This window comes from Fischerella muscicola PCC 7414 (assembly GCF_000317205.1).
GTDB lineage: Bacteria > Cyanobacteriota > Cyanobacteriia > Cyanobacteriales > Nostocaceae > Fischerella > Fischerella muscicola.
In genome coordinates, this window is record NZ_AJLK01000167.1 from 1 (window position 1) to 57,671 (window position 57,671).

General features: G+C 40.5%; 40 protein-coding genes (1 of these 40 running past the window's edge). 16 read left to right on the forward strand and 24 right to left on the reverse strand.

What is annotated here, in order from left to right:
- From UYI_RS0126530 to UYI_RS0126565, 8 genes are all read right to left on the reverse strand, one after another.
- Nucleotides 1-895 (reverse strand): hypothetical protein (locus UYI_RS0126530; RefSeq protein ID WP_016869707.1); only part of this gene is annotated, 895 nt, incomplete at its 3' end.
- Between the two features lie 133 nt (nucleotides 896-1,028).
- Complete coding sequence (locus UYI_RS0126535; protein WP_016869708.1) at nucleotides 1,029-3,062, reverse strand: iron uptake porin; 2,034 nt, start codon at nucleotides 3,060-3,062, stop codon at nucleotides 1,029-1,031.
- A 152-nt stretch (nucleotides 3,063-3,214) separates the two neighbouring features.
- Nucleotides 3,215-5,530, reverse strand: coding sequence for an NACHT domain-containing protein (locus UYI_RS0126540; protein WP_016869709.1), 2,316 nt, complete (start codon nucleotides 5,528-5,530; stop codon nucleotides 3,215-3,217).
- Nucleotides 5,531-6,107: 577 nt separating this feature from the next.
- Nucleotides 6,108-7,307 carry an EAL domain-containing response regulator gene (locus UYI_RS0126545; RefSeq protein ID WP_016869710.1) on the reverse strand — a complete coding sequence of 400 codons (1,200 nt, stop codon included), beginning with the start codon at nucleotides 7,305-7,307 and terminating at the stop codon, nucleotides 6,108-6,110.
- Nucleotides 7,308-7,400: 93 nt separating this feature from the next.
- A complete protein-coding gene (locus tag UYI_RS0126550; RefSeq protein ID WP_026086190.1) occupies nucleotides 7,401-10,523 on the reverse strand; it encodes a PAS domain S-box protein in 3,123 nt (1,040 codons plus the stop codon).
- A 305-nt stretch (nucleotides 10,524-10,828) separates the two neighbouring features.
- Nucleotides 10,829-13,432 (reverse strand): family 10 glycosylhydrolase, encoded by a 2,604-nt coding sequence (locus UYI_RS0126555; protein ID WP_235148026.1) that lies wholly within the window; start codon nucleotides 13,430-13,432, stop codon nucleotides 10,829-10,831.
- Between the two features lie 199 nt (nucleotides 13,433-13,631).
- Nucleotides 13,632-14,957 (reverse strand): TIGR03279 family radical SAM protein, encoded by a 1,326-nt coding sequence (locus UYI_RS0126560; RefSeq protein ID WP_016869713.1) that lies wholly within the window; start codon nucleotides 14,955-14,957, stop codon nucleotides 13,632-13,634.
- An 81-nt stretch (nucleotides 14,958-15,038) separates the two neighbouring features.
- Nucleotides 15,039-15,998: an undecaprenyl-diphosphate phosphatase gene (locus UYI_RS0126565; RefSeq protein WP_016869714.1), complete on the reverse strand. Its 960-nt coding sequence runs from the start codon at nucleotides 15,996-15,998 to the stop codon at nucleotides 15,039-15,041.
- 274 nt (nucleotides 15,999-16,272) lie between these two features.
- On the opposite strand from UYI_RS0126565, the gene UYI_RS40290 reads away from it, so the two are divergent.
- Nucleotides 16,273-16,482 (forward strand): helix-turn-helix domain-containing protein, encoded by a 210-nt coding sequence (locus tag UYI_RS40290; RefSeq protein ID WP_071588888.1) that lies wholly within the window; start codon nucleotides 16,273-16,275, stop codon nucleotides 16,480-16,482.
- Nucleotides 16,483-16,514: 32 nt separating this feature from the next.
- On the forward strand, nucleotides 16,515-16,988 hold the full coding sequence (locus UYI_RS0126570; protein ID WP_016869715.1) for a lipocalin-like domain-containing protein: 474 nt from the start codon (nucleotides 16,515-16,517) through the stop codon (nucleotides 16,986-16,988).
- 47 nt (nucleotides 16,989-17,035) lie between these two features.
- On the opposite strand, the gene UYI_RS0126575 is transcribed toward UYI_RS0126570, so the two are convergent.
- Together UYI_RS0126575 and UYI_RS0126580 are read right to left on the reverse strand one after the other, a co-directional pair.
- Nucleotides 17,036-17,749 carry a CHAT domain-containing protein gene (locus UYI_RS0126575; protein ID WP_016869716.1) on the reverse strand — a complete coding sequence of 238 codons (714 nt, stop codon included), beginning with the start codon at nucleotides 17,747-17,749 and terminating at the stop codon, nucleotides 17,036-17,038.
- Nucleotides 17,750-17,969: 220 nt separating this feature from the next.
- Nucleotides 17,970-21,353 carry a LamG-like jellyroll fold domain-containing protein gene (locus UYI_RS0126580; protein WP_016869717.1) on the reverse strand — a complete coding sequence of 1,128 codons (3,384 nt, stop codon included), beginning with the start codon at nucleotides 21,351-21,353 and terminating at the stop codon, nucleotides 17,970-17,972.
- Between the two features lie 680 nt (nucleotides 21,354-22,033).
- Here UYI_RS0126580 and UYI_RS0126585 point away from each other — a divergent pair.
- From UYI_RS0126585 to UYI_RS0126595, 3 genes are all read left to right on the forward strand, one after another.
- Entirely contained in the window at nucleotides 22,034-23,938 is a 1,905-nt protein-coding gene (locus tag UYI_RS0126585; protein ID WP_016869718.1) for a pentapeptide repeat-containing protein, read from the forward strand.
- A gap of 112 nt (nucleotides 23,939-24,050) precedes the next feature.
- Nucleotides 24,051-25,298 (forward strand): ABC transporter substrate-binding protein, encoded by a 1,248-nt coding sequence (locus UYI_RS0126590; protein WP_016869719.1) that lies wholly within the window; start codon nucleotides 24,051-24,053, stop codon nucleotides 25,296-25,298.
- Between the two features lie 289 nt (nucleotides 25,299-25,587).
- Nucleotides 25,588-26,538: a branched-chain amino acid ABC transporter permease gene (locus UYI_RS0126595; RefSeq protein WP_016869720.1), complete on the forward strand. Its 951-nt coding sequence runs from the start codon at nucleotides 25,588-25,590 to the stop codon at nucleotides 26,536-26,538.
- A gap of 231 nt (nucleotides 26,539-26,769) precedes the next feature.
- On the opposite strand, the gene UYI_RS34255 is transcribed toward UYI_RS0126595, so the two are convergent.
- The 5 genes from UYI_RS34255 to UYI_RS0126620 form a co-directional block, all read right to left on the reverse strand.
- The gene (locus UYI_RS34255) at nucleotides 26,770-28,602 is read right to left on the reverse strand and encodes a diguanylate cyclase domain-containing protein (protein WP_016869721.1); all 1,833 of its coding nucleotides are present in this window, start codon (nucleotides 28,600-28,602) and stop codon (nucleotides 26,770-26,772) included.
- Nucleotides 28,603-29,011: 409 nt separating this feature from the next.
- Nucleotides 29,012-31,594, reverse strand: a complete 2,583-nt coding sequence (locus tag UYI_RS0126605; RefSeq protein ID WP_016869722.1) for a GAF domain-containing protein — start codon at nucleotides 31,592-31,594, stop codon at nucleotides 29,012-29,014.
- A 459-nt stretch (nucleotides 31,595-32,053) separates the two neighbouring features.
- Nucleotides 32,054-33,220 carry an 8-amino-7-oxononanoate synthase gene (bioF, locus tag UYI_RS0126610; RefSeq protein WP_016869723.1) on the reverse strand — a complete coding sequence of 389 codons (1,167 nt, stop codon included), beginning with the start codon at nucleotides 33,218-33,220 and terminating at the stop codon, nucleotides 32,054-32,056.
- Between the two features lie 213 nt (nucleotides 33,221-33,433).
- Nucleotides 33,434-34,072, reverse strand: coding sequence for a Holliday junction branch migration protein RuvA (ruvA, locus tag UYI_RS0126615; RefSeq protein ID WP_016869724.1), 639 nt, complete (start codon nucleotides 34,070-34,072; stop codon nucleotides 33,434-33,436).
- Nucleotides 34,072-34,821, reverse strand: coding sequence for a sucrose-phosphate phosphatase (locus UYI_RS0126620; protein WP_016869725.1), 750 nt, complete (start codon nucleotides 34,819-34,821; stop codon nucleotides 34,072-34,074). The genes ruvA and UYI_RS0126620 overlap by 1 nt, the downstream gene beginning before the upstream one ends.
- Before the next feature lie 840 nt (nucleotides 34,822-35,661).
- On the opposite strand from UYI_RS0126620, the gene UYI_RS0126625 reads away from it, so the two are divergent.
- The 6 genes from UYI_RS0126625 to UYI_RS0126650 all read left to right on the forward strand — a co-directional run bounded on the left by UYI_RS0126625 (nucleotide 35,662) and on the right by UYI_RS0126650 (nucleotide 42,485).
- Entirely contained in the window at nucleotides 35,662-37,530 is a 1,869-nt protein-coding gene (locus UYI_RS0126625; RefSeq protein ID WP_016869726.1) for an NAD(P)H-quinone oxidoreductase subunit F, read from the forward strand.
- A gap of 58 nt (nucleotides 37,531-37,588) precedes the next feature.
- Nucleotides 37,589-38,284, forward strand: coding sequence for a carbonic anhydrase (locus UYI_RS0126630; protein ID WP_016869727.1), 696 nt, complete (start codon nucleotides 37,589-37,591; stop codon nucleotides 38,282-38,284).
- A 187-nt stretch (nucleotides 38,285-38,471) separates the two neighbouring features.
- Entirely contained in the window at nucleotides 38,472-39,971 is a 1,500-nt protein-coding gene (locus tag UYI_RS0126635) for an NADH-quinone oxidoreductase subunit M (protein ID WP_016869728.1), read from the forward strand.
- A gap of 63 nt (nucleotides 39,972-40,034) precedes the next feature.
- On the forward strand, nucleotides 40,035-40,385 hold the full coding sequence (locus tag UYI_RS33475) for a CDP-alcohol phosphatidyltransferase family protein (protein ID WP_016869729.1): 351 nt from the start codon (nucleotides 40,035-40,037) through the stop codon (nucleotides 40,383-40,385).
- A gap of 170 nt (nucleotides 40,386-40,555) precedes the next feature.
- Nucleotides 40,556-41,878, forward strand: coding sequence for a CO2 hydration protein (locus tag UYI_RS0126645; RefSeq protein ID WP_016869730.1), 1,323 nt, complete (start codon nucleotides 40,556-40,558; stop codon nucleotides 41,876-41,878).
- A 208-nt stretch (nucleotides 41,879-42,086) separates the two neighbouring features.
- Nucleotides 42,087-42,485 carry a DUF4112 domain-containing protein gene (locus UYI_RS0126650; protein WP_016869731.1) on the forward strand — a complete coding sequence of 133 codons (399 nt, stop codon included), beginning with the start codon at nucleotides 42,087-42,089 and terminating at the stop codon, nucleotides 42,483-42,485.
- Nucleotides 42,486-42,958: 473 nt separating this feature from the next.
- Here UYI_RS0126650 and UYI_RS0126660 read toward each other — a convergent pair whose 3' ends face one another.
- Together UYI_RS0126660 and UYI_RS0126665 are read right to left on the reverse strand one after the other, a co-directional pair.
- Nucleotides 42,959-44,614 carry an FAD-dependent thymidylate synthase gene (locus UYI_RS0126660; RefSeq protein WP_026086192.1) on the reverse strand — a complete coding sequence of 552 codons (1,656 nt, stop codon included), beginning with the start codon at nucleotides 44,612-44,614 and terminating at the stop codon, nucleotides 42,959-42,961.
- A 110-nt stretch (nucleotides 44,615-44,724) separates the two neighbouring features.
- On the reverse strand, nucleotides 44,725-45,834 hold the full coding sequence (locus tag UYI_RS0126665) for a carboxylate-amine ligase (protein WP_016869734.1): 1,110 nt from the start codon (nucleotides 45,832-45,834) through the stop codon (nucleotides 44,725-44,727).
- A gap of 256 nt (nucleotides 45,835-46,090) precedes the next feature.
- Here UYI_RS0126665 and pepE point away from each other — a divergent pair, with 256 nt between their 5' ends.
- Entirely contained in the window at nucleotides 46,091-46,804 is a 714-nt protein-coding gene (gene pepE, locus UYI_RS0126670) for a dipeptidase PepE (protein WP_016869735.1), read from the forward strand.
- Between the two features lie 70 nt (nucleotides 46,805-46,874).
- On the forward strand, nucleotides 46,875-47,525 hold the full coding sequence (locus UYI_RS33480) for an SDR family NAD(P)-dependent oxidoreductase (RefSeq protein WP_016869736.1): 651 nt from the start codon (nucleotides 46,875-46,877) through the stop codon (nucleotides 47,523-47,525).
- A gap of 276 nt (nucleotides 47,526-47,801) precedes the next feature.
- On the opposite strand, the gene UYI_RS0126680 is transcribed toward UYI_RS33480, so the two are convergent.
- From UYI_RS0126680 to UYI_RS0126690, 3 genes are all read right to left on the reverse strand, one after another.
- Nucleotides 47,802-49,070 (reverse strand): hypothetical protein, encoded by a 1,269-nt coding sequence (locus tag UYI_RS0126680; protein WP_020476706.1) that lies wholly within the window; start codon nucleotides 49,068-49,070, stop codon nucleotides 47,802-47,804.
- A 191-nt stretch (nucleotides 49,071-49,261) separates the two neighbouring features.
- Nucleotides 49,262-49,390 carry a hypothetical protein gene (locus UYI_RS39850; protein WP_258003590.1) on the reverse strand — a complete coding sequence of 43 codons (129 nt, stop codon included), beginning with the start codon at nucleotides 49,388-49,390 and terminating at the stop codon, nucleotides 49,262-49,264.
- A 514-nt stretch (nucleotides 49,391-49,904) separates the two neighbouring features.
- Nucleotides 49,905-50,915 carry a hypothetical protein gene (locus UYI_RS0126690; protein ID WP_016869738.1) on the reverse strand — a complete coding sequence of 337 codons (1,011 nt, stop codon included), beginning with the start codon at nucleotides 50,913-50,915 and terminating at the stop codon, nucleotides 49,905-49,907.
- A 139-nt stretch (nucleotides 50,916-51,054) separates the two neighbouring features.
- On the opposite strand from UYI_RS0126690, the gene UYI_RS0126695 reads away from it, so the two are divergent.
- Both UYI_RS0126695 and UYI_RS0126700 read left to right on the forward strand, forming a co-directional pair.
- The gene (locus tag UYI_RS0126695; protein WP_016869739.1) at nucleotides 51,055-51,375 is read left to right on the forward strand and encodes a hypothetical protein; all 321 of its coding nucleotides are present in this window, start codon (nucleotides 51,055-51,057) and stop codon (nucleotides 51,373-51,375) included.
- A 135-nt stretch (nucleotides 51,376-51,510) separates the two neighbouring features.
- Nucleotides 51,511-51,708 carry a catalase-related domain-containing protein gene (locus UYI_RS0126700; protein ID WP_016869740.1) on the forward strand — a complete coding sequence of 66 codons (198 nt, stop codon included), beginning with the start codon at nucleotides 51,511-51,513 and terminating at the stop codon, nucleotides 51,706-51,708.
- A gap of 76 nt (nucleotides 51,709-51,784) precedes the next feature.
- On the opposite strand, the gene UYI_RS0126705 is transcribed toward UYI_RS0126700, so the two are convergent.
- The 4 genes from UYI_RS0126705 to tmk form a co-directional block, all read right to left on the reverse strand.
- The gene (locus UYI_RS0126705; RefSeq protein WP_016869741.1) at nucleotides 51,785-54,961 is read right to left on the reverse strand and encodes a GAF domain-containing sensor histidine kinase; all 3,177 of its coding nucleotides are present in this window, start codon (nucleotides 54,959-54,961) and stop codon (nucleotides 51,785-51,787) included.
- 130 nt (nucleotides 54,962-55,091) lie between these two features.
- Nucleotides 55,092-55,313, reverse strand: a complete 222-nt coding sequence (locus tag UYI_RS0126710; protein ID WP_016869742.1) for a hypothetical protein — start codon at nucleotides 55,311-55,313, stop codon at nucleotides 55,092-55,094.
- A gap of 117 nt (nucleotides 55,314-55,430) precedes the next feature.
- Nucleotides 55,431-55,841, reverse strand: a complete 411-nt coding sequence (locus UYI_RS35330; RefSeq protein WP_016869743.1) for a response regulator — start codon at nucleotides 55,839-55,841, stop codon at nucleotides 55,431-55,433.
- A 410-nt stretch (nucleotides 55,842-56,251) separates the two neighbouring features.
- A complete protein-coding gene (tmk, locus tag UYI_RS0126720) occupies nucleotides 56,252-56,884 on the reverse strand; it encodes a dTMP kinase (protein WP_016869744.1) in 633 nt (210 codons plus the stop codon).
- A gap of 351 nt (nucleotides 56,885-57,235) precedes the next feature.
- On the opposite strand from tmk, the gene UYI_RS0126725 reads away from it, so the two are divergent.
- Nucleotides 57,236-57,671 carry the beginning of a sensor histidine kinase gene (locus tag UYI_RS0126725; RefSeq protein ID WP_016869745.1) on the forward strand. Its footprint extends 1,490 nt past the window's final position, so only the first 436 of its 1,926 coding nucleotides appear in the window; its start codon is at nucleotides 57,236-57,238; the stop codon falls past the right edge of the window.

Below are 57,671 nucleotides of genomic sequence, written 5' to 3' on the forward strand. Positions count from 1 at the left end.
AGGTGGAGGTGGAGGTGGGGAGATGGGGTGATGGGGAGGTGGGGGGAGTTGGAGAGGTAGGGGAAGTTGGGGAAGTTGGGGAAGTTGGGGAAGTTGGGGAAGTGGGAGGAGTGGGGGGTGTGCTACTACCGCCGCCTGTGGGGGGTGGGGTGACGAGTTTTGCATCCGCAGGTACATTGATTGTCAATCTTACCAACGGGCTGTTGGTCATTTTATAGGATGTTATGGTTGGTTTTCCTGGAATATCTGATTTGAAATCAAAGACTGTAGGACTTTCGCCGCCGTTGCGATCGCTATATCTTGGCCCTTGTCCACTGAGTTGAAAAGTACCTTCATATTGCTGTCCAGTTTTTGGATCGGTAACAATTCCTGTGTAAAAGGCTTTTGTGAGTCCAAATTCGTCTTGAACTACGCCCTGATATTTAGTTCCTGGTAATTTTCCTTGATAAGTATAGGGCGTCAATTCACCACCAGATAACACTGGGGAATTGAGGATACCGTCGAATGAAACAACTGGAATTCCTTTAAAGTCTACAAAGTAATGTAAACTTCCATCAGCACGTGTTTGTACCTTGACATAATCTGATTTGTAGACAGGAACGTAATTGGGATTACTGTTGGAACCTATATTTCGGTTGTAAGTCCCTGTCGAGTCAGTATCTACACGAGTAACACTGTTATTGAAATTGGGGTTAAAGCTAGGAAGTTGGATAGTACCTGAAAGAGTCCCAGTACTTTGAATTTGAAAGGGCGTAATTTCAGCAGAGGCGCTGGCTGTTCCTAAACCAATTAAAACTGCGGCTAAGCTACTGCTGCTAAGAATCCCACAGCCCAATTTACAGTAATTTTGAATTGGGTCTTGTTGTGTTTCAAAACCCGATAATTTTACTTGCATGTGAAATTGCCTTTAATTAAAAAGTCAAAAAAGATACTGTAGTTTCACTATGGCTATTACCAAACAGCTTCTTATAGCTAGCTATTTTACGTAAGTAGCTAGAATATATAGTTATATTTACACCAGTAGAAAATTAAAACCGGAAAGTGGCTCTCAAAGCCCCTACTATCAAGGGGTCATTTGCAGCGTTGTGATCAGGATTGAAAATGATGAATACACCTGGAGTCAGAGCTACATTATTATTCAACTGGGCACGATAAAAAATTTCTGCGTGCAGAGATGTATCCTCGCGTCCACCAGCTGTCCCTCCATCAGAAAAGTTGGGAAAGTTATAGCCTTCTGGTAAAGTACTAGAAGTGATTTTAGGGGGTTGTCCAAATAAAATTCCTCCCAAGTTGCCAGGACGACCCAAGTTAGGAAAAGCTGCAAACACAGCCCAATTTGTAGTTTCCACACTTCCAGAAAGATTCACAGGATCTGAGTGAGTCCAACCACCCCAGGCCCCTAATTGCAAGTTGGGATTGATCCGCCATGTAGCAGTAGCACCAACAGCGTGAGTATTAAAGGCTGTAGACGGTGCGAAAGGGGAAATGAGTTGAGCATCACCAGTACCATTTCCTAGCAAGCCATCGGGAGAATGAGAGAAAAGATAATGTATGCCCACATCAATATTATCGGTAGGTGCTAATGTTAATTGCGCGCCTGTGGTATATCTGCCCCCAAATATTCCCCCCAAGTTTGTATCATTGGGAAAACTAGGAATTTCGGCACTATAGATACCTTGTAAGCTGATGCGATCGCTAATCTGCCAATCAAACCCAACACCACCAGTACTATTGCCAATTGCCAAAATTGGGTTACGCTGAGCAAATAAAGAAATTGCTCCTTCACCAGCACCTTCTAGGGGGTTAATACCGCGAAAGGTGTTCACAGGATTCACCCCTGCTGTCCCTACAACAAATCCGACTTGATCAGAAACGGGGAATCGATAAGATAACTCATTGATGACTAGATCATTATTGTTTGTGTCGGCTTCAAAACCCAACCGTCCCATATTGGTATATACATAGGGTGCAGAAGAATTCAAATTGCCAGCAGCTAAGCTAGTTAACAGTAAATCTTTTCCTGAAAAAGAAGTCGCTAGGGTTAATTGCGCACTATTGGTAAAATTCAAATTTGTTTTGCCTTGGCGTTCCGGTTTTCCATCTCTAGGAAACAAATCTACATCAGTACTGTTAGTTCCCTGTAAGCTAAAAATTGCTTGACCAACTAGTTTGGTTATTGGCGAAAATTGATTTGCTTGTAATTCCTCAGTTTGGGCTTCTAAATTTGCTACACGCCCCTGTAATTCCTGTAATTGTGCCTGAAATTCTGTTTGCAACCTTTGCAATATAATTAAATCTTCTTGCGTAACAGTATTATTTGTATTGTTAGCAATTAATTCGTTGATTTTTTGTAGACAAGCTGCTAAACCAGCTGCAAATTCATAACGATTAATGGCACGGTTCCCTAAAAAATGACTATCGGGGTATCCAGCAATGCAGCCATACCGTTCCACTAGAGATTGTAAAGCACCAAAAGCCCAGTCTTGTGGTTGCACATCATCAAGTTGTGACACAGATGTGATTTTAGACATTTGATTGTCTGAGTCTGAGGAAGTGTTTTCTTGTGGGATTTTGACAACTTGTTGCTTGATCTGACTTTTCACATCATGGGGAGAAATCATCTGTTGACCTAACGCCCTAACTCCCTTCCCTGGTAGGGAAGGGGGAATCTTTAAAGCCTCTGTCCTTGTAGGGGAGAGGTTTGGAGAGGGGTTTTCTAAATCCTGTGAAAAGTCAGGTTGATTTATAGATTTTTGTTGCTTCTCTTCCTCTGCTGGTGCTGCAATTACAGAGGAGTTGTGAGATTTGATTTTAGATTGATTTGAAAGTATTTCTTTATACTTGTATTTTGCAGATTCACCAGGAATATTTTTTATATTTTGCTCCTGCAAAATTAATTCGGGAGGTGTGATTTTTGCCACCGAAACAATTGAATTAGCTTGCTCTAGATTTACCTCTAGCAACGGATTATCTGGCTCAATTTGCAACTGTTCTGGTAATTTTGCTGGAGATGATTGTCCTGTTGCTAGCACCCCTACTACCAGCAAACTGATATTGCTCATTGTATTACTCTTTACTAGTACCAATATTACTTTTGACAGGCAAAATTACTTTGGTACAGGAAAGTTTTTAATATTAAGTTATAAAAGTTACTAATATTGTTAAATATACTGAGGAGATTACTTGTTCACCACTAAGCCTACCCTCAAACGCCTCAGAATGAATGATGCCTATCGATTAAAAACAATTTTTTTTCTATTGATTTGATTGTTGCCAAACTAGCATTACCAGCATTATTTAGACAATCTATTAAAACTTTGTTAGCGTTCCAATACTGCTGTAAGATTTGCAATTCATTTTCATCAAACTGCCAATCATATCCTATTTGGCGATCGCTAATAATTAAATTGCGTAGTTTACTAGTCCATGTTTCTCCATTTTCTTCCCACCAACTTTTTAAAGCATGTCTACTTTGTTCAGGTGTCGGAAGTTCATCGTGTAGATTTTGTAGTGATTGTTGGAGAAGCGGACGATCTTGTAGTAGGTGTTGTAAGTCAAGGGCAAGTGCGATCGCAGATAAGCGTTGATAGAAAATATTAGTAGTCATCCTCACACTGATAGCTAGGGCATGGATTAATGCCAAATCTAAAGCTAAATCAATAGCTAAATTTCCTGCTAATCTACTATCTAGAGATAAAGCTAAGTTTTGATTGTAAGCAAGAGGATAATCTGGAGGAAGAGCAAGGGTAAAATAAAAAGCGCGCACACTAGCTGGGTAATAAGATGCATTAATTATTGAGGTTTTTTCATCTAACCATTGCAGAAATTTCTGCAATTTTTTATCTGTAATTACTAAATTATCAATTTGTTGTTTCATTAATAACAATAATTCATCGCCGGGTTGTATCATTCCCGCAGCTAACAAAAAAACTTCTCGCCAACGTTTTTCTCCAATATGAGTAACAAAATTTTGCAGAGTTTGGGAATTTCCAGCAGTAACAATTTCTCTGGCAGTTAGATACTCTTGAAATGTTAAATGTGAAAAAGAATAAATACCTCTTCCTTGTTCTAACAACAAACCGTGTTGTGCTTCAATAGCTTTTAATGCAGCAGTGCTATCCAGTTGCAACGCTTCTGGGTCTGTGGATGCATGGGGAAGCTGACGCAGATATTCGGCTATGAGAGGTTGGATTTTAGTTGCTGGAAAAAAATAATCTCCTTGAGTAAATGTAGTAGCTGCTAAACGACAAAGCAACTTAATTTTATCTAGCAACGATAAATTGCGATAAAACTCATCTCTTGTAATTCTTCTGGCTTCATCCCAACGCACTAACAATAATTCTAATGCTTGCTTATAAAGTTCTGAGCGTAAGGCTGGGAAGTCACCTAAAAATTGAAATACCAAGCAAGTAAGATTTAGTAAAATTGGTGTTGTTGCTAATTCCAATATTTGTTGATTTTCTGGCAATTCTAATTTTTTTATAAACTCAGTAGCCTTTGCTTTTCCCTCCCAGAGAGAGTTTTTCGCCACAGCTACAAACCATTTATCCGCAAATGTTACAATTTGCGATTTACTAAAATCAGCTATTTCAATTTCAGTAAAGCCATTAAACTGATATCGCTGGGCAGCAAGGCGACAGGTAATAATTACTGTATTTTTGTAAAATTTTTCAGAAAAATTATGGATTTCTCTAATAATTTTATCGCTTTCTTCTTCATTTAATTCGTCTAGACTGTCTAGTAATATTAATGCTTTTCCTTGAGCAAATATTGTCAAAATTTCTGAGATGGAAATATTCTGTTCACTCAATTCCTGATAAATATATTGTAATAAGCTAATTTGTTGATTCTCGCTATTATTTTCAGCTAAGTTTTTGAGCCTAATAAAAATAGGTAGGCAATCTGATTTAAACTTTCCCTGATTACAACGAACTGCAAGCGATTGTAAAAAGGTGGTTTTACCAGAACCTGTTTTGCCAAACACCATCAATTTAGAGTATTTGGCAACTGCTTCTAAACCAGGAATTCTTTGTTGATTAAACTTATCTAAATTAAAACGATCAAAATTATTAGAATCTAGTCTTTGTAAGTCAGTAATTTCCAACCATCTTTTACTGGTAATTTCCTCAAATATATTGACTTCTACATAAAGATCATCTAAAACAATAGGTCGAGCAATATCCAACAGATGTAGAGTTCCACACTGGGCTTGAATTTTTTCGTAGTTAGCAAAGCGTGCTTTTTGCACTAAAGCATCAATATCTGAAGTATTTTCTGAGATTGTTTCCAAAGACAGTGATTCATCAGGGGATTTTTGGGCAATTTCTTCTGAATTTAATCCCAAGACTAGGCAAATTTCATGAAAAACTTGACGATCAATAGCTTTACCAGTAAAGAATTTCCAAATTGGCTGACGAGTTTCTAAACCTACTTCACCAGCTAGATATTCCTGAGTCCAACCTTTACGCCGAAAAGCCTGTTTGGCTTTTCTAATTCCCTCAGCTGATGCTTGCAGCGATCGCTTTGCCATTGTTTTACAGTATGAACTTACTCTTTATCTAAAAGAAGTATTTATTTATACCAATTTATACATAATTATACTATACAGCAAAGACTGTTGCAAATATGTATACTCAATTATTACAGTGATTTTAGAAAAATAGCTATCAAATAGCTTGACTGTTAACTATGTAACAAATAAATATTTATAAGATTTACTATTTTGCATACAAGTTATACAATAAATACATAAGTTCAACTCAAAAATCAACATGATCTCAAAGGTTGATTGTTGATAATGAAATCAAGTCAGCCAAATGAACATACCCACGAAGCTTATAGCATTGTCAAATCAATCAAACTGATGAGCAATGCTGTAAGCTTTTACTTAAGTAGGTCGGTAAAATTCAGGGTCGTCATTAGTCATTGGTTCTTGATTAATAATTACTAGTTGTTACAAAGGACAAATGACAAATGACAACCCTAACTAGTACTCTACCACACAAGTTTTGACAGCTTGCGAGACGTCAGATCTCCGACTTTTTTAAAAAGTCGGGGATCTAGCCAAACTGTCAAAATCAATTTGGTGAACTACTAGTTAGCTTAATTTAAGCTGACCTACTTAAAAACTTTTGAAATTCAGCTGCCACAATGGGACGACTAAACAGAAAACCTTGCATGGCATCACAGTTATGTTGTCGTAAAAACTCTAGGTCTAACTCAGTTTCTACACCTTCAGCAATTACCTGAAGATTGAGATTATGACCCATTTGAATCAATGCTGTTGTAATAGCTGCTTTTTGTGGATCGTTGACAACATTATGAATAAAGTAACGATCAATTTTTAACTTATTAATAGGTAGTTTTTTGAGATACATTAATGAAGAGTAGCCTGTACCAAAATCATCAACAGCTATTTTGATGCCTAAGGAACGCAATTCATTCATTGTAGCGATCGCGGCATTAATATCTTGCATAATTAAGCTTTCTGTAAGCTCTAATTCTAGGTAATGTGGTTCCAAATTATTAGTGGTTAAAAAATGAATAATTTTTTTAATCAAATCTGGTTGAGTAAATTGGCGCGCTGAAAAATTAACAGCTATACATAAGGGAGAGTAACCTGCATGTTGCCAAGCTTGATTTTGTTGGCAAACACTTTCTAAAACCCATTCACCAATAGGAATAATTAACCCTGTAGACTCTGCTAGAGGAATCAATTCAGAAGCAGCAACCCTTCCTAATTCTGGACTTTGCCATCTAAGTAAAGCTTCTGCGGCAATGATTTTTCCAGAATGAATATCTACTTGTGGTTGATACTCAACAAAAAATTGTCGAAAATGTCCTTGCTCAATCGCTGCGTGTAAAATATTTTTTACAACCAATATTTCTGAATTAAAAGCTTTGAGTTGTGGACTAGTAGAATAATACTGTTTCAAAGTAGCCTGTTTTTGTAAACGCCCATCAATTGCACTCAATAATTCAGCACGAGTAAATGGTTTTGTGAGATAGTCATCCGCACCCAATTCCATGCCTTGACGAAAGTCAGCTTTAGTTGCTTTTGCAGTCAGAAAAATAAACGGAATTGTTGCTGTTAGTGGTTCTTGCCGCAAAGTGGTTAATACACCATAACCATCAAATTCTGGCATCATTAAATCGCACAAAATCAGATCAGGAACTTCTGTTAAAGCTAAATTTATCCCTACTTTACCGTTAGCAGCATCAATAGTTTCAAAATCTTCTGCTTCTAGTAATTCAACAAGGTTCTCACGAACTGCATTTTCATCTTCAATTACTAAAATTTTAGTCATTTTTTTATTGGTTGATGGTTAGTAGTTGGTGGTTGGTTGTTGTTGGTTGTTGGTTAGGAATCTTCCTAACAACAAACAACTATCAACAAACAACTAACAATTTTGTAATGGCAAAGTGACAGTAAACGTTGTTCCCACTCCCACTTCACTGTTCACAAATATTTCACCCTGATGTAAATCTATACATTTTTTGACAATTGTTAGTCCTAAACCAGTACCTGGGATATTGCCAACATTTGCAGCACGATGGAAAGATTCAAACAAATGAGGTAAGTCTTCTTGGGGAATACCAATTCCTTGGTCTTTTATTTCAAATACAACTCGATCTTCCTGATAAGTGATAGTAAATGTGATGATGCTGTTGTTGGGGGAATATTTGATCGCATTTGTGAGTAAATTTCTGAGAATGTGTCCCAACAATTTTTGATCCATGTGGCAGGATATGGATTCGTATTCACAGTCAAAGGCGATCGCATGTTCTGTATTAACATCCTGTTGCAATTCTTGGAGTAAGTCACGGCAGTACTCAACCAAATCTAGTAATGTCGGTTTAAAATCTATTCTTCCCACTTCTGCCTTACCAATCACCAACACATCATTTAACATCTCAGTCATATGTTTAACGCTGTGTTGAATGCGATGTATATGGGAGAGTAATTTTTCTTCTGTCCATTTGTGATGATAGTGTTCTACTAACTCTGAAGAAGAAAGAATGGTACTCAACGGTGTACGGAATTCATGGGAAATCACGGTGACAAAACGAGATTTTAATTCGTTGAGTTCTTTTTCTGTCTCCAATGCTGTTCTTAGTTCCTCTTCCAATTGCTTGCGTTTGCTAATATCTGACCAATAACCGACGATTTCTAGAGGTTTACCAGTATCATCGCGTACAAGTTTGGATTGATCGTATACCCAAATGTAATTACCATTTTTGTGTAAAAAACGGTACTCACAGATACATTCTCCCTGCTCAAATAAGTTTGCTGCTTCCGTAAAAACATGGGATTTGTCTTCTGGGTGGATGCGATCGCACCAAAACTTAGAATTTTCTATAAATTCTTCCGCTTCATAACCAAGCATGGCGGTGACATTCTCACTCATGAAGGTAATGTCATAATCTTCATAAGGTTTACAGGTATAAATAACGGCTGGAGTTGCGGACAGTAAATATTGCTGCCGCCGTTGCGATACCATTAATGCCATTTCTGACTGCTTGCGCTCGGTAATATCATTTTGAATGCCGACATAATGAGTGCAATTACCATTAACATCAAACACCGGAGAAATACTTAATTCATTCCAAAACAAACTACCATCTTGACGATAGTTACGTAAAACTACGGTACAATTTTTTGCTTGCTGGATAGCGTTTTTAAGTTCTTGGATTTCGGGTTGATTGGTATCATTTCCTTGCAGAAAACGACAACTGCGACCGATGACTTCCTCTGGTGAGTAACCAGTAATGTGTTTAAAGGCAGGATTAGCATAAATTATTGGTAAGTTTGGCAGCCTCGCATCACAAATCACAATGCCGTTACTGCTAGCAGCGATCGCGCGATCGCGCAAGCGCAGGTTGGCTTCTGTTCGCTTGCGATCAGTAATATCTGTGGAAATGCCACAAATGGCACGGGGAACACCATTTGCATCTTTTAAAGGAAACTTGACGGAAAGATAGGTATGTAACCCATCATCTTGGGGAACAATTTCTTCTGCTTCTATGGGTCTACCAGTAGTAAGAACATTATGATTATTCTTCGCAAACTCATCAGCTATATGGTGCAGGAAAAATTTGTATATACTTTTGCCTTTAACCTGCTGTTTGGAAAATTTAAACACCTTTTCATACTGGCTATTAACGAGTAAAAATCTGTTTTGAGTGTCTACAACATAAATAATCGCTGGAGAATTATCTAAAATAGCCTGTAGCTCTGCTTGAGTCTGCCGCAATGCAGCCTCTGCCACTTTGAGATCATGAATATCTGTATTTGTACCGAACCAATTTAATATTGTCCCGTCCTGATCCCGCTGTGGTACAGCACGTGCTAAGTGCCAGCGATATGTTCTGTCAGTTACCCTATACCAGCGAAATTCTAATTCTAAGGGTTCACCCGTAACTATAGAGTTTTGCCAACCATCCAAACATTTAGATAAATCTTCAGGATGCACCCAATTTTGCCACTTCCAGCCCAACATTTCTTCTTGTGTACAACACAAGTAATTCTGTATGCGTTGGTTGATGTATTCTACATAGCCATCTGGCTGAGCAATCCATACTTGTTGGGGAATAGATTCCGCTAAGAAGCGAAAGCGTTCTTCACTTTTTTGTAAAGCTTGTGTTCGTTCCTCTACTCTTGTTTCTAGTTCTATGTTTTCTTGTTTTTGTTCAGTTATGTCCCTTTGTACAGAAACAAAGTGAGTAATTTTGCCTTGTACATCTGCTATGGGAACAATGTTAATTTCAACCCAATATGTAGAACCATTTTTGTGGTAATTAATTAATTCTGCTCTAATTGGTAAACCATTTTGCAAGGCGGTACGAATACGGTCTAATTGGGTGCGATCGCTGAACTCCCCCTGTAAAATTCGCGGTGTTTTACCTATAACTTCAGCACTTGACCAGCCGCTTATCCGGGTAAAGGCTTCATTCACGTAAACTATTTGTGGCCCAAAAGGTTCATCGAGTGCATCAGCTGTGGTGATGATAATGGCATCGTTAGCATTTACAACGGCTGACTCAAACAAACGTAGTTGTTCGATGGTGTCTACTAGCTGACAGGGAGAACTAGGAGTAATTTGTAGTGCTTGATAAATAGTTTTGAATGTAACTATTCCAACTAGTTGGCTTTCTTCATCAACAATTGGTAGTAAAGGCAATTGATATTGCTGTAAAAATGACAATAAAAAAGTAATATTAGTAACTTGGACTTGACTGTACTTAAGTGAAATTGCGGTAAAAGTCATTACCTGCGAAATTGTAGCGGCTTGGAAGTCAAATTTACAACAGACCAATCTAATTACATCTTGATCCGTAAACCATCCCAACACCCGCATTTTATCTGCCAACAAATTCTCTACCACCAACACATAACTCGCTTGCTGCTGATGCATGAGTGCCACAGCATCTAATAATGACATGTCTGGTGTTACAGTCAGAGGCGAAAAATCTATTACGGTATCTACTGACGGCAGAGACATCAACTGAGTTAAGGCGTGCATAATTGCAATTGCCTTTAGCAATAAAAATTGAATAGCACTAGCATATTTAACTATCTTCTAGTGTTTTCTGGGTTAAATTCGTAACATTTCCTTGCAAAAAACTAGGTTATAAATTGAGAGTTATTTTATTTATTGTTAATAAAATAACTTATGATAACAGTAAAATCACTAAAAAAAACTTTGCACCAGTTGTAAAAAACCAGAGTAACCTCACCCCTTTCCCCTCTCCTTGCTAAGGAGAGGGGTGTCCGATAGGACGGGGTGAGGTTGCATTGTTTCATCGGGACTGCGTTTAACTTCAAATCTTAAAATCCCGCAGTTCTTTCCCCATAACGTAACAGCCTTTCGATCGCAACCAAACGATTTTCCCAAGCTTTGACTTGGTAGGGGTTAGCCACAAATTGCGATCGCATCCATACCCGAAATTGTGACTGAAAACGAGCCAAACTAGCTTTTGCTGCCACCAATTTACTAGCATTTGGCTCAGCAGCCAGCTGATTTAAAGCACTTTGTAAAACTTCTGCTTGAGTATTAAAGTCCGCAACTGCGATCGCTGATAGTTTTAGTTCATCATTTTGGGAAACAAACTTCCACTCCCGTAGCAAAGCATGATAACGACTAGCAGCAGCAGCAAAAGGCTGGCGCGAAGGAATAGGTTCTTTTTGCCTACCTTGTTCTCTGCCTTGAGTGCGGCTGAAAACTGTATGCAATTCGCTGTTAAAATTTTCCGCAGCAAACAGAGCATAACCACTAATTGGCAAGTCCCTAACTAGTTGGATTTGGTCAAACGCTCCGATAGTTGGTAAAGAAAGTAAACGAATTCCTGGTACTAGTAAAGTAGAGCCTAATTTTGAAGAAGCAATCCAAGGTTGTGCTAATCGCTCAAACCGGAGAGTATCTTGAGCATAAGTCATGGGAATAACTACATCAATATCACCTTGCCTTGCCCAAACTTCCCAATGCTGTTGAATTTTCTGAATGCGTTCTTGTTCTGGTAAAGGAAATACCGCTACCGATAAAATCAAGTTAGGTCGTTTCGCCCGCAGATGCCTTGACACCTGGGTAACAAAGCTATTCACTTGCTGGGTACGAAATTCTGTCCATTTCTGCCATAATTCCCTTTGATTAGGGGAAATATTGACTGGATCTACACCCGTCAGCTGCTGAAACTTAGCTCTTGCTGCTTTGCCATAGCCGTAAGTCCTTCCGGCGCTGGGATCTTGGAAGGGATAGCGAATATAGTCTAGCTGAATACCATCAACTTGATAGCGGGTAACAATTTCCTCATACAGTCGCAGTAAATACTGCCGTACTTCGGGATTAGCTGGGTCAAAGAAGGGTTTGCCTTGACCTGGGGGAATCATTTGACCACGGTGATCATAACCTGCCCAATCTGGATGAGCAGCAAGCACTGGCCCTGGATAATTGGGAGCGAGTTTGAGAATTTGATTGTGACGTTGATTACCAGCCGCAAAAACCCAAACCCAAGCGTGTAATTCCATACCCCGTTGGTGGGCTAATTTCACAGCACTTGCTAGAGGATCCCAACCACGAGTGAGGGGATTTTGCTGGGGTGCAACTTGACTGGGGTAAATTGTGTAACTAGAGTTAACTGTTTCAAAAAATACTGTGTTAAATCCTGCTTGAGCCAAACGATCAAAAATTGCAGCTAATCCCTTTTCGCTGCCAGCCCGGACAATTGTACCGCGATCCAGCCAGATTGCACGGATTTCTGGTTGAGCCAATTTCTGATCCACAGGAAACTGCTGCCATAAGGAATTCTTGGCCATTACCCAATTCGATCGCGCTTGAGCATACTGTTTTTGGGCGATAAGCCGGGGCAAGTTTTTAGCCACTTCCCTGGCTTGTGCCAGCACTTGCTCAGTACTCTGGACTGGTGCGCCAGATTTAATCGAGGCAAATTGCGCTTGCTGTGCTTTGGCAACTTGGGAATTACCATTGTGTATTGCAGCTGCTAAGTGGGCGCTTTCAACTCGACCAATGAGATTTTCTAACTGTTGCTGGAGAGCGATCGCTTCATTACGACTAATAGGTGCATTGGATTTCGGTTCCACATCCAAACGCACCCTTTGTTCCAGTTGATCAATAGCTTCATCTGAACGTGGGAACGTAATATTAGGTATAGGTAGAGGTCGGGGTTGGGGAGCAGTGGCTGTAATTTGAGGAGGGGGAGTGGGGGGAGTGGGGGAAGTAGGGGGAGTGGTGGCAACGATGGAGGTAGAACAGTTTTGCGAACTGCCTGGCACTCTATTAACATAAATAGAAAACTTCCTGAGATGCCGCTTAAGTGCAGCTTTTAACCAAGCTGCATCTGTTTTTACACCAGAAGCGGCGTCTACTCCCCAACGCCAACCTAACAAAGTAGAGCGTTCTGTGGTTAATACTGCTGGTGGTGTATCTTTGGCATCCCAAACAGCAGCTGTTTGCGATGCTACAGTATTGGGAATCATCACACCACCACGCACTGTACCAAGCAGTTCCTCTGGACTGTTCAAATTCCGTGTTATTTCTGATGAAGGTTGTAGTTTTTGGGGAGAGTCTAAGCTGAATGCCCAATATCCACCTAATAGGGATTGCAGCAGTTGACGCACTCCTGGTGCTGATGAACTCCCCACCGGGCCGCTAGCAATCAAACGTCCACCATTTCTCATCCATTCTTCTAAGGCGATCGCTTGTGTTGGTGATACACTCTCTACATTTGGCAAAAATAACACCGGGCGATCGCCCCAATCTGCTGCACTCTTGACGTTATCTAAAGAAATTACACAGTACTTTACACCTATTGCTTGTAAGCGAGTTTCAATTCCTGTCCACTGACTAGCATTTTCTTGAGTATGGACAACACTGATTATAGGTTCTTCAGCAGTCGTAGCGATTGCTGGTGTCATAGCGAGTAGATTGTAAAGTGTAAATTTAATTTTAAAAATAAATAATCCAGCTTTTTTGATATTCTTAAATTTATCTTTTACTAGTTTTTTCTTTGGCACTTCACTATCCACTCCTCACTTATAGTTAGTTGTTTGTTCATGGTTGTTTGTTGTTTGGATAAAAACAACCAACAACCAACAACCAACAAACAACAAACAACTATTTAATACAAGTCTCTATTAGTTCTTCTATCCCCGCCACTGGGTAGATGTTTGTCTCCAATTGACGGGCTAATTCATTAACATTTATATCATCTAAAAATACCAACTCGCCATGTTTTAGCATGACAGTTGGCAGCAAAATTCCATCTCCTAAATCTTGCCCTTGTAAATTTAACAGTAAATCATGACCGGTTAGCAACCCTGTCACGGATATATTTTGTCCCCAATAATCGCTCTTGAGAGCCTGCATATTTACTTGTAAACCTTCTACTGAATTCAACCGTTCTAGAATTGGTTGAAATGCTTGTTCTACAGCGTTACCCACTACCCAGGTAAATCTTTTTTGTCCTGGTATTTTTGGTGGGAGGAATTCATCTGCGACTTGCATAAACTGTTTGATAAACAAGCGAATCGAGCCAACACCATTATCAATTTGGGGATAGTCTTCGTATTCAGCTTCGCATGGTAATTCCTCTTGGGCGATTAAAAACCACTCATCAGCTAACCAAGCAAATGTATAATCAAACTTTTGCCGAAATTGCTGCTGAAGCGATCGCACTTGTTTAATTACCTCTTGGGCTTTTTCTCTAGTAACTGGTGTGAGTTCGTCTGCTTGGGGACGAAACTTGGTTAATCCCACTGGTACTACTGCTACAGAAGCAACAGTTGGCAGTTCACCTGTATGAAATGACGCTAAATCTCTCAGGGTTTGTTCCAAATGCTGACCATCATTTATACCAGGACACACGACTACCTGAGCATGGATTTGCAGTCGTCTTTGTTGAAACCACTGGAGTTGCTGCAAAATTTGTCCTGCCCGAGGATTTTTTAAGAGTCTAATTCTTACTTCGGGTTCTGTGGCGTGAACTGATACATACAACGGAGATAATCGCATTGCTTCGATACGTTGCCATTCCCGTTCTGTCAAATTAGTTAAGGTGAGGTAAGAACCATACAAAAAGCTTAAGCGATAATCATCATCTTTGAGATACAAACTTGAGCGTTTACCTGGTGGTTGTTGGTCGATAAAACAAAACGGACAACGATTATTGCACTGGATTAAATTATCAAATAAAGCGGTTTCAAATTCTAACCCTAAATCCTCGTCGTAGTCTTTTTCAATTTCAATATGATGAGTTCTGCCACTGGCGTCTAAGACTTCTAGTTCTAAAATCTCATCAGCGCACAAAAACCGATAATCGATTAAATCACGGGGAGGCGTGCCGTTAATACTGACGATCGCATCCCCAACTTCAAAACCAATTTCTGCTGCAATAGAATTGGGTAATACTTTGGTAATTCGAGCCGGACGAATAGTAGTCATTGTCAATTGTCAAGGGTCAATTGTCCATAGTCCATAGTTAATGGTAGTTTCTTTTGACTATGGACTATTGACTATGGACTATTAACTATTTATCAACAATCCCATCCTAATAGCCGCCAGTATTAAGATGCCAAATATCAGCCTATACCAAATAAACACCCAGTTACTATGGGTTTTGAGAAAGCGCAGCAACCCAGCAATTGCTAGATAAGAAAATACTGCTGATGAAATCACGCCAACAACTAAAGAAGCGATTCCCGCATCTGCGACACCCTGTTCTAAAACATCTTTTAATTCGACTAACCCAGCCAGAGTAATGGCTGGAATTCCCAACAGAAACGAAAAACGTGCTGCTGTTTCTCGTTGCAATCCGATAAATAATCCAGATGTGAGAGTAGAACCGGAACGAGATACGCCCGGAATTAATGCTAAAGACTGCGCTAAACCCATCAATAACCCATCTTTCATGGTCAAATGTTCAAAGTCGCGTTGACGCTTACCTAGTATCTCTGCTAATCCCAGTAACAGTGACATGACTATAGAAGCGATCGCGATCGCAGCTAAACTGCGTATCGGTGAATTATCAAAATCTGGAATAAAATTTTTGATCAATAATCCAAAAAAGACGATCGGTAAGGTTCCCAACAAAATTCCTAAACAAAGACGCAAGTCGTAGTCAGCGTAATCTTTACGGGCTATAGCACTCCATCCTCCCTTGAGTAATCGTGTCAAATCTAGGCGGAAATACCACAATACAGCTGCAATACTTCCCAACTGAATAATGGCTGTGAAAGCTACTCCTGGATCTCCCCAACCCAAAACTACTGGTACAACTTTTAAATGTGCTGTACTACTGATAGGCAAAAATTCTGTTACTCCTTGCACAAACCCCAAAATAATCGCTTGCAAGATATTCATTTGTTGCACTCCATTGCCTGGAATCGGCTGAGTGCTAAGAACTTTTAGCGGCTGTGCTGCAACTGAAATAAAAGTCGATGCAGCAGTTAAAAGCAAGAATAGTTGACGTTTTGATAGAACCATCTGTTTTTTATGCGATCGTTGTCATTACAATCCAGTTAAACTTCCAGCTATTTTGCATACCTTGCGGCAGATGTAATAGAAGAAGGGCAATGGGTAAAGGCTGTGGATAGATACACTATCCCCTCCAAGAGATCCGAAATCCCAAGTTTCCCATTAGACATCTTCTGTGAAGAATTTACCACCCATAATAAATCTTCGTAATTTTACAAAATTTTCATGCTGACGCTTGTGTTCTTCGATCACACCACCCCAACTTTTGGTATGATTTTTTCAAGTGTTTAGGTTATGGCTTGACACTTTTAAAAAGATTTGTTTGATACTTAATTGTCAAATTGGTGATTTATTAGTGCTTGTTAAATACAAATCACCTACTAGTAACGCCTCAGAACAAATAGCCACACTCGCAAACAGATCCGCGAATTTTTTAAAAAGTCGCGGATCTGACCCCTCGCAAAGAGTCAAAACTTATGTGGTAAAGCACTAGGATGAGTAATGTTACCAATGTTGAGGTATACCATGTCTAGTCTGCCTTCTGTTGAACAGAATCCGTTGCTGGGAACTTGGAAACTCATCTCAGCAACAGCCATAAACCCGGATGGAACGGTTGAACCTGAGGTGTATGGTCCTAATCCAACTGGCTACATTACTTATACTCCTGAGGGACGGATGATGGTTGTTTTTTCTCGGCGCGATCGCTCACCGCTTTCTGGAGACATTCGTTCACCTTTTAGCAAAGAAATCCAATCTTTACCACCACAAGAGTACCTACAGGCATTTTCCACATTCAATGCTTATGCTGGGATGTATACAATAGATGGCAATACGGTGACGCATCATGTCGAGATAGCCTCTATCCCTAATCGGGTTGGTACAGATTTGGTGCGTACTTTTACGTTGAACGGAAACCAAGTTACGCTGCAAACGCCACCAACTAAAACTGCTGGTGTTGAAAAAGTTTTTGAACTGGTGTGGGAAAAGGTGGAGTCTTGATAAAGTGAGTCTATTTGTATAAAAGGGAGTATGCAACCAGAAGACTTCTAATAATTAATGATGTCTCCTGAGCCACTAAGATTTTTTATATTGCTACCTGAAATATTAAAAGTGTTGCTATGGGGTGTGGTATCCTGTGGTTTATTTGGTTTGTGCTCCTGTTGCAGGCTCGTTTGAGTTTCAAGAGTAGATTTTTGCTTACTTTTAAGAATGGGAGTGAGAGATTCAGGAATCCCTGCTAGTTGAATCGCTACTTTTCCCAACTCATAGGCATCTTCTATTGACAATTCATTCCCCAAGCCTTGATAAAATGCCTCTGCAAAAGCAACAGCAGCTTTATCTCCAATTGCTTTATTCATACCAATCACATAATTGATGTGTTGGTGAATTGCTTCTGCTTGCGTCTCGCTATAGCAGGCGTTAAGCAAAACACACTGGATTTTTTCTTTAAAAAGCTTAAATAATTGTGTCAAGGCTTCTGTGCTGGCTAGTTGCATCCGTCCTGATTCATCCTCTAAAGCTAAGCCTTCACTTCCTGCACCATGGCCAGAGAAATGTACAATCTGTGGTTTATATTTGACTATGGCATGGAGCAAATCATTTGGACGCACTGCCCATTGTGAGATAATTTCAAATTGATCTCGCATTTTAGCTCGTTCCAAAGCTGCGTAAATTTCTCGCATTTCTTCGTCTAGGCGCAATCTACCTGTATCGATAGGATTTGCTGCGAGGATGAGGATTGTGATTTTTTCGTTGTTCATTTCACGATAAAAGTTTGTGATCTAACGACAGGAGTTTGTGATCTAACGACAGGAGTTTGTGATCTAACGACAGGAGTTTGTGATCTAACGACAGCTAGTACTCGACCACATAATTAAAGAGTTGCGAGAGGTTAGATCCCCGACTTTTTAAAAAAGTCGGGGATCTCGCCAACCTATCAAAATCAATTTGGTAAACTACTAGTTGTGGAATAACTGTGGCTTAATATGATTGAGTGGGAAACCATTTTCCCCCATCGATCTTACCGTGATGATGATCAGATACGAGGTTACGCACTACCTTATTATTTTCACCACCATCATCGAGTCGCCAGTAACCGATTAACCCTTTCTCTGTTCCTTTTAACCGTTGAGACATATTTGCTTTAATGTGATCTTGAGTATGGGCGACTTTCCAAAGTCGGACTTCAGCGATCGCTACATTATAATAAATCTCATTTTTGTCTTTGGCAGCAATTGTGAGATTTGCTTGTTTGAGACGATTCAGTGAGCCTGTAAATAAACCGATACTCTTAGTCTGCCCTGCAAAAACTATACTCTGACACTGCCCTTCTACTACGCTGTCTTGAATTCTGCCATCGATATAAATTGCTATTTCCTGGGAATTTTGATCCCAAGTAAAAGCAATGTGATGCCATACGCAATCCTGCGGCGCGTTATCTCTTGTGTAAACGATTGTTTTTACATAAGGATTGTTACTCTGGAACGTCACACGGATCTTTCCCTCATACCAGGAAAGGGAATAACCATTATTGTCACGATCATACTGGCTGACAATTAAACAATTGCCAAATCTGTGTTTAAACCATGTTTCCACGGTAAGTGCTTCGGTAGAATCAAGACTCTGATTATTTTCGCAATCAATGCGATCGCTGTCTCCATTCAATTTCAATCCAAATGGCAGAGGTAAAGCAGGATATTGACAAGCTTTCAATCTTTTTGTTTTGAAAGTTACACCGTAAGCACTTTGATTAGCTGCAAGCAGTACATACGGTCTTAACCATTTTCCGCCATCAACTATGCCATTGTCATCATTGGATACAGAGTTTTCTGCTTCGTCACCTTCTGCTTCTGTGAGTTGCCAGTAACCCACTAATCCTTCTTTCTCATTATCTTCTTTTAGCTGGCGAGTCATGTTTTCCTTGATTTGCTCTTGAGTGCGTGCTATTTTCCATAGACGAACTTCGGCAATACAACCGTTGAAATAATATCCATAATTTTGAGAACGAGCAATATTTAAACTGACTCTAGGTTCACCAATAGGCCCTTCAAAAAACGGAGATGTATTTACAGATTGTTTTTCTCCATCGATATATATTTTGATCTCCTTTGAATTTTGCTCCCATGTGAATGCAATGTGATGCCATGAGTCATGATTTAGAACTGCATTTTGAGTCAAAACACTAACTGTGTTGTTGCTATAACCTCTAGCGCCATCAGCGTTGTCATCATCATTACTGCTGAGATCAACACAGATATTGCCTTTGTTCAGCCATAAGCAATAACCTACCTCATTCCAACTGCCACCGCGATTAACAATTATTCCGTCTCTGTTTTGCTCATTGCTCTTAATCCATGCTTCTATGGTAATTGCCTGATCAATCTTCAAGTTTTCATAGTCGCCGCAGTTGATATATTCATTCTTTCCATTCAACTGCAAACCAAATAGTGGTTGAATCGGTTGATTGGAGGTAAAAAAGTTAATATCTGGCAAGCTGGGTACATCTTTCATGGCTGAGTTATATACCTTGTAGCCTCCAACTTCTTCAAACTGCCAGTAACCAATCAATCCTGCTTGATCATCTTTATCCAAGCGTCGATGCATGTTTGCCTTGATTCGCTCTGGAGTACGAGCTAATTTCCACAAGCGAACTTCGGCAATTGCACCGTGAAAATAACCTTCTTTTTCTGTTTCGCGATCGCAACCAATATATAACTTGTTATTAGGTTTTTGAGAAATCGATGATTTGCTAGGAAAGTCTTTCGCTTCTTCAGTTTTTTGGCTTTCTCCATCTAGATATATTGTAATATTGTCTGTGTTTTTAACCCATGTAAAAGCAACATGATGCCATAAATTATCATTGAAAAAACATTTATTAGTCAAAACTGCTTTGCTGCTGTGTAGCTTTACCCCAATCTGTCCTTTGTTCCAAAATAGAGAATAAGCGTTAACTCGGTTAATAACCGTTCCTTGTAAAAGCTCAGGCTTAGCTTGAATTAGTGCCTCAACTGTAATTGCTTCACTAATATCTAAACTTACATCAGCACCCAAATCAATATAACTACTTTCTCCGTCAAACTCCAGGGCAGATGGTAAAGGTGGGTAGTTTAATTGTTCAGATGTAACAACAAAATCTTGGATAAAGCTAGCGATTTTCGGATCGGTAAAACTCTTTTTCTTGAGGTTTTCAATAATTCGACAGATACGTACACCTTGATAAGCAATAATTTCTGGCTTATTTTTGCTTTTTGCACTAACAGATTTAGCTTTTTCTTGATTTTTAGAATCTTTAGCGATCGCTGCATGGTGTAGAGCTACCAATTGCCAATTAGAATTAAACACAGGACTACCTGAAGAACCATAATTAGAAGCACCGCCATATCTCAAGAAGTCTTGCAAAAGGCCATTTTCAGAATAATCCAGCACTCGGTTATCATTCTGCACAATCTGTTTTCGCTCACCCTTGGGATGTTGAATAATGAAGACAAGATCGCCATTAATGTATGTCGGTGCTTGAGTGATCGGACTGGTATTTTCTGCACCTTCTAACAAACCTTTGTTTATACCAGGTGCTACTTTGGTATCATCTTCAATCAATTGAATCCAATCAAATTGGTATCCAGCCTGCTGCGTAAAGGCGCCAGCTTTTAATTGCACGAGTGTATAGTCTAAAGCCGGGTTAGAAACAAACAAAATTTCGGGAGCAAACTCATACTCAACTACAGTTTGGATATTTCCCAAACTATCTTTAACATAGTTAAACTGAGCCACACACTCTTTAGCTTCCTTGGGATCTGCAATCACATGTTGATTTGTCATCAAGTGAGTTCCACCAACAAGAAAACCTGTACCAATTGCGATTGGATTCAATTGTGCAAGTTGATTTTCAGAAATATTTTTTAGTGCTTCTAAAGCATCTACCCCATCTACAAAAACTTTTTGTGCCAGTTTCTCTGGAATTGCAAAAATTTCTGTTAACTTTGTTATAGAATTATACTCATCTTTGTCATCTGAATCTTGAATTTCTGCAATTATCTCCTGAAAATCCGCAAGTGAAAAATAGCGAACAATACGACAGACTGCCTGACCGCGTTTTGTACCAATCTCTAGAAAAGAAAGCGGCAATAGATTTGCTAGATCAGTAGCAACAGAAAATGAAAACTGTCGCTGACTTTGCAACCGTTCCGTAATAATTGTCCGCACTTTATTCAAATCTTCCGGCAAAACATTTCTCAACAATTCATCATTGCTACCAATAGTTGATATTTTGACTAGATCAGCAATAGAAAACCCCTGACCTCGTTTCTTTTTACGACCTAAATTTCCTTGGAAGAACCAAGATTCTTGATGTTTGTAAGTATCCATAATATTAAGATATTTAAAACCTAAGCATTGATATAAATCCCAGTATGACCGTCAGCACTTATCAATTGATAGAACAGAAGTTTAGCTAAAAAGCTTTCTTCTATATTCTAAATGGGTACAAGAAAATAAACTTATGCACTTCTAACATACAAATGATAAAAATCCTGAAAATAGCTTAGATACATAATCCTGCTTATATAAACAGCAAAGTATTTAAGGTTTAATTAACCTATAAACAAAACAACTCGTTTGTAAAATTTTTCAACACAAGATAATAATATTTATTTACACTAACTAAGCTAAAGTCGAGATAAGATAAATTCCATAAAAAATAGTCTAGTTGTTCATCGCATTAATTATGAGAGGCAAAAGAATGTAGATGCCCAAGCGGCTTCCCGTAGGGTACCGCAAAGTACACAAATAACGCAAAGTAATAGGGAAAACAAGAGGAATGGAAAATAGGTTGAGCTAGCAAATTTAATGCGATAGACCACTAGTACTCTGTCAGGACAACACAAGCTAGGTAAAGCAATTTCTAAACTCATCCTCTGTTCTCTTCCTCTGCGTTCTCTGCGCCTCTGCGGTTCATTTATTTACCCCTCAAAGTTACATTGACAGACCACTAATTCTATAATTTATTCAAGTAAATTTAACTATGTAAACTCTTCAGGAAAAACTTTGTGGAGAGTAAAAATATCCGGGGTCAATCTCTTAAACAAGCCAACCTAAACTCTGATTTAGAAAACGCGATAGCTGGCTCAAGTATCGCTCCTAAACTTGCCATAACTTTGTTATTCATTAGCCTGTGCTTTTTTGCAGCCATTTTTACTGGGTTAATAAGTGCAGCCATTAGTTTAGACTTTTGGCTCAGAATCCAAGAGCGTATAGAATCCCAGTTAATGGGTTTAGTTGTGATTGCCTGGTTGATTTCTGCTATTTACCAAAGTTTAAGCAAAAGTTTGTTAACGGTAATTGCAGGTTTGGGTATTGCTTTGATCGTGCAGATAACTTTGCTCCTAATGGGATTTGGAGGAAGTATATCTTTATTTTTTGGCAGAACAGTTTTTACTATTCTGGCTGGCTGGGTAATCTATGGCTTAGTATTTTGCTTAATCCGCTTGGCACTTGCGACTATTGATGTGTTGTTCCAAAAAGCCTACTTTATCAAAGCCATTGGTTTTGTTTTCATCATCTTGGCAGGAGTGATGGGATGGCTAATTGCGATCGCTTTTGAAGCACCAGAACTTTCTTTACCAATCAAAATTACCGCTTTTTTGAGCGGTATAGGGTTTAATATAGCTTTAGGATTAGGCGCTTGGATTGCTAATCGTCGCCGCAAAGTACCTTGGAATCATCCAGATTTGTTTAGAACTTGGGCACTGGCTTTTGGATCTTGGGGAGGTACTTCATTTCACAATTTGGATATCAGCAAAGTCAACTTCAAAAACGCCAAATTAGCGAACACAGACTTACGCGCACGCAGGCTTTACCGCACTTGTTTCCAAGGTGTTACGGGACTTGAAAGAGCGAGAGTTGATAGTCGATATTTAGATTTAGAAATACCCAAAGTACAAAAACTTTTAACTTTAGGATGTTCAGAAGAAGCAGACTTTAGCGATTTAAATTTACGCGGAGCTTATTTACAAAATGCAGACTTGCGTCGGATAGATTTCACCGACACAGACTTAATTGGTGCTGATTTGCGGGGTGCAGACTTGCGCAATGCTATTCTGGCAAATGCTCAAGTCATCAATGTTGACTTTACAGATGCCAACTTAACTGGAATTTGTATCCAAAATTGGAATGTCAACAGCCAGACTTGTTTTACAAATGTTCTGTGTGACTACATTTACCGTAAATTAGATGATAAAGGCGAACGGTGCGATCGCTTTCCAGCAGATCGTAACTTTCAGCCGCGAGAATTTGAATCCCTTTATCAAGAAGTTGGTAACGTCGTTGACTTAGTTTTCCAAGAAGGATTGAACTGGCGTGCTTTCGCCTTCACACTACAAAAACTCCAGATCGAAGATGACGGTTTGGGATTAGAACTCAAAGGAATTGAGAAACGCGGGGATCTCTGGGTTGTGAAGGTGACTCATAATGAAAACATTCCTACCCAACAAGTAGAGAAACGTCTTTATGCTTCCTATGAATATTTACAACAACAGCTTGCCAGCAAAGAACAGATCATCCATAGATTACTAGGAATCACCGAAGAATTAAGTAAACGTCCCTTTGGGAATAATTTCTCAATTACCGGCAGTACCATTACTAACTTGGCCGGTTCTGGACAAATAGAATATCATGAAGCCGCAGAACAAGTTCGCAGTCTCGTCGCCAACAGTTCTGAACCAGTGCAAGTAACAGCGACAGTACGAACTCTGCTAACTCAACTCCAGGGACAGAATGTGGCTAATACAGCAGGAACTCAAGCAGAACTGATTAAGCAAGTGCTGTTAACTGAAGCTGAGAAAGATCCTGTGTTTAAACAGCTTTTGCTTTTGCAACGTCAACAATTTATTGATGCCATACCATCACCAGCGATCGCCACTGCCATCCAAGAAGCGATCACCCAAATTAGTTAACCTAGACAATAAGACTAAATCTACCACAAGTCAGATGCAAGCAACTACTTGGAAGCTTACCTGGGGTGTGGTCAAATAAATAGATTAATAGATTTTAGGAATATTGCCACTAATGAAACGAACTATTACTCAAACAACAGCATTTTTGGCTTCTTGTACTCTCCTACTTGCAGCCTGTGGTGGTAGCAACACTAGTACAAACACAAGTACAAATAACACTGGTACAAACACAGCCACCAACACCTCAACAACAACGAGTATATCTGGCCCCATACCGATTGGTATTGCCTTTGCCCAAACCAGCAATGTCGCATTACTTGGTCAAGAAGGGGTAGCAGGTGCAAAAATTGCTGAGAAATATTTTAATGATCAAGGAGGAATTAACGGTACTCCCATTAAATTAGTCTTTCAAGATGCAGGAGGCGATGAAGCTGGAGCAATTAACGCTTTTCAAACTTTAATTAATAAAGATAAAGTTGTCGGTATTATTGGTCCGACTTTATCACAACAAGCCTTTAGTGCTAACCCGATTGCGGAACGGGCAAAAGTACCAGTAATTGGTGCATCTACCACAGCCAAAGGTGTTCCCGAAATTGGTGATTATATTGCTCGTGTATCTGCACCAGTTTCTGTTGTCGCACCTAATTCTGTAAAAGCTGCGCTGAAGCAAAATCCTAATATTAAGAAAGTAGCAGTTTTTTATGCTCAAAACGATGCTTTTAATAAATCAGAAACAGAAATTTTTCAGAAAACAGTTAAAGAGCAAGGACTAGAATTAGTCACAGTCCAAAAATTTCAAACTACTGATACCGATTTTCAAGCCCAAGCTACCAATGCCCTGAATTTAAAACCAGATTTAATCATTATTTCTGGTTTAGCTGCTGATGGCGGTAACTTAGTACGGCAGTTGCGAGAATTAGGATACAAAGGTGCAATTATAGGTGGCAATGGTTTAAATACATCAAATGTATTATCTGTTTGTAAAGCTCTCTGTGATGGCGTTATGATTGCTCAAGCTTACAGTCCAGAACATCCAGGAGAGATTAACGCTGCTTTTCGGAAAGCATACGTAGAGCAATACAAAAAAGAACCACCCCAATTTAGCGCTCAAGCTTTTACAGCAGTGCAGGTGTATGTAGAGGCTTTGAAAGCATTAGATAAAAAGACCAAAATTACTACCCTTCCTGTAGATAAACTGCGGACAGAATTAAATAAACAAATACTCGCAGGTAAATACAATACACCTATTGGAGAAATTTCATTTACTCCAGAAGGTGAAATTGTGCAAAAAGACTTTTATGTTGCTCAAATTAAAATGGAAAAAGATGGTAACAATGGAAAATTTGCATTTTTAAAATAAGTTATGCCTCATGTGAATTCAAACTATGGCAAAAATTCTGTTTTTAGAATCGAACACAGTCTTGAAAAGCTTTGTTCGCCCCAAGCCCTAGCTCAAACTTTTCGCAGATGAACACAGATGTAGACGCCCCTAAGGGCGGCTACCTACGGAAGCCACTCCGTGTCTAGGGTGTAGGGTACACAGATAGTTTATCGGTGTGCATCTGTGTTCATCGGTGTTCGTTAATTAAAGTAATTACACACCACAAACTTTATGTGGTGAATTCCTAGCCTCTCATTTCCAACTTCCAGTGAATATCACTCTATTTTTACAACAGTTTTTAAACGGTTTATCTATTGGCAGTGTCTACGCCATCTTTGCTTTAGGATATACCCTGGTTTACTCAATTTTGGGCATAATTAATTTAGCTCATGGTGCAATTTTTACACTAGGTGCCTATTTTACCTATGCACTCGTTGGTGGCAGATTTGGATTTAATGGTTTGCTAGCAAATGCAGCCTTACCTGTACAATTACCTTTTGCTTTAGCTTTAATTTTGGGAAGTATCTTGGCGGGATTAGTAGGGGTAGTGGTAGAACGTATTGCCTTTTTACCCTTGCGCCAAAGGGGTTCCGATCCTCTGTTAACCGTTGTTTCTAGCTTGGGTGTGGCAGTGGTAATCGTCAATTTAATACAGTATCTGGTTGGTGCAGAAAGTTACACTTATCCAGCAGACACCTATGGGAATCTACCACCTGCAATTAACTTTGGTACAGAAGCAAACCCAATTCCCATCCGCACTGTGCAGGTGGTGATTTTTGTAGTTTCAATGGTATTTGTCGCTATCCTGACTTATTTTATTAGTCGCACAAAATATGGTAAGGCTATGCAGGCGATCGCCGAAGATGAAACTACTGCCAGTTTATTAGGAATTAACTGCGATCGCTTTATTATTCTGACGTTTTTTATCAGCAGTTTTTTAGCAGGAGTGGCAGGGACTTTAGTCGCCTCCAGTGTGAGTATAGCCGGGCCTTACTTCGGGATTGGTTTTGGGTTGCGGGGTTTAGCAGTAATTGTCTTGGGTGGTTTAGGTAGTATTCCTGGTGCAGTATTGGGGGGTTTGGTAATTGGCTTAGTAGAAGCTTTTGTCCCAGCAGAATACTCTGGCTACAAAGATGCTGTTGCCTTTGGCATTCTGTTTATTATGCTCTTAGTTAGACCACAAGGTTTGTTGGGACGGCGATTTATTCAAAAGGTTTAGATTTTAAATCATTGTAGTAGCGTGTCAAGGGTAATACTCTACCACACAAGTTTTGACAGCTTGCGAGGCGTCAGATCCCCGACTTTTTTAAAAAAGTCGGGGATCTGACCGACCTATCAAAATCAATTTGGTGAACTACTAAAACGATGCATGTTTCTTTTGTAGGTTGGGTCGAGTTTACCAGACCCAACATCATCAGGATAAGTTGGGTTTCCAGACAACAACCAACCCTTAAACACAAACAATGCGATCGCGTCCCTGTTTTTTAGCTTCATAAAGTGCTTGATCTGCGGTTGTGATCAGGGTTTCTACTCTAAGGTTGGGAATAGGAATTATACTTGAGACACCGAAACTTACAGTTATAAAGTCGCTGATTTGAGATTGAATATGCGGTAATCGTAATAGTTTGATCGCTTTTTGAATTGCTTGGGCGACGGCGATCGCACCTTGCACTGCTGTAGAAGGCAAGATAATGGCAAATTCTTCGCCTCCGTAACGAGCAACTAAGTCTGCTGGACGCTTGAGAGTGTTACGCATAGCTGCGGCTACCCTTTTTAAACAAGCATCGCCTGCTTGATGCCCGTAGTGGTCATTGTAGCTTTTAAAATAATCTACATCACATAAAATTAAAGATAAATACTGTTGTTCTCGTGCCATCCGTCGCCATTCTTGGGATAAGTATTCATCAAAGCGGCGACGATTTGCTACTTGCGTTAAGCCATCTAAAGTTGCAAGGCGTTCTAATTCTAAGTTTGCTTTCCGCAGAGCAATTTCAGCGGCTTTGGCTGCATCTTCAGCTCGTTTGCGTTCCCAAATTTCTTGTTCTAGGGCGATGGTTCTTTCGCGTACTTGTTTTTCAAGGGTACGGTTGTAGTCGGCTAAAAGTTGTTCTGTGTGTTTGCGTTGTGTGATGTCGATAACTACTCCATCCCAAATATTATCGCCGTTAGCTTGCTGTTCTGCTTGGGCAATGACTTGAATCCACTTCACCCGTCCAGAAGGAGTAACGATGCGGTGTTCAAGATTAATTGATTCTGGCTTGTGCAGAGATTCTGCAATCAGACTTTGGATAGCTAGGCTATCATCTGGATGAACTAAAGACCAAAGCTTTTGCGAATCCTGGATAATCGCTTCTGGTTCTATTTCGTAAATTTCCCGACATCTGGGACTTAAATAAGTAAATTCATCACTACCATCAGGATGCAAGATATATCGATAGATCATGCCCGGTACGTTTTCTGCTAGCCTACGAAACTGTGCTTCACTCTTCTTGAGAGCGTCTTCGGCTTGTTTGCGAGCAGTAATATCCATAGAAACACCTATCATTCCCTGGATGTTACCTTGGTTATCGTAGAAGGGATTACCCATCCCCTCTAATGTGCAACCATTAGTTGTAGCTGTGACGTAGTAGGGAACACCTGTAGTTAGAGAATTACGGAATGCTGCGACTACCTCTAGTAAATCGCTATACATCTCAAATACTGATTGACCAACAGCTTCTCCTGGCTTCAATCCTAATCCTTCTAATCCCTTTCCTTCTGAAAGGGTAAAGACCCCATTTTTATCCATTGCCCAGAGAATTAGGGGAAAATTATTAACTACGGTACGTAAGTATGCCTCACTTTGTTGTAATGCTTCAGCTAAAACGGCTGCCTCTGCTTGTTTACGTTCTGTGATATCTTGAAATATTGCGATCGCATAAGCTACTTCACCACTGTCATCAAATATAGGAATGACCTTCATCTCTAGTGCGATCGCTTTTCCTTCACGATAAATCTCCAAATCATTAGCATTTGACACTTTCCCTGCTAATGCTTGTACTGATGGTAGCTGTTGACTAGGGTATATTTGATTAGTACCAGCACGATAAATTTGATAGGCAACAGCAGTATGTTCGCTGACCAAATTCAGAAGTTGACTTGCACCCAGTAAATTTTGCCCAGTTTGATTGATGTAAGAATAGTTGCCATTTTTTTCGATGACAGCCACTCCTAAGGGTAAAACTTCTAAGAGCTGATACAATCGCTGTTCAGCAAAGGGCAATTTAGCACTCAAGGCTTTCATCGCATTAACGAGTTTTTATTATTATTTATTGGCTTGCAATCAAATTTATATGTTTGACAAGTTGTGTTATTAATAAGAGTTTATAATCTGTTAATTCCTGTCTTTATTGCCCATTTCAGGATGTTTTTTTTATTTATTCCTAAGTCTCTCTTAAATAAGCTAGAAATTAGCGATCGCTTACTTAGATACTGGTATTATAATTTACATAATTAATGATTTACTTAAAAATAATTGTGTATAAATTATTTAAGTATAGTTAAGATTTAACTCAGTTTATATGACAAGAAAACTAGTTAATTTTTAAAAGAAACTAAATAAAACACATCGGATTATACTGAGTTCGGCTAAGGAAAAGGGAAAAGGTTAAAGGACAAAGGCAATAAATTCTTTATTCCCCTTTCCCCTTGTTTCACTTATCCTTAAATGTCCATACACCATCATCCCAATCTGCATCTGAAGGAGGTTTTTGCAACCAGTATAGACAACGGTTGTAATGCATCTTTGCAGCTTGGTCATTTTTGTCTATTTCCAAAACTCTGGCAAACTCAGCTTTGGCAGAGAAAAACTGACGATTCAGATAAAAATGTCGTCCTTTTTGATAATGTTCAATTAATTGTAATTTTTCACTACCTATGTTTTCGGAACGCAAGCCTACTAATTCATATATGGCTACTGGTTCATTCCTACCTTTGACACGAATGTAATCTAGTTCTCTAGCCCAGATATAATCTTTACAGGGGTGGTATGTTTTGTCACTGATAATAATGTCACAGCCGTACTGCTTGCTGACGCTTTCTAGACGAGAACCAAGGTTGACTCCATCACCAATCGCTGTAAATTCCATCCGTTTGCTAGAACCAATATTGCCACTGATGACCACATCAGAATTAATACCAATACCAATATTAATGCGTGGCTTGTTACGGGCATGACGACGGGCATTAAATTCTTGCAGACGGCGGCGCATTTCTAAAGATGTCTGCACCGCCATCCAAGCGTGTTCTTGCAAAGGCAAGGGAGAACCATACACAGCCATGATGGCATCTCCTATATATTTATCAAGAGTACCCTTATACTTAAATACAGCTTCTACCATAGATTCAAAATATTCATTGAGCATACTTACCACTTCTTCCGCTTCTAGGTTTTCTGTCAAAGTGGTGTAGCCACGGATATCGGAGAATAAAATTGAAACTTCTTTGCGATCGCCTCCCAGCTTAGCATCGTCCAATTTCAGTAATTCTTCTGCTAATTCCTGAGTCATGTAACGATACATCGTACTTTTGAGGCGCTTTTCATCACTAATATCATCCATGACTACTAGCGCCCCCCGCACTTGGCGATGATTGCTAGCATCGGCAATTGTGTTAATTGATAAATTTACACTGTGTTGCACTTCGTCATTAGATACTAAGGTGCGATCGGGATAATACTGTTCGCGATATTTGATCTCTGCTGCATTTAAAGCATGGTGACACCATTTTTTAAAGTTACCTTCTTTAATCCGAATGATGTCAGTAATTAATTTACCTTCTAGTTTGTCTGCTGCTTCCAAACCTAATAAGCGCTTGGCACTCTCATTTGCAGCGATAATATGACCAGTTTTATCTGTAGAAATAACACCATTAGAGAGGCTGCGGAGAATATCTCGCTGCATTTGTTCTTGTTGCTTGACTGTGGCAAATAACTTCGCATTTTGCAGTGCCACTCCCGCTTGAATATTAAAAGCTTCCATAAACTCTTCGTCGTTGCGATCAAAGCTAGCTTGGAAACATTCGGGGGCTAGGGGCCAATGGGCGGGGTTATAAAGAGGAAAATCACCAGTTTTCTTTTTGTTGACTAGTTGGGTGACACCAATCAATTCGCGATCAGCGTTAAATACTGGCATACAAAGTAAGCTACAAGTACGATAGCCATTTTGCTGATCAATTTGTTTGGCTGTATCCGAGTCAGGATGATTATACAAGTCAAAGGGAATATTTAGTGTTTTGCCGGATGCTGCGACTATCCCAGCGAATCCTTTGCCAATGGGGACACGTAATTCTTTGGTGGAACCATTATCTTGAGTGATTTTCGTCCATAATTCATGGTGATCGCGATCTACTAACCATAGAGTACTGCGATCAGCGTTCATTAATTCCTTGGCTTCATCCATCACCCGTTTGAGGGTGTCTTCTAAATCGAGACTGCTTTGAGAAAGGGATTTGATCGCCTTCATCAGTGCTGCTGCGGCCCTTTGTTTTTGAGTAGCGACATAAAAAGAGCGTGACGACTCTAAAATTAAGCGAATAGAAGGGGCAAACTCCTGAAATAGCTGTTCATCAACACTAGTAAAGCCTCTAATATCAATTCGTTCTGATAGTGGTGCATGGCAATTGTTGGGATATTTTAATTTATTCAGCAATTGCACCACTGCCACTAACCGCCCTTGTTCGTTTAACAAAGGCAAAGCTAGCATTGTGTAAGTACGGTAGCTGGTACTTTTTTCTTGTTCTTGGGCAAAACGAGAACGTGGATCGTCGTAAAAATCAAAAGGAATATTGATCACCCGTTTATAAGTAGCTACTTCCCCAGCAATACCCTTATCAGCCGGAATGCGAATTTCTAAAGAGCGATCGCCCTCCCCCCCAGCTACAATTGACCACAATTCTTGTTTTTCTTCATCCAATAAAAATATTGTCGTTCGGTCTGCTCCTAATAATTCCCCTGTTTTCAAAGTGATAGACTGTAACATTTCTTGCAAGATTGTCTCAAAGCCATGAGAGTCCAGCATGGATAGGGTTTGATTGACAATCAGTAACTTTTGTTCTACTTCCTTAACGACTTGTTTAAAAGTATCCTGCTTGAGAGGAGCAAGAAACGAAGAAATAGTCCCTTGTCTTTTAGCAAGAGTACCCACAGGAGCAGTATTTTGCGGCGAATCGTGGTTTTCGCTGCGAACACCTATAATCAAATCGGCGGCTTCACCGCAACTACGTTGTTGAACTGACATAACTGACTTTTGATATAGGTAATGGTTTTATGTGTTTAAGAATGTCGTTAATAATTATGTAAATGTTGCTACCAGCTAGGCTAGATTAACATATCCACAGTTTAATCTTTCTATAGAGCAAGCGTCACCCTGAGTACGGAGTAAAAGATGGGGTGATGAAGAGGTAGGATAATGGTGTGATGGGGTGATGGGGTGATGAGATGATGAAGTGGTATAAGCACAGGAGTCGATTTTTTACCATATTTTTAATCGTAAATTCACTAGCACTAAATAGATACCACAGTCCAGGCTAGGCGTAAAGCTCAGCTTTGTGCCTTAGTGCTTTGGTGGTTCAAAAGACACTAAGACACGAAGAAATAAAAACCAGCTTTGCGGAAAAGGTAGTATTTTTAAACGCAGAGTTACGCAGAGTAAGCGCACCAGGGACGCGGAGGTTTGAGGAAGATTATTCGCTGGGGATTAATGAAATATCAGACTTAGCTGTTCTATTAATTTATTAATATGTGTTTGCTCATGAGTTGCCATGAGAGAAATTCTGATTCTACTGGTAGGAACGGTGGGAGGACGAATCGCAGGGGCAAAAATACCAGCAGATTTGAGTTGGTTTCCTGCTTGGAGTGCGTCTGTTGCACTAGCAAATTGTAGACAGAGAATGGGTGATTCTGAAGGTAGTAGTTTAAGATTGGGTAAGTATTGGTGTATTAATTTTTTTAAGTAATCTACATTTTTCCACAATTGAGTGCGGCGTTGTGGTTCTTGTTGAATAATATTTATTGCCGCTAACGCTGCGGCTGTATCTGCGGGTGAAAGGGCTGTAGTGTAAATCCAACTCGGGGCGCGATTTCGTAAATAGTCGATGAGTGTTGCACTTCCAGCTACATAGCCACCCAAGCTACCTAAAGCTTTACTCAATGTCCCAATTTGTACTAATTGCTTACCTGTACAGCCGAAATGTTCGACGCACCCTGCACCTGTTTTTCCTAATACCCCAGTTGCGTGGGCTTCATCGACTAGCAGCATACAGCTAAATTCTTGGGCTAGATCAATTAGTGCAGGTAAAGGACATAAATCTCCATCCATGCTGAAGACGCTATCGGTAGCGATCAAACAGCGTCGATAGTCTGGGCGTAATCTTTGTAACTCGCTTTTGACTGCTTCAACATCACAGTGGGGGTATTCAACAATTTTTGCACCACTGAGAATTGCCCCATTTTTCAGGCTGGAGTGATTATACTGGTCAGCTAAAACTAAATCTCGCTTGCCTACTAAGGCTGTGATTGCACCCAAATTTGCTAGATAGCCAGAACTGAATACAACTGCATCTTCTGTTTGCTTGAGGGATGCGATCGCTTTTTCTAGTTCTCTGTGTATTTTTCTGTGTCCACTGAGTAGTCGGGAACCAGTACTGCCAGTGCCAAATTCTTGCACAGCAGCAGTAGCTGCAAGTATCAAACGCTCATCCCCAGCTAATCCCAAATAGTCATTACTGGCAAAATTAATTACTTCCTGCCCCTGGAGTAACACTGTCGCACCAGGACAACCCTCGATGGTTTGTACCGAACGATACCAGTCTGCACGGTGAATTGTTGCCAGAGATTGTTCTATCCAAGCGTAGGGATCGGACATTGGGGAGGTGGGGGGGACAAGGGAGAGGGGGGAGACAAGGAAGACAAGGAGGACGACTTGGGGGACGGGGTGACGCGGAGGGAGAAAAACTAAATAACTAATGACAAATGACTAATAACTACTAACAAACCAACAACCACCAACAACTAACCACTAACGAATAACTAATAATGAACAACTAATAACTAAATAATAATAAATAATTACTATTGACTAATGACTACATTCAGTACTACTAAGATGAGCGATCGCTTGTCTGAGCCATTCTTCTACGTATGCGTCTTTTGGTAGTCCAATGTCTTCGCTAACTACATGCAAAGCGTGACTTACTTCAGTTGGAGTGTACCCCAATGCAAGCAGAGCCATTTGCACTTCTTCGAGAATTCCTGGTGCTGGACCGCCTGTAGCGACGAAGAAGCCTGCTGTTTTGCGCCATTCGATTAATTTGCTTTTCAATTCCAAACAAATGCGTTCTGCGGTTTTTTTGCCAACGCCAGGCGCTTGAATTAACAGTTGAATATTACCAGTGATAATAGTCTGGACTAATTCTGGAAGTTCCAGAGTATCTAATAAAGCGATCGCCAAAGCAGCACCGATACCACTCACACTCAGCAAGTGGCGAAATACGTCCCTTTCTGCTGGGGAACCAAAACCGTACAGCAACGGCACTTCCTCACGAATTTGGTAATGGGTAAATACTTGTACTTCACCTCCCGATTCTGGTAGCTGCTGTGCTAACCGTGCCGGGATTTGTAAATCGTAACCAATACCATTGACTTCGAGAGTGAGGATATGACGATTTCCACTCTGTTTTTGAATGCCAGCAACGATGCCTTTAAGATAACTAATCATTATTCCATCAGTCCAAAATATCTTAAGCCTTCCAAGATACCACCTGCACAGGCATTTTGTGCCAAGTAGCGGTGGTTAGCGGGATTTTCATTGTGCCACTGGAGTAACTCCTGACGAGCATTCCCAACAATAATCCCCCGTTCATTGCCTGTTGCGAATAAAGCAATATCATTACCAGAATCACCACAGACAACAGTTTGCTCTGCTACAAATTTCCACTTTTGACGAAGAAACTGTACTGCCTGACCTTTATCGCTCCTGCGAGGCACAATGTCAAGGTCTATACCGCTACTGTAGATTAACTTTACATTTAAATTAGATTTGAGCAATTCCGACTCTAGTTTTGGTAAAACTGCTACAGATGCCTCCTGTTCTAAGAAAAAACTTACTTTGAAAGGACGCTGTTCAGAATTTGGTTGTGGTTTTAACTCAGTGAATTCCGCTGTTTTAGCTAACACTAAATTTCTGTCCCAACCCTGTGAAAGTATTGCTGCCCAAGTTGAGTCTGGGCTGTCGCTACCATCCAAGTATATTTCTGTTCCTACAGATAAAATCAGGGCATCTGGTTTAAGAAGATTTTTTTCTTCTTGCAGTTCACGGTACAGAACAGGCGATCGCCCAGTAGCATAAACAATCTTGGTACCATATTCTTTACGATGTCTTTGCAGGCGCTCATTTAATAACAGCAGCGCTTGATCATCGCCTACGAGAGTATGGTCTAAATCAGTTACAAATAAAAATCCAGCCATGGCTACCTCTTTGTGCTAGCTCTACACCAAAAGTGTATGCCGTTTTTGCACCAATCTTATCTGCTTGGTGTATTAGTGCCTTAGTGGTTAAATAAAATTTGTATTTCACCACAAAGACATCAAGACACAAAGAAAATTTAATTTTTAGGATTGCACCACCACAGAGTTAAGTATTAAATTTAACTTAAAATTCCTGTAAATAATTGCACTCACACTTAGCTGCGATCGCTCAAAATTATGGTCGGTAAATCTGCGGTAACTAAGCAATTGAGTCACCCCCAAATAAACTGCGCCCTAATAGCCCCAGCCTACTTTTAGTAGACTGAAATGAATAACTCCTTCAACCCATTTAAGTGGGTTCTGGCCCCGCGTCCCAAATTTATTTGAGGGCGGATTTTGGGCTAATGAAATCCATCGAACTCACGTTAATGGTGAAAAACCAACAATCACCAATTAGCAATTACCAATCACCAGTTTTATCCATTAAAGTCTCGCTTATGAGGTTTCATAAATAAAAACCTATATTTATCATAGTATTTTTCTTAAAATTTTAGTCTTGACATTTACCACTTTACTTATGACGCAAAGTATGCAATTGAGAACAATAGATTTAAAACAATAGTAACTATAGGATAAAAAATGTATAAGAATTTATTACAGTAGTTATCGTCGAATTGTCTAGGTAAGTAATTCCATTTTGGGACATATAAGGATAATCTATATTTAACAAGATTAAGCAAATATAAATTTGTTTGAACTCCCATAGCAACGTTGTCTGGAAGTAACGGTTGTGAAAACACAACCGCTATTTAGTCTTGCTGCAAATCTAGAGGTGAGTTAATGGCTCAGTTCCTGCTTGAAACGGTTTGGTTAGTACCTTTATATGCGTTAATAGGTGGGCTTTTAGCTGTACCATGGTCGCCGGGAATTATTAGGCGTACGGGGCCAAGACCGGCAGGGTATGTCAATTTAGTCATGACATTTTTAGCATTTCTTCATGCTACTTTGGCATTTCCTGCTACCTGGAATCAGCCTGCGTATCAAGTATTTATACCTTGGTTGAGTACTGCGGGTTTAAATCTCTCCATTGATTTAGAAATTTCCTCGGTCAGTGTTGGCGCAATGATCGTAGTCTGTGGCTTAAATTTGCTAGCACAGATTTATGCCATTGGCTACATGGAAATGGACTGGGGTTGGGGACGTTTCTATTCTTTGTTAGGAATGTTTGAAGCGGGACTATGCGCCCTGGCTTTGTGCAACAACCTATTCTTTAGCTATGTAATTCTAGAGATCCTGACTCTCGGAACCTACTTGCTCGTTGGATTATGGTTTATCCAACCTTTAGTAGTCACTGGGGCGAGAGATGCATTCCTAACTAAGCGGGTAGGCGACTTATTCCTGTTGATGGGGGTACTGGCACTATGGCCTTTATCGGGAACTTGGAATTATACAGAATTAGCAGAGTGGGCAGCTACTGCTGATGTCAATCCAACAGTAATCGCACTGGTTGGTTTGGCGCTAATTGCAGGGCCAATGGGTAAATGCGCCCAGTTCCCTTTGCACCTGTGGTTAGATGAGGCAATGGAAGGGCCTATCCCCAGTACAATTTTGCGTAACTCAGTAGTAGTTGCGAGTGGTGCTTGGGTGCTGATTAAACTACAACCTGTTTTTAACTTATCGCCGATAGTCTCTAGTGCGATGATTGGTATTGGTGCAATCACGGCGGTAGGTGCTTCCTTAATTGCGATCGCTCAAGTTGATATTAAACGCTGTTTGTCTTACTCTGTGAGTGCCTACTTGGGTTTGGTGTTTATTGCCGTAGGTACACAGCAAGACGAAGCGGCGCTGTTGTTGGTACTTACCCACGCTTTAAGTGCAGCATTACTGGTAATGAGTACAGGTGCTGTTGTCTGGAACAGTATCACCCAAAATGTTACTTTGTTGGGTGGACTATGGTCACGTCGTCCAGTCTCCGGCTTAGCTTATGTAGTTGGTATTTTGGGGCTAATTGGTTTTCCACCTCTAGGTAGCTTTTGGGCATTGTTGAAATTAGCAGATGGACTATGGACAACTAAACCTTGGCTAATTGGGGTAGTAATAGCAGTCAATGCTTTAACAGCTTTTAGCTTAACCAGAGAATTCTGTCTCGTGTTTGGTGGTAAACCCAAGCAAATGAGTGAGCGATCGCCTGAAGTTGGCTGGCAAATGGTGTTACCGATGATCATTTTGATGAGCTTTACTCTTCATTTACCTTTAATTTTGCAAAGCTTATCACTTCTACCTAGTTGGGCTGAATTAAATAAAGATGTTGCACTACTGCTAATTTGGTCAAGCATTTTTGGTTGCAGCATCAGTGGTGTAATTTATCTAGGCAATGTGCCAAAACCAATTCGCCTACCTTGGAAAGGTTTACAAGATTTAATTGCCTACGATTTTTACACTCCCAAACTCTATCGGATGAGTATTGTTTTGAGTGTTGACCTCATTTCTAAACTAGCCGACATTGTTGATCGTTTCGTAGTCGATGGCATTGTTAACTTGGTTGGTTTAGCTTCCATTGGTGGTGGCGAAAGTCTTAAGTATAGTACCTCTGGACAAACCCAATTTTATGCCTTCACTGTTCTGTTAGGAGTAGGTGTTTTAGGAATATTCGTCACTTGGCCCTACTGGGGAAATCAGTTCTTAGACATGATGTATTTGTCTCGCTAACAGTGCATTGAGTAATAGGCGATCAGTTTTGTATCTCTGGTATTTGAGGAGCATCTAAGTGAAGAGAATTTTTTCCAGAAGAAATATACTGAAGCTAGGTGCAGGAGCATTAGGTACAGGAGTGGTAACAGCCGGTGTTGGCTCTCAATTAGTTTCTCCACCAAAAGTAATTGCCGAAAATAATATATCTCCCGACCAAGCATTAAAAGAACTCATCGACGGTAATGAACGGTTTGTCAAAAGAAAACAAAAAAAGCGTAATCACTATACACGTCTAGTAGAAGTTTCCAAAACTCAGAAACCGTTTGCTTCTATTCTCAGTTGTGCAGATTCACGTGTTCCTTCAGAGATTATTTTTGACCAAGGATTTGGTGATTTATTTGTATGTCGTGTGGCTGGAAATATCGCGATACCAGAAGAAATTGGCAGTCTCGAATTTGGCAGCTTAGTATTAGGTTCAAAAGTAATCATGGTACTAGGACATGAAAGATGTGGTGCGGTAGAGGCCACAATCAAAGGCGCTCAAGTCCCAGGTCAAATTGGTAGTTTACTGGCTGCCATCAAACCAGGTATTGAAAAGTCAAAAAATCAGCCTGGAGACAAGTTAGAAAATGCTTGTAAAGCCAACGTTTTGGCACAAGTAGAAAAATTGAAACAATCGCCAGTTCTCTCTCAATTAATTCAAGAAAATAAACTCAAAATTGTTGGTGGATACTATGATTTAGATACTGGCAAAGTAACAATGGTCAGTTAGCAAATTTACTAATTCTGTCGGCACAAATAAAGCGAACTGATGAGGAGCGTCAATAGTTAATTGTCAATGTTCATTTGTCACTCGGTATGGGATGAGTAATTAATTTTTCTCCCTTGTCCTCCTTGTCTCCCTTGTCTCTCTTTCCTTCGTCCGTACTTTAACAACATCAATTTTACCATTCCAAATTATGCTCAGTGTTTTAATTTGGCTCCCGATTTTTGCGGCTGCGATCATCGCATTATTACCTGGAAATATTTCTGCCAATCGTGTGCGTTTAGGAGCATTGTTTGCTTCTGGAACAGTACTGTTGTGGAATCTTTTTCTCTTACTCAAATTTGATATCAACAATCCAGGGATGCAGTTACAAGAGTATCTCCCTTGGAATGAAACCCTTGGTTTAAGCTATCAGCTTGGGGTAGATGGACTTTCGATTTTGCTGCTGATTTTAAATGGTTTGCTCACCTGGATTGCTATTTATAGCAGTAGTCAGCAAACAGAACGTCCCCGGCTTTTCTACTCGCTGGTATTGTTAGTGAGTGGTGGAGTAGCAGGTGCTTTTTTAGCAGAGAATTTATTATTATTCTTCCTGTTTTACGAACTAGAATTAATACCCTTTTATCTGCTAATTAGCATTTGGGGTGGTCAAAGACGCGCTTATGCTGGTATTAAATTCCTGATTTATACTGCTGTTTCCGGTGCATTAATTCTGGCTAGCTTTTTGGGTATTGTCTGGGTGACAGGTTCCTCTAGCTTTAATTACGATGCCCTTTCTACTCAAACTCTATCAGCAACATTACAAATCATTCTGTTGGTAGGAATCATACTCGGTTTTGGGATTAAAATCCCCTTGGTTCCTTTACATACCTGGTTGCCAGATGCTTACGTTGAAGCTTCCGCCCCGATTGCCATTCTGCTTGGTGGTGTGCTGGCGAAGTTAGGAACTTACGGAATTTTGCGGTTTGGGATGGCTTTGTTTCCCGATGCTTGGAGTACTCTCGCACCAAGTTTGGCAATTTGGGGTGCAGTCAGTGCCATGTATGGGGCAGTAACAGCGATCGCTCAAAAAGACATCAAGCGCATGGTGGCATACAGTTCCATCGGTCACATGGGTTACATTCTCCTGGCTGCTGCTGCTAGTACTCCCCTTGCCCTTGTTGGTGCAGTTGCCCAAATGATTAGCCACGGTATTATTCTTGCCATTCTCTTCCACCTAGTCGGAGTTGTAGAAGCCAAGGTGGGAACCCGTGAATTGGATGTCCTCAATGGCTTAATGAATCCCATACGCGGTTTACCCCTAACCAGTGCCTTACTAGTTTTAGGCGGTATGGCTAGCGCGGGTATTCCTGGAATGACAGGATTCATCTCTGAATTTATCGTTTTCCAAGGTAGTTTCTCTGTCTTTCCCTTGCCTACCCTATTGTGTGTAGTTGCCACTGGCTTAACCGCCGTTTACTTTGTCATCCTCCTCAACCGTACCTGTTTTGGTAAACTCGACAACAACCTTGCCTATTACCCACGAGTCTTATGGCACGAAAAAATGCCAGCCCTAGTTTTGGCAGCCTTGATATTGTTCTTAGGGGTACAACCTACTTGGTTGGTACGTTGGGCTGAACCAACAACAACAGCAATGGTTGCAACCATTCCTCCCATCGAAAAAGCAGTGACTCAGCAAGTAGCCTTGAAATAAAGGATGAAATATGAAGGATGAAGGATGAAGTATTAAAATGTACAATTCTTTTCATCCTTTGTTATGAATCTGACATTAATTCCAAGTGGACTAGTACTACTTCGCTTTTTGATTTCTCCCTTCCTTCTTTGGGATGCCTGGGATGGTAAAACTAGTATTTGGTTCATCACTACTTTTGTTGTTGCTTTCCTCTCAGATATTTTGGATGGCGTCATAGCTAGACGGCTTGGTGTTAGCAACGCCCAACTACGGCAAGCCGATAGCTGGGCTGATGTCTGTCTCTATGTTTGCATCGCTGCTAGTGCCTGGTTAGTGTATCGAGATACTGTCATAGCTTATCGCTTACCTTTATTGAGGATTGCGCCGTTCTACTTAGTTGTATTGTTGGCGTCATTCACACTGTCGAAGAAATAGCCATGATATTGATATTACCAGTGTGGACACATGATGTTTTGAGTATTTTTCATGCTTTGAAGATACGTGAAGAAACTGGTTGTTAGTTGTTAGTTAGTTGTTGTTTGGTATTAACTCCAAACAACAATCAACAATCAACAACCAACTATTCCTAAAAAAAGGAGCTAAAAATGGTACAAGCACCAGATAAACCTACAACTAAATTACCGCCTTCTACTCATGAATTTGCAGAAATAATTCACCGTTTAGAAGCTGGCGGTTCAATGTTACCAGATACGCCAGAAAATTTGATGCAAATTATCGGCATTTATAAGGCTTATGCAGTGCCGATGGATTTCTACTGGCGTGATTTGCTTTATATTGCTGAACAGGTTTTTTTAGATCCCTTTCCCTTCTTTAAATACTTCATTTCTCAGGAGTATTTAGAGCGGCATAATCATTATGCTGGTGACGATGCTGATTTGCGAATTTGGCGCGGTGAAGCAACAGCCCATCCAGAACTTTTGGCATTTATGGAAAAGGGTGAAACCTTTAAAATGCCAAAATTACTTCATCATTGGTTTCATGACCGCATAAATATGGAATTTGCTGAAGAGTGTATGCGGGCAATGCTTTGGCATCGTCATATGTACGCACCAGTGAATCAATTTGATGCTTATCTGGACAGTGAAGAATACAAAGCCAATGCCGATCGCGCTATTAAGGCCTACTTCCAAGGCAACCCCTTAATGTTGGGACTCTATAAACTGTTTCCTGATATGTTTTTGGAACAGTGCCGCCAGATGTCTTATTACGCTAACCTGGGCTTGTTCTGGGAAGTCATGGCGCCGGTTTTCTTTGAAATGTCGGACATCTATGATGAAGGTGGATTTAAAGGTGTCCCCGATGCCATGAATTTCTTAGTCAATGGAATTTTTGCGATCGCAGGTCGTCCTATTTACCATCATGTTTATATACGGGGAGAATGTTACGAAATTATCCCCAAATCTAAGGGTTTTACCTGGCTGTACGAGGCTGCATTACCTTATGTAGAGGCTGTTTTCTATCGTACTTCTCCCTTCCGAGGTACAAAATCTTACAATGCTCAAGCCAGACAAATACCTGACAAGCAAGAAGATTTTCACTACGGTATTTTATATGCCGATGTATTTCCTGTAGGGACAGCGGGCATTCCACCAACACTTTTAATGCAAGATATGTTGCATTTCTTGCCCCAATATCTTGTGGATTATTACAAACAATACTGTCGGGGTGAGGACGATATGTTGATTCAGTTGGGAATTAGTTTCCAACGGTCAATGTACAACGTTACTTCTGCGGTGATTCAAGCTTTACGGACTGCACTTTTATATCCATTAGATGATCCAAATCCCAAACATTTACAAGCAAATCGTGAATTTTTTGAAGCACAATTAAATCGTTTTTGTCGTCCTGAATATGGTATGCGTGATGCTGCCCGTCTACGGCAAATTCAGCGACAGGATTATAGATAAATCCTGAGTTACAAGATCCCCGACTTCTTAAAGAAGTCGGGGATCTGGGCTTTAGAATTCTCACTAATCATATAGGTTTTTTATATCAATCCCCCTTAAGCAAGGGGGCTTTATTTTAAATGTCAAAATAAAACCTCCTTGCGGTACAAGACGAATAATTGAAAGTAGTGCAACCTAAGAGTAGTGTAAATATTAAATCTAGTAAATTATGGATGCTGCTAAACGCCTTGCTACTCTCAACCGCATTCGTAAACTTAGCCAACTGATGGATACATCTATACGTATTCCTTTGATCGGCTTTCGCATTGGACTAGACCCCATTATTGGTTTAGTTCCAGGTGCTGGTGATTTAATTAGTACAGGATTTTCGGCTTACATTATATATTTAGCTACCCGCTTTGGTATACCACGCCAAGACTTAGCCAAAATGATTTTCAACGTTGGTTTAGAAGCAGTTGTTGGCAGTGTGCCTTTAGTAGGTGATTTATTTGATGCTTTCTATAAGTCCAATATCCGTAATTTGGCAATTTTAGAACAACATTTAATGGTAGTTGAACCGGAACTTGAAGAATCGGAACTTGAAGAATTGGTTTCAATTAACTCTTAATTCCAACTTTCCCTCTCATGATAAAACTTAGTTCCCTGCTCGCAAACTTTACGGTGTACACTTTAGATTTGCCTTGAAAATAGCGATCGGGGATGAACCTAACAGCAAACCCATAATCCATCGGTGTACATCTGTGTTCATCGGTGTTCGTTCTTTCATCCCCTCCTTGTGGGCAATTGCCCCTGGGGGCTTGTCTTGAAAATATGGGAAAGGGGAACTCGGGGGCCCCACTTCCCCAAGGGAGTGGGGATTAGGGGCAACGGGGAAAGGGGAAGAACTATATTTCATGTCCTTGTTGTGTAATTTATCATATGACCGTCTAGTTTGAAAATGGGTATAGGAGTGTAAAGGTGTGGGGGTGTAGGAGGAGTCAAATTTTCATTCCTTAGGTTGTGGGCATAGGGATGTTCGCCCTGCGCGACTTCCCGCAGGGTAAACTAACATTCTAAGCATTTGTTGGGTTTCCCAAAGCCTCAACCCAACCTACAGTTATCCTTTACTTGGTTTTGATTTAATTGCTGCAATTTTGTATCAATTCTCTGCTCTGCTGCTAATCGCTCTAAAGCATAATCATTAAGGTCTACAAAATGCATATTAGCTACTAATGTTGGATGAACAGCATTAATTTGCTGATATATTTCTTGGGCAACTGTGCGGTAGGAAGGATGTCCTTGTCGCGAACTTCGTAATTCCACAAGATGATAAACTTCCCGGAGATTCAACTTAATTCGCCAGCGCACTCGATAGGCGAAAGGTACAACATATTGTGCTGCATCTGGTAAGTCTTGACTAATCAACTCAGTTGTTTCGGCTGCATAATCCAAAGCTTTGCAGTAGGTTTGGGCAAGGTTTGCTTCTTCCAGTTCTGTTGGCACTACGTACCCATGACGAACACAGTAGTGTTGACGTTCTTGTGTGAGAACACGATGTCGATGTAAATCACGATACGCACCAATATCAGCTAGCACATCAAACGTGTAGTAGATTTGTTCAAAAGCACGTCCAGGTCGATGAAATCGTGACTCGCGATCGCCTACATAAGTGTTGATAATTTCTACTCGCTCTTGGCTGGATAAACCAACAACGTATTCTTGAATTTGCTCGAATGTCAAATCAGTGTGAGGATAAAGGATGGCTGCAACAATCTTGACCTCGGCATCTGGATCGTACTCAACTAATTGAACAGTTGAGCTTGCTGGTGGTTGAATTTGCCCTAAATGTTTTTGTGCCAATGATTGTGTACGACCCCAATTTGTTGATAAGTAACTCGAATATTGAGCGCCCCGTTCAGTTTTGGCACGCTTGACAAATGAAGGTATAATTTGATCTAGTTCTTGTTGCATACAAGCCCCAAGGTTACGCACTTCTGGGTGAGGTGAAGCAGCAAGCTTGACTAGCAAATACTCAAATGCCCGTCCGTTACCAAACAATCCAACATTAGTCAGAGTTGCCATTGGCAGTAAACCACGCAACAAGTCCAAAGTTTTAGCTTTTGTAGCATTGTTATATGCTCGATCAGAAGTAGTCGTATCTTTAGGAGTACGCTGTTGTACCCAACTCAACAAAGGCTCAATTAAATGAGTGTAAGTATCGAATAAATGATCTAATGTTGCCTCATATCGCTGTGCATGACTTGATGCCATTATTGACGGTTCCCGATAGTAGCGGTAGCGCCCGTTGATTTTACGATTAAAAGGAACATATCTTGTTGACTTCTCTAACGGAGAAATTCCTAAACGACTGTCTTCCAGTGCTTTTGCTGCAATATTACTAATTCCTTCACAGGCAAGGTGTGCGCCTCCTAGTTCTGCTACTGAGTCATCACCATAACCAATCAACACCCGATCATAAAAAGCTTCTGCTTGTTGAATCGCCACTAATTGATCAGCACCATTGTCAGATCCTCCACCGACAATCCGAGCAAAACTAGCTTCTGGTGCTTTAATAAACTCATCCAGTAGAATACGCCGTAAGCTTTTATCACTACGGCTATAGCGAGAGAACAATGCACCCTTGACAACTTCAGGCAAGTTCCGCAAACCAAAGACAGCACGATCCGAATTTGTGATAAAAGGCTGTAGTAATAAGCTCTCCTGTTGGGTGAGCGACTCTTCCAAAAATTCTTGCATCATTTACCACCTCAGTTTAGTGCTGCGATTGTTCGCCTATCAATCGCCGTTGGACACTTCACTATTATTAATGATGAATTAGCTTGACTGTGTTTCGGTTTACAACTTCTCTAAACTTTTGCTGTCTGGGCAACAATGAAATCAACAACATCCTCCAGGGATCCTCTACGCTTGTAGACTTCGCGTTGCTGTGTTGCGCTATTCCCTTTTTGGATCGTTTCTAGCACGATTGATGAAACTTCGTCCCAGTCTCCATACTCTTCTAAGGATGGACGCACAAAGGTGAGGAACCTCTTAACTAGTTCCTGTGCTGGAACAGCACATTCTTGTTCAACATCTATCAATTCTGCATCCAATCCGTAGCGTGCAGCACGCCAATTAGCAGCACGTATAAGTTCGTAGCGTGCCACTTCTAACGGCTCGTTTGCCTTTGCTTGCTTATAACAAGTCCGTGCTAACGCTCGTATTAGTCCCGCAATCATTACAGCTTCGTCTACCGTCATGCACACATCCGTGACACGGAACTCTAGTGTCGGGAAACGCTCAGAAAGACGTATATCCCAGTAGATTTTTGTCGCCTCCTCTACACTTTTAGTTTTCACCAAAGCTTCTACAAGCGCTTCATATTCAGCAAGTGAGGAGAAAAATAAGGGTGGGCCCGATATTGGCCATCTGCTCCAAATTTGAGTGCGATAGGAAGCATAACCAGTATCTGTACCTAACCAAAAGGGCGAAGAAGCAGAAAGTGCCAGCAGTGGGGAAAGCCATACTCGCGCACGGTTCATCACACTGATTGCCCGAGAGCGATCGCTGATGCCAATATGGACATGACAACCAAAAATCATGAGTTCGCGGGTGAGCTGTTGATAATCTTGCATCAGCGTTTGATAACGCTGTTTGGGCGTAATCTGTTGTTGTTCCCAAGATGAAAATGGATGCGTTCCAGTAGCGGCGATTTGATTACCGTCAACGGCTGCTGCTGCAATTACTGAGTGGCGCATACCTACAAGCGAAGCGCGCACCTCAGAGAGCGTGCGACAGACTGGTGTACCAATCTCTATTTGTGAGAGCTGAGCTTCAGGCTGCACCTTTTCACCAAGAGCTTCCCGTGCGATGGGGAGAATCTGCTGCACGCGCGAACAAAGCTCACGCGTTGTAGGGTTAATAATTTGATATTCCTCTTCAACACCGATTGTGAAGTCTTCTGCTTGGGGTGGCATAGCAAATGTCTCCTTCGCTTAGAGGCGAACAGGGTTGCTGTTTTGGTGGGATCTTTGATCTGGTAGTGGCAATTATGCCCTTTAGGCACAGCAGATTACGTCAGGCAATAGGGAGAATATTTTGCCTAAGGACTGTACCATTAGGACTAATACATGTTCTATTAAAATCAATCTTTGATTTGACGAAACTTAACACTGATGCTATCGCCTGTTAACCTAAAAACGAACCATTAAATACTGTCATAATTTGATTTTTATGAAAAAAAGATTATTATTGCTCAGTAATTCAACAAATCTTGGTGAAAGTTACTTATTTTATGCTCATCAAGAAATCAAGAAATTCTTAGGAGAATCTGTTCAAAAAATATTGTTTATCCCCTTTGCAGGTGTGACTTTAACTTATGATGAATATACCGAGCGAGTTGGAAAAGTATTTAAAAATTTAGGTTATAAAATAGAAGGTATTCATGGCTCGGAAAATGATCATGAATTGATTGCAAAAGCAGAAGCTATAGTAGTCGGAGGTGGAAATACTTTTCATCTGATTCATTGGTTACACAAAAGTCGAGTTATTGAAATAATCAGAGAAAAAGTAAATCACGGTACACCTTATATTGGATGGAGCGCAGGCTCAAATGTCGCTTGTCCTACAATTAAAACAACTAATGATATGCCAATCATTGATCCTATAAGTTTTAGCGCCTTAAATTTAGTTCCATTTCAGATAAATCCTCACTATACAGATGCAGTTATTCCCAATCATAATGGAGAGTCTAGAGAAAAAAGAATTAAAGAATTTTTAGTTGTCAATCCTGATATTTATGTTGTTGGCTTCAAAGAAGGAACTATGTTGAATATTGAAGGTACATCAATTAAATTAATAGGTAATCAAACAATGCGTTTATTCAAGTTTGGAGAACCAATCGTTGAATATGACTCCAATTCCAATCTCGATTTTCTGCTCAAATAGCTGCCTAATCTTTGGCTAAAGTCAATTCTTGCGATAAGTAAACAAGAGTTATTCCTACGATTTTTTGATCATGGATTTAACAAATAAGACCCTAATTGTCACAGGCGCTTCCCGTGGTCTTGGTCGAGCGCTAGCATTGGAGTTAGCGCGTGTCGGAATTAACCTGGTGCTATCAGCTCGCACACCAGAACCTCTACAGGAAACACAAGCACACGTGAGTGGACTGGGTGTAAAGGCGGAAGTTGTGGTGGGAGATGCTGCTGTTGCTCAAACTGTCCAAGAGATGGTGATGACAGCTCAATCTCTCGGAAACTTTTATGGTTTTATTCATAACGCCGGGGTTTTAAATCCAGGCCCGCTTTTGTGGGAACTACCAGAGAATCAATGGCTTGAGGTGATTGACTCTCATCTCAATGCGGGATACCAACTCATTCGCCAATCCGTTCCACAGCTTTTGCAGGCTGGTAGTGGTATTGGGGTTTTTGTTGGTTCAGGTGCAGCCTCCTCCAACCTAGCAGGAATTGGAGCCTATGCAGTCGCCAAGGCGGCGCTGGAACATCTAGCTCGACAGCTAGCTACTGAAGCTCCACAAATCACTAGTTTTGTCTATCGACCTGGTGTAGTGGAGACGCATATGCAACAGCAGGCTCGTACTGCTGTTGGTGGTGGTTCTCAAGTACTTCATCGGGTTTTTCGAGGCTACAGCAACAAGGAATATTAAGGACTCCCCAAGAAGCTGCTGCGGCTTTGGTGCGAATCCTTACGGATAATCCGCGCTCTTTTCACGGTAAAATTGCTAACTTTCCTTGAGATGGCGATCGCTTCATAAGTGGAGTACTAGTGGTCTGTTTCATTAGCTCTGAAAGGTAAAAAAACTAACCGCAAAGACGCCAAGTACGCCAAGATGAAGAGGACAAAAGGGTAATTCATTCAATTATGTAACCCCTCAAAATTAATGATACAGACTGTTAGAGACTTGTACCCTCCGATTTTCCGGTCAATCCCTCGCAATCCTGATGAATGGAATAATTTTCTGAGCAGGATCACTAGCTATTTGTACCCAAACACTCATCAATCCTGATTCACTATCAAATTTGAACTCGGGTCTGTTGAGTGTATAGCCTAGCTGTTCTATATTTTGCGAGTGTTCGTTGAGGTCTTTTGCTGTGATTAAACGTCTATTTCTATCAATGTGAAAATATAGAGTTGCTTGCCACTGCTCGTATTCATTGTGAGCGCGGTCTAAAATAATTCCTAACTGTTCAAAATAACCAATAATAATATTTGCTAACCATTGATCGTCGCGAGTCGGTGTAGACCAATACTGAGGACGTTTGAGAGCTTTGATTTCCTCTTCTTTTTGCGCTAGCCGCTCCATAGCCTTTTCTAACTCTGCAATCACGTTTTTTATATATTGCTCATCCTTAGCGGCTAATCGCTCCGATTCTTCTAGTTTTGCTAAGACGTGGGCATAACTAGGCTTTTGATTTCCGATTTTAGCTAACCCGCTTTTGGCTTGTTCCTGATTGACTGTATTGTAGAATTTCAAGCGATCGCTAATAGTTAATGTTCTGATAAATTTAACTTTCAAAGATGCCAATTCTTCGTGAATTTGACTGTAAATTTCAATAGTATCATTCACAAAACCAAGATTTTCATTGCGTTCAATTTGTGTAATCAAGTTTTTGTAGTTAATAGATTTACTGTCAAGCTCACTCTTAAATTTATTTAATCTGGTGATAATTCTTTCATCCTTAATTTGCCTAAGTTTGGCATCTATTGATTTTTTTAGCTTTTCAATACACTCTTCTATATGGGTATTTAAAATTTCTTTGATGTTGAATAAAAACTTGTCTATAACAGCATCGGCAAATAACTTTTCTTCTTCTGCTTTACCTTGATAAACTTCTAACTCAGCCTTGAGATTGGCAACTGTATCTAACAATTTCTTGTTAACTGATTGCTCTAGCCGTAATCGGTTCTCAATTCCGAGTTTGGTCTCTACTTCCTTGGTTAATTGAGCAATTTTCTCATCTTTGGGTTTAATAAAAGCTTCTATCTGATTATTGGCATTGTCTTCATACAGATGATAACTGGCTTCATTGACTATTCCGATCGCAGCACTGCTTACAGCCACAATCCAAGCAAGTGTTTTTGCATTCGGATTTTCGCTTTTGACAGCCGTTACAGCAGCTAAGAAGGTTAAACAACCTGCGATCGCGTTAATGACATTCCTGGGCTGTCTTAAAGAGATTTTATGTGTCATAATAATATCCTTAATCTCCTGTTTCGCCTATCAACCAAACAGCTTGAAACGGATCGTAGATAAATAAATACTTATTACTTATGTGTATAGAAATACTTAACTACCGGACATTTTGCACCTGTTTTTAAATTTGTCTGCAAGGATTTTCTCCTAAAAAATCAAATTATACTCTATAAAATCCTAAACGATAGTTATTGAAGTTGTTTGAGGGGAATTGCCCCTCCATCCACCATGAGGGAATAATTATCCAGCGATCGCTCATCAAAACTTTCTGTAGAAGTCGGCAAAAGATCAAAACACAAAGGGATAGAATCTTTCAACTATGCACCAGACAACGTCAACACTAGCCATAACTGCGTGATCTAAGGTTGCGTTGGCAAAGTAGATAGTATTGGTAGATCAGTCTAATTCTCTAAAACTCTCCACTTCCAATGACGACAATAGTTATACCTTAAATCGGATTTTAGATTGTGAAACATTTGCTGGATAAGCTTTGTAGCTATCCATCTGTCGCAATCATTTTTCCAATTGGTAGTTACTATAAGTAATGAATACTAATGCTCCTGAGCATAAATTCTCGGCATTACATTCATCGGTCTACCATCGCTCATCAAATGGGCGATTGAGCTACTTGTAGGCAGCATTCTAGAACTTGTCTATACCTTTGCATCTCGCAGTCATTCGATTTTAGATTTTGGATTTTGGATTTTGGATTGACTCCACAAATTTTTCTGGGACGGCGCCCCATACTCGCCCGCTGCTTTGCAGTCCACACCTGGGCTTGTACCATCAAAGAAGCATTGGTCAACGAGCGAAACTTTGATACAGGTTTTTTCACAACTCTAGTTTTTTCTTTAAAATTGGTTTTTGCTGAGGATGGCTGCGATCAAAATTATCCTTTTTAGGTTTAGGTGCTTGCTGTACTCTGGGCTTATCTTTCTTAGATGCTTGCTGAACTGTAGCTTTATCTTTTTTGGATGCTTTGAGAAATCTGGGTGGAGTTTCTTGGGGTGGAGCTAATAGTGCTACAAAACCGAAGACATCACGCCCAGGCAGAAATTTCGCCTTGAGGGTGACAAATGCCGGTTGGCCTTGGTCTTCTTTGGCGGCTTTGGGATTAAATCTAAAGGGTCTGACTGGCGCATCTTTCCAAAGCAAAGGTAAATGGCTAGCCTTCATAAATTTTACCTTTTGGGCAGGTTCGGCTTGCTTAATATATTCCAGTCTTTCGTGAGTAAAGTTGCGGAACACAGAGATACAAGGAGTAGAGCAAACAGGAATAAACTGCCATAGTCCTGAGAATTTAAACTCTAGGTCTAGTAGCTCTCCTGAAACTGCCTCTTCAACTCGCCCTCGGTCAAAGCCAACTAGCTGAAAAGCGATGCGATGCGGTTGCTCTTTGCGTGGAAAATGAATTGCTTTTGGATAAACAACCAGACGTTGATTACGGTTGCCAGTTGCTTCTATTTCTTTTTGGAGAGCTTCAAATACTTTGCGTTTGCGGGGAACATAGAAAAGTGGGTATTGACAGCGACCGATAGTTACAGTGCTTTTACCATCCTCATTTATGTTGACCTCCCCAGTAATAATCCCAACAGCCTGAAATATCGCTCCGGAATCTTCAATCTCTATTTGTGACTCAGTATCCTGATTAACCTGCTCGTCCTCAGATAGGCTTTGCAGCAAAGAAGCAGCCTCATCCGAAGCTGGGGAAGTTTGTAGAGATTGGTCTGGAGAAGTTAGGGAAGTTTTTTCCTCTTCCCCTGCTTGCCCAAAATCCACCGAGGATTGCAACTCAGTATTAATAGGCTCATTAGGGTTAGGTTCGGCAAATGCCATAGCCATAATTGTTGTTCTTTTTTGAAATCGCTAATTATTCTATTTTATTGTCTACAAATTGTCTACAACACTGTAAACAAAAACGTAGACATTTTGTAGACAAGACTTTACTATGTATACAATTACGTATACATAAGTCTACAGAATGGCTAGTAAAGTAATCTCGTTTCGGCTAAGTGAACTCGAAATTCAAGCATTGTCAGCGTTGCAAATTACCGAGGATGAGTCACTAAACCAAACTGCGGCTAGGTTGCTCAGGAGTATTCTGGGCACGTCTACAACTGCGTCTACAGTGTCTACGAGTGTAGATATCAGAGAGATAGTTAGACAGGAAGTAGAAGCGGTAGCTTTATCTACACCATCTACATTCGTAGACATTAGAGAGATGGTGAGACAGGAAGTAGAAGCGGCGATCTCCCAGGTCAAAGGTGAGGTGGATAAGCGATTGGGGGAATTAGCCGCCTGAGAGAACAGGCTGAATCTCCCAGGCTAAAATCTAAGCCAAATGTTTGAGGCAGGGCGCGATCGCACTGCTGAAATGGATTAAATATTACAATTTATTGCAATTTCTGCTGATAAGCTATTAAGTCAAAGTCATTTGATGACACCCGAGCAACAGGAACGTCTGATCCAAAACATCGTGGGCAGTTTGAGTCAAGCACGACATGAAATTCAGATACGCCAACTCTGCCATTTCTTCCGCGCTGATGTGAATTACGGTCATCATGTAGCAGAAGGCTTAGGAATTGCGATCGATCCATCGATGATACCAACGTCTGCTCAACCGGTCGGGGCATAATATCATGCCAGATCCCCGACTTTTTTAAAAAAGTCGGGGATTAAAAACTAATTCACATTAGGCATAATTTGACTATCTACTGGTTTTTTATAGTTGTCCCCTGACGAATCGGCAACTCAATCACAAACTCTGTGCCTTTACCAAGTTCAGATTGGCAGTAGATTTTGCCGTTGTGTTTCTCTGTGACAATCTGGTAGCTGATAGAAAGCCCTAAGCCTGTGCCTTTACCAACAGCTTTGGTGGTAAAAAATGGATCAAACAACCGAGACAGTACCTTTTCATCCATGCCAAGTCCGTTGTCGGCAATCCGAATGTCAATCCAGTCTTTATTGAGTAGGGAGGTAGAAATTCGGATTTTGCCGGGGTTGGCTGCAATCACTTCGGGAGTAGTTTGGAGATTTCGCTCTTCTAAGGCATCAATGGCATTAGAGAGCAAATTCATAAATACCTGATTTAACTGACCAGGGTAGCATTCTATCAAAGGTAATGTATCATAATCTTTGGTCACATGAATGGTGGGGCTATCGGTTGAGGGTTTCAAGCGATGTTGCAAAATCATCAACGTACTGTCGATACCTTCATGAATATTTGCTGGTTTGAAGTCAGCTTCATCTAGACGTGAGAAGTTCCGCAAAGAAGTGACAATTTCGCAAATGCGCTCAGTGCCGACCTTCATCGACTGGAATAATTTAGGTAAGTCGTCGAATAAAAATTCTATTTCGGCTTTCTTGAAAAACTCCTGTATCTCCGGTGCGGCATTGGGATGATAATGTTGATAAAGTTCCACACAGCGGAGTAAATCTTGTGTGTATTGGTGAGCGTGTTCCAAATTGCCATGAATGAAATTAATCGGGTTATTAATTTCGTGGGCAACCCCCGCCACTAGTTGTCCCAAACTTGCCATTTTTTCCGCATGGATAATTTGCATTTGGGCAGTACGTAACTCATTGAGTGCCTGTGCCAGTTGATTTGCTTCCTTACGGGTTTGACCCAGCAAACTGGATTGTTGGAACAAGTTGGCTTGACGTAGCGCTACACTGAGTTGAGCCGCCACTTGGGTAACAAATTCCAATTCAGCTTCTTCCCAATGACGCGGATGGGTACATTGGTGAATGCACAACAAACCCCACAGTTCGTCACCTTCCATCAGTGGCACAACAATCTGTGCTTTGACTTGGAATCGTTCAATGACATCCAGATGAGGCACTTTAGAGCCAACGCTGTTGATATCAGAGATTACTTGTACTTGTCCTTGGCGATATTGCGGTGCGAAATGGTCGCCGAAGCAATAGTCTTGCACCTTGACAGTGAGGGCAGAATTAAACTGGGGTAGCACGTCTTCAGCAATAAATTCACCGCTACAAAAACCGACATCAGGGTCAAAGCGGAAGATGCCGACTCGATCTGCTGTTAGCGATCGCCGCACTTCCTGTACTGTGGTATTCAAGATTGTCTCCAAATCCAACGATTCCCGAATTTTGACGACGAGATCAAATAAAATCCGGCGCTGTTCAGCCGATTGATGCAGTTCATCAGCGCGAGTTTGGATTTGGGTCATCATTTGGGAACTTTGCAGTGCTACTCCCAGTTGGCTGGCAACCTGACCCAAAAATTCTACTTCCACACTATCCCATTGGCGTGGTGCAGAATGTTGATAGGCAGCCAGTAATCCCCACAGATTCCGTCCCACAAAAATAGGGGTCAATACATAGGCACGAATCTTAAACTGTTCCAAAATATCTAGGTGACAGCGCGAGTGTCCGACTTGGTAAATATCTTCTACAGCAAAATTTTCGTTGTTGCGGTAGCGTCCGCCTTTGGTTTCTTGCAGGTAGGTATCTTCCCAAACAAGATTTTTGCCAAAGGGATTGATGCTGTCCCACTGGGCTTCTACCATACCGAAATGACTGACAAATTCGCCACTCCAGTCTGGATTAAAGCGATAAACCCCAACCCGTTCAACTCGCAGCAATTTGCACACTTCTTGGCAAGTGGTTTTGAGGATTAAATCAATATCTAGGGAGGAGCGGATTTTCCCCACCACTTCCGTCAGTGCCCGTTGCCGGGCGATCGCATCTTGTAAGGCACAAGCCTGTTGTTTCGATTGAGCCAAATTTTCGGCTTGCTGAATCGCAACTCCCAATTGCGCCCCTACTTGCCCAAGGAACTCAACTTCATAATTTGCCCATTGGCGCGGCCCAGAGTGTTGATAGGCTGCTATCAATCCCCACAGTTTTGGCCCGATGAAGATGGGCGCTAAAACATAGGCCCGAATCTTGAATTGCTCAAGAATATCAATGTGACAGCGTGAGTGACCAACCAGGTAAATGTCGTTGACGACAAAACTTTCATTATTACGGTAGCGCCCACCTTTGGTTTCTTGGAGATAGGTATCTTCCCAAACCAGATTTTTGCCAAATGGGTTGATTCTATCCCATTGTGCCTCCACCATGCCGAATTGACTCACAAATTCACCGCTCCAGTCTTCATTGAAGCGATAAATTGCTGCCCGTTCTAGCTTCAGGAGTTTGCAGAGTTCTTGACAGGTGGTATCTAGAATAATTTCGGTGTTCACAGAAGAGCGAATATTCCCCACCACTTCCGTCAAAGCACGTTGCCTGGCAATTGCATCTTGCAGTTCTGCTGTGCGTTGTTTGGTTTGGTCTAGAATTTCTGCCTGCTGCATTGCCACACCAAGATAGCTTGCGGCTTGGGCGATGAATTCGACTTCGTGAGAATACCATTGTCGAGGAGCAGAGTGTTGATAAGCTGCCAGCAAACCCCACAGTTTTGCACCAATAAAAATAGGTGCGATCGCATAGGCCTGAATCTGAAACTGTTCTAACACCTCAACATGACAACGAGCGTGTCCGGCGTCGTAAATATCAGCCACAGCAAACGGCTCGTTTTTGCGATATCGCCCTCCCTGAGTTTCTTGCAAATGGGAATCTTGCCACACCAAGTCCTGTCCAAAGGCAGTTAGTGTATCCCAGGGTGGTTCTGCAAAGCCAAAACTATTGATAAAATTTCCGCTCCAATCGGGGTTGAAGCGATAGATTGCAACTCGCTCAATCTTCAATTGCCGACAAATATCTTGACAAGAAGTCGAACACAGGGATTCTAGGTTTACAGATGCACGAATTTTAGCCAGAATTCTCGCCAAAATTTTTTGATACTGAACCGCTAGCTGTAGCTGGTTGTGACACTCTTGCTGGTCTGAAGGGCTTGCAGTTTCATAACCGTTTTTTATCATAAGGTTTAAGGGAAATAAAGTACCTATTTTCAGTGTTCCCTTATTTACTTTTCAAATAACGGTTTGAAAAAAAGCGATCGCATCTACAACTGCAAGGTAATCTCAAGTTTTGAATTACACCAAATAAAACCTAAACTTGCTCTGTATCTTGATAAAGTACTTCAAATTCATCTTGGGGTAATGATACTATAATAGACTCCGAAGTATAATCTACTCGAATCAGCCAGCGTCCTGTTGGGCGGCCATTTGAAAGTAATTCTTCACCACAAACTACTCCCAATTTTCCTGCTACATATGATGGATGCAGAACAAGGACTTTTTGTGTTATCAATGGTTGTCGAGACTTTAGCATTACCTCAATTTCCTCATCCACACTACGATACTAAAACTTATGCATCTTGATCATAAAATTTATTCAAAATAGCTGCAAAGCTTTATTGTCTGAATTTTAGTCCGAATAAATAAATCATTATTTTAATTCTTTTTTTTCAGAAAGACTGGCAACTACTTTTACTAATCTATCCGGAGCAATAGGTTTGGTGAGATGTGTCTGAAAACCTGCATTGAGTATCAGGATATCTTCATCATCTCTCAAGGAACTAGTGACAGCAATAGCCGGAAGAAATCTACCGATTTCTTCACGGGAGCGAACCTTCTGTATTAATGAATAGCCATTGCCATCTGGTAAATTAATGCTGCTAATCAAGATATTTGGTTTCATATATTCAAGTGCTAAGAGTGCTTCGCTAATTGCTGTCACAACTATAACGCCTGCTCCAGCATCTTGCAGTACAAAAGCAAACAGTTCTGCTGTATCAGGCTCGTTCTCTACTAAAAGTATCTGTAAACCATTGAGTGTGTTAAATTCATTTGAGAGCATCAACCTGTCCAAATATTTCTGATAATAGTGTTTATAAAAGTTTTAACCAATTTGTTTTATGGTTGTTAAAATCATAAAGTTACTTTTGATTAGTGAATAGCTAGTCAATGTGTTCCGTGATCTATAAATATATATTAACTAGCTAAAATCAAAGATTATCGTCAAAATAAAAACTACGAATCTATCTGTATGATTATTAGGAAAGTTAATATTGTTAAATAATTCTGTAGCAGTAACTACAACGAATAAATTCTAATGAAATCAGAATTATTTAAGGCTCTCACGAGGATCTCTAAAAAGCATTTAGCGAATACAATTTGTCATTCTATCCCAAACAACGATCTAAACAAATTCTTCTGTAATCCGCTAGGTAGAGGGTATAAATTTTCCGGGCAAAATGTGAAATGGGATTACATAATTTTAAGCCTTTGAGTTAAAACATCTTGAATTTGTTTTTGTACCATCTCTACACTGGCACTAGCATCTATACGTACAATTCGGTGTGGTTCGGTTGTAGCTAATTCTGCATATCCTTGTTGGATGCGACGATGAAAGGCAATTGCTTCTTGTTCGATGCGGTCTAGCGCTGTGGATGTCCCACATTTGCGGGTTAATCCGACCTCAACATCAAGATCAAGCCATAGGGTAATATCACTTTCTAAGCCATCGGTGGCAATGCTGTTAAGCTTATGAATTAAACTCATATCTAGACCGCGACCATAACCTTGGTAAGCAATGGTAGAGTCAGTGTAGCGATCGCATAATATAATTTTCCCAGCTGCAAGATTTGGTCTGAGTTCTTCTTCCACGTGTTGCGAGCGGTCAGCAGCGTATAACAATAATTCTGTTCGATCAGCGATCGGCTGATCAGGTGACTTTTCTAGTAACAAGCGCCTCAGATGCAAGCCTAAAGGAGTTCCCCCCGGTTCACGAGTCACTACCACAGAGATACCCAGGCTTTGCAACCACTTACTACAAAGTTGTATCTGAGTTGTTTTGCCGCAACCCTCTACCCCTTCAAATACGATTAATTTACCATTCATTTCGCTGTACCGATTTTTACCTACGTGCTTTATTAGGCTAGCAGGTTGTTGCTCAAACCTGAAATTTGGTGAACTAGTAGTATCATTTTGGATTTTGAATTATTGATATCTGTCTTGAAAGTGGGTGTGGGGTGTAGGAGGAGTCAAATTTTCATGCCCTCGTTGTGGGCATAATTGCCGGGGGTCTTGCACCCTCGGATTATGATTGTAGTTTTTCAGCCAAATAGTAATTTTATCTACCCTTGTGCCCTCTGCCTTTTTCATTGCGGAAATCAACCTAATCATACAGATATATACAAACCAGCCTTTGTGCCTACTAACTACTAACTATCAACTGCTATCACCTCAGCTATGTTTAGCCACGCCAATTTACTCAAATTACGAGATTTATGCGGTATTTGGAAATATCGATCGCAGCACAAAAAACAATCACCCAGGTTAACAGCGTCATTGCTTCTGGCTAGCACAACTTTAGCAATCGCGATCATTGGTGTTGCCAGCTATAAAGTAGTGCGAGAGATAATCCTCAAGCAACTTCAAGAAAAAGTACTTTTAGAAGTTCGGCAAGGAACCAATGAGATCGATCAATGGTTGGCAACTAGTTCCAGTGAAGTCCAGACTATAGCTAATACAGATATTGTGCGTTCCTTAAACTGGTCAGTGATGGAACCATATTTGCAGGCGGAAGTGAAGCGAATTAATAAGTTTTTTGTAATTGGAGTTACTTATCCAGATGGTTTTTATTATACTACTCAGCTAGGTAAAACTAACAAGAAAAATAATGATC

What these genes read in the sequence shown, in the direction of transcription:
- UYI_RS0126680 (WP_020476706.1), bottom strand. Translation starts at nt 49,070, where the DNA reads ATGACACATAAAATCTCTTTAAGACAGCCCAGGAATGTCATTAACGCG.
- UYI_RS0126700 (WP_016869740.1), top strand. Translation starts at nt 51,511, where the DNA reads ATGACACCCGAGCAACAGGAACGTCTGATCCAAAACATCGTGGGCAGT.
- UYI_RS0126580 (WP_016869717.1), bottom strand. Translation starts at nt 21,353, where the DNA reads ATGGATACTTACAAACATCAAGAATCTTGGTTCTTCCAAGGAAATTTA.
- UYI_RS0126560 (WP_016869713.1), bottom strand. Translation starts at nt 14,957, where the DNA reads ATGACTACTATTCGTCCGGCTCGAATTACCAAAGTATTACCCAATTCT.
- pepE (WP_016869735.1), top strand. Translation starts at nt 46,091, where the DNA reads ATGAAAAAAAGATTATTATTGCTCAGTAATTCAACAAATCTTGGTGAA.
- UYI_RS0126635 (WP_016869728.1), top strand. Translation starts at nt 38,472, where the DNA reads ATGCTCAGTGTTTTAATTTGGCTCCCGATTTTTGCGGCTGCGATCATC.
- UYI_RS0126690 (WP_016869738.1), bottom strand. Translation starts at nt 50,915, where the DNA reads ATGGCTATGGCATTTGCCGAACCTAACCCTAATGAGCCTATTAATACT.
- UYI_RS0126620 (WP_016869725.1), bottom strand. Translation starts at nt 34,821, where the DNA reads ATGGCTGGATTTTTATTTGTAACTGATTTAGACCATACTCTCGTAGGC.
- UYI_RS0126605 (WP_016869722.1), bottom strand. Translation starts at nt 31,594, where the DNA reads ATGTCAGTTCAACAACGTAGTTGCGGTGAAGCCGCCGATTTGATTATA.
- UYI_RS0126540 (WP_016869709.1), bottom strand. Translation starts at nt 5,530, where the DNA reads ATGGCAAAGCGATCGCTGCAAGCATCAGCTGAGGGAATTAGAAAAGCC.
- UYI_RS0126565 (WP_016869714.1), bottom strand. Translation starts at nt 15,998, where the DNA reads ATGGTTCTATCAAAACGTCAACTATTCTTGCTTTTAACTGCTGCATCG.
- UYI_RS0126570 (WP_016869715.1), top strand. Translation starts at nt 16,515, where the DNA reads ATGTCTAGTCTGCCTTCTGTTGAACAGAATCCGTTGCTGGGAACTTGG.
- tmk (WP_016869744.1), bottom strand. Translation starts at nt 56,884, where the DNA reads ATGAATGGTAAATTAATCGTATTTGAAGGGGTAGAGGGTTGCGGCAAA.
- UYI_RS33475 (WP_016869729.1), top strand. Translation starts at nt 40,035, where the DNA reads ATGAATCTGACATTAATTCCAAGTGGACTAGTACTACTTCGCTTTTTG.
- UYI_RS0126645 (WP_016869730.1), top strand. Translation starts at nt 40,556, where the DNA reads ATGGTACAAGCACCAGATAAACCTACAACTAAATTACCGCCTTCTACT.
- UYI_RS0126705 (WP_016869741.1), bottom strand. Translation starts at nt 54,961, where the DNA reads ATGATAAAAAACGGTTATGAAACTGCAAGCCCTTCAGACCAGCAAGAG.
- UYI_RS35330 (WP_016869743.1), bottom strand. Translation starts at nt 55,841, where the DNA reads ATGCTCTCAAATGAATTTAACACACTCAATGGTTTACAGATACTTTTA.
- UYI_RS0126695 (WP_016869739.1), top strand. Translation starts at nt 51,055, where the DNA reads ATGGCTAGTAAAGTAATCTCGTTTCGGCTAAGTGAACTCGAAATTCAA.
- ruvA (WP_016869724.1), bottom strand. Translation starts at nt 34,072, where the DNA reads ATGATTAGTTATCTTAAAGGCATCGTTGCTGGCATTCAAAAACAGAGT.
- UYI_RS0126545 (WP_016869710.1), bottom strand. Translation starts at nt 7,307, where the DNA reads ATGACTAAAATTTTAGTAATTGAAGATGAAAATGCAGTTCGTGAGAAC.
- UYI_RS0126575 (WP_016869716.1), bottom strand. Translation starts at nt 17,749, where the DNA reads ATGAACAACGAAAAAATCACAATCCTCATCCTCGCAGCAAATCCTATC.
- UYI_RS0126590 (WP_016869719.1), top strand. Translation starts at nt 24,051, where the DNA reads ATGAAACGAACTATTACTCAAACAACAGCATTTTTGGCTTCTTGTACT.
- UYI_RS0126555 (WP_235148026.1), bottom strand. Translation starts at nt 13,432, where the DNA reads ATGACACCAGCAATCGCTACGACTGCTGAAGAACCTATAATCAGTGTT.
- UYI_RS0126535 (WP_016869708.1), bottom strand. Translation starts at nt 3,062, where the DNA reads ATGAGCAATATCAGTTTGCTGGTAGTAGGGGTGCTAGCAACAGGACAA.
- UYI_RS34255 (WP_016869721.1), bottom strand. Translation starts at nt 28,602, where the DNA reads ATGAAAGCCTTGAGTGCTAAATTGCCCTTTGCTGAACAGCGATTGTAT.
- UYI_RS0126710 (WP_016869742.1), bottom strand. Translation starts at nt 55,313, where the DNA reads ATGCTAAAGTCTCGACAACCATTGATAACACAAAAAGTCCTTGTTCTG.
- UYI_RS33480 (WP_016869736.1), top strand. Translation starts at nt 46,875, where the DNA reads ATGGATTTAACAAATAAGACCCTAATTGTCACAGGCGCTTCCCGTGGT.
- bioF (WP_016869723.1), bottom strand. Translation starts at nt 33,220, where the DNA reads ATGTCCGATCCCTACGCTTGGATAGAACAATCTCTGGCAACAATTCAC.
- UYI_RS0126650 (WP_016869731.1), top strand. Translation starts at nt 42,087, where the DNA reads ATGGATGCTGCTAAACGCCTTGCTACTCTCAACCGCATTCGTAAACTT.
- UYI_RS0126665 (WP_016869734.1), bottom strand. Translation starts at nt 45,834, where the DNA reads ATGCCACCCCAAGCAGAAGACTTCACAATCGGTGTTGAAGAGGAATAT.
- UYI_RS0126660 (WP_026086192.1), bottom strand. Translation starts at nt 44,614, where the DNA reads ATGCAAGAATTTTTGGAAGAGTCGCTCACCCAACAGGAGAGCTTATTA.
- UYI_RS0126550 (WP_026086190.1), bottom strand. Translation starts at nt 10,523, where the DNA reads ATGCACGCCTTAACTCAGTTGATGTCTCTGCCGTCAGTAGATACCGTA.
- UYI_RS0126625 (WP_016869726.1), top strand. Translation starts at nt 35,662, where the DNA reads ATGGCTCAGTTCCTGCTTGAAACGGTTTGGTTAGTACCTTTATATGCG.